The 55,785-nt window shown below is 61.9% G+C and carries 52 protein-coding genes and 1 pseudogene (1 of these 53 only partly in view); 14 read left to right on the forward strand and 39 right to left on the reverse strand.

What is annotated here, in order from left to right:
- Positions 1-157: 157 nt before the first annotated feature.
- The 5 genes from N5D53_RS04760 to N5D53_RS04780 all read right to left on the reverse strand — a co-directional run bounded on the left by N5D53_RS04760 (position 158) and on the right by N5D53_RS04780 (position 7,379).
- Positions 158-1,183 (reverse strand): putative 2-aminoethylphosphonate ABC transporter substrate-binding protein, encoded by a 1,026-nt coding sequence (locus tag N5D53_RS04760; protein ID WP_014592747.1) that lies wholly within the window; start codon positions 1,181-1,183, stop codon positions 158-160.
- 18 nt (positions 1,184-1,201) lie between these two features.
- Positions 1,202-2,926, reverse strand: a complete 1,725-nt coding sequence (locus tag N5D53_RS04765; RefSeq protein ID WP_129932865.1) for a putative 2-aminoethylphosphonate ABC transporter permease subunit — start codon at positions 2,924-2,926, stop codon at positions 1,202-1,204.
- A gap of 1 nt (position 2,927) precedes the next feature.
- Positions 2,928-3,986 carry a putative 2-aminoethylphosphonate ABC transporter ATP-binding protein gene (locus N5D53_RS04770; protein WP_104962744.1) on the reverse strand — a complete coding sequence of 353 codons (1,059 nt, stop codon included), beginning with the start codon at positions 3,984-3,986 and terminating at the stop codon, positions 2,928-2,930.
- A 255-nt stretch (positions 3,987-4,241) separates the two neighbouring features.
- The gene (locus tag N5D53_RS04775; protein ID WP_010955674.1) at positions 4,242-5,111 is read right to left on the reverse strand and encodes a LysR family transcriptional regulator; all 870 of its coding nucleotides are present in this window, start codon (positions 5,109-5,111) and stop codon (positions 4,242-4,244) included.
- A gap of 9 nt (positions 5,112-5,120) precedes the next feature.
- Positions 5,121-7,379, reverse strand: a complete 2,259-nt coding sequence (locus tag N5D53_RS04780; RefSeq protein WP_104962745.1) for a heavy metal translocating P-type ATPase — start codon at positions 7,377-7,379, stop codon at positions 5,121-5,123.
- Positions 7,380-7,462: 83 nt separating this feature from the next.
- Here N5D53_RS04780 and cadR point away from each other — a divergent pair, with 83 nt between their 5' ends.
- A complete protein-coding gene (gene cadR, locus N5D53_RS04785; protein ID WP_019439122.1) occupies positions 7,463-7,906 on the forward strand; it encodes a cadmium resistance transcriptional regulator CadR in 444 nt (147 codons plus the stop codon).
- 118 nt (positions 7,907-8,024) lie between these two features.
- Here the strand turns inward: cadR and N5D53_RS04790 are convergent, their stop codons facing one another.
- Genes N5D53_RS04790 through N5D53_RS04800 form a run of 3 tightly spaced genes read right to left on the reverse strand, consistent with a single transcriptional unit; the run spans position 8,025 to position 10,653 of the window.
- Positions 8,025-8,996 carry a thymidylate synthase gene (locus tag N5D53_RS04790; RefSeq protein ID WP_010955677.1) on the reverse strand — a complete coding sequence of 324 codons (972 nt, stop codon included), beginning with the start codon at positions 8,994-8,996 and terminating at the stop codon, positions 8,025-8,027.
- 51 nt (positions 8,997-9,047) lie between these two features.
- Positions 9,048-9,854, reverse strand: coding sequence for a prolipoprotein diacylglyceryl transferase (lgt, locus tag N5D53_RS04795; RefSeq protein WP_010955678.1), 807 nt, complete (start codon positions 9,852-9,854; stop codon positions 9,048-9,050).
- Between the two features lie 16 nt (positions 9,855-9,870).
- Positions 9,871-10,653, reverse strand: a complete 783-nt coding sequence (locus tag N5D53_RS04800) for a sulfite exporter TauE/SafE family protein (RefSeq protein ID WP_064613749.1) — start codon at positions 10,651-10,653, stop codon at positions 9,871-9,873.
- A gap of 130 nt (positions 10,654-10,783) precedes the next feature.
- Between N5D53_RS04800 and N5D53_RS04805 the strand changes: the two genes are divergently transcribed.
- Complete coding sequence (locus N5D53_RS04805) at positions 10,784-11,530, forward strand: NRDE family protein (protein WP_060489062.1); 747 nt, start codon at positions 10,784-10,786, stop codon at positions 11,528-11,530.
- 281 nt (positions 11,531-11,811) lie between these two features.
- Here N5D53_RS04805 and ptsP read toward each other — a convergent pair whose 3' ends face one another.
- Positions 11,812-14,091, reverse strand: coding sequence for a phosphoenolpyruvate--protein phosphotransferase (ptsP, locus tag N5D53_RS04810; protein ID WP_003249020.1), 2,280 nt, complete (start codon positions 14,089-14,091; stop codon positions 11,812-11,814).
- Positions 14,092-14,113: 22 nt separating this feature from the next.
- Positions 14,114-14,593, reverse strand: coding sequence for an RNA pyrophosphohydrolase (locus tag N5D53_RS04815; protein WP_003249017.1), 480 nt, complete (start codon positions 14,591-14,593; stop codon positions 14,114-14,116).
- A gap of 141 nt (positions 14,594-14,734) precedes the next feature.
- Here N5D53_RS04815 and N5D53_RS04820 point away from each other — a divergent pair, with 141 nt between their 5' ends.
- The gene (locus tag N5D53_RS04820) at positions 14,735-15,391 is read left to right on the forward strand and encodes an HAD family hydrolase (RefSeq protein ID WP_010955680.1); all 657 of its coding nucleotides are present in this window, start codon (positions 14,735-14,737) and stop codon (positions 15,389-15,391) included.
- Positions 15,392-15,520: 129 nt separating this feature from the next.
- Here the strand turns inward: N5D53_RS04820 and N5D53_RS04825 are convergent, their stop codons facing one another.
- The gene (locus tag N5D53_RS04825) at positions 15,521-15,946 is read right to left on the reverse strand and encodes a DUF2269 domain-containing protein (RefSeq protein WP_012054018.1); all 426 of its coding nucleotides are present in this window, start codon (positions 15,944-15,946) and stop codon (positions 15,521-15,523) included.
- Between the two features lie 147 nt (positions 15,947-16,093).
- Positions 16,094-17,608 carry a threonine ammonia-lyase, biosynthetic gene (gene ilvA / locus N5D53_RS04830; protein WP_003249006.1) on the reverse strand — a complete coding sequence of 505 codons (1,515 nt, stop codon included), beginning with the start codon at positions 17,606-17,608 and terminating at the stop codon, positions 16,094-16,096.
- A gap of 133 nt (positions 17,609-17,741) precedes the next feature.
- Between ilvA and rpiA the strand changes: the two genes are divergently transcribed.
- Positions 17,742-18,416 (forward strand): ribose-5-phosphate isomerase RpiA, encoded by a 675-nt coding sequence (gene rpiA, locus N5D53_RS04835; protein ID WP_003249004.1) that lies wholly within the window; start codon positions 17,742-17,744, stop codon positions 18,414-18,416.
- Between the two features lie 104 nt (positions 18,417-18,520).
- Here the strand turns inward: rpiA and N5D53_RS04840 are convergent, their stop codons facing one another.
- From N5D53_RS04840 to N5D53_RS04855, 4 genes are all read right to left on the reverse strand, one after another.
- A complete protein-coding gene (locus tag N5D53_RS04840) occupies positions 18,521-19,423 on the reverse strand; it encodes an SdiA-regulated domain-containing protein (protein WP_104886931.1) in 903 nt (300 codons plus the stop codon).
- Positions 19,424-19,513: 90 nt separating this feature from the next.
- Positions 19,514-20,434, reverse strand: coding sequence for an SdiA-regulated domain-containing protein (locus N5D53_RS04845; RefSeq protein ID WP_104962746.1), 921 nt, complete (start codon positions 20,432-20,434; stop codon positions 19,514-19,516).
- 161 nt (positions 20,435-20,595) lie between these two features.
- On the reverse strand, positions 20,596-21,261 hold the full coding sequence (locus N5D53_RS04850; RefSeq protein ID WP_104962747.1) for a fumarylacetoacetate hydrolase family protein: 666 nt from the start codon (positions 21,259-21,261) through the stop codon (positions 20,596-20,598).
- Positions 21,262-21,287: 26 nt separating this feature from the next.
- Complete coding sequence (locus tag N5D53_RS04855; RefSeq protein WP_020189952.1) at positions 21,288-22,685, reverse strand: FAD-binding oxidoreductase; 1,398 nt, start codon at positions 22,683-22,685, stop codon at positions 21,288-21,290.
- Between the two features lie 171 nt (positions 22,686-22,856).
- Here N5D53_RS04855 and serA point away from each other — a divergent pair, with 171 nt between their 5' ends.
- On the forward strand, positions 22,857-24,086 hold the full coding sequence (gene serA / locus N5D53_RS04860; protein ID WP_020189953.1) for a phosphoglycerate dehydrogenase: 1,230 nt from the start codon (positions 22,857-22,859) through the stop codon (positions 24,084-24,086).
- A 47-nt stretch (positions 24,087-24,133) separates the two neighbouring features.
- Here serA and N5D53_RS04865 read toward each other — a convergent pair whose 3' ends face one another.
- The gene (locus N5D53_RS04865; RefSeq protein WP_010955687.1) at positions 24,134-24,610 is read right to left on the reverse strand and encodes a DUF4399 domain-containing protein; all 477 of its coding nucleotides are present in this window, start codon (positions 24,608-24,610) and stop codon (positions 24,134-24,136) included.
- Positions 24,611-24,832: 222 nt separating this feature from the next.
- On the opposite strand from N5D53_RS04865, the gene N5D53_RS04870 reads away from it, so the two are divergent.
- The gene (locus N5D53_RS04870; RefSeq protein WP_104886929.1) at positions 24,833-25,321 is read left to right on the forward strand and encodes a transporter substrate-binding domain-containing protein; all 489 of its coding nucleotides are present in this window, start codon (positions 24,833-24,835) and stop codon (positions 25,319-25,321) included.
- 272 nt (positions 25,322-25,593) lie between these two features.
- On the opposite strand, the gene N5D53_RS04875 is transcribed toward N5D53_RS04870, so the two are convergent.
- Positions 25,594-26,097 carry a DUF523 domain-containing protein gene (locus tag N5D53_RS04875; protein ID WP_190869849.1) on the reverse strand — a complete coding sequence of 168 codons (504 nt, stop codon included), beginning with the start codon at positions 26,095-26,097 and terminating at the stop codon, positions 25,594-25,596.
- A complete protein-coding gene (locus N5D53_RS04880; RefSeq protein WP_049588366.1) occupies positions 26,084-26,716 on the reverse strand; it encodes a 2OG-Fe(II) oxygenase in 633 nt (210 codons plus the stop codon). The genes N5D53_RS04875 and N5D53_RS04880 overlap by 14 nt, the downstream gene beginning before the upstream one ends.
- A gap of 113 nt (positions 26,717-26,829) precedes the next feature.
- On the opposite strand from N5D53_RS04880, the gene N5D53_RS04885 reads away from it, so the two are divergent.
- On the forward strand, positions 26,830-27,582 hold the full coding sequence (locus N5D53_RS04885) for a DUF2059 domain-containing protein (RefSeq protein ID WP_010955691.1): 753 nt from the start codon (positions 26,830-26,832) through the stop codon (positions 27,580-27,582).
- On the opposite strand, the gene N5D53_RS04890 is transcribed toward N5D53_RS04885, so the two are convergent.
- The gene (locus tag N5D53_RS04890; protein WP_129932855.1) at positions 27,583-28,509 is read right to left on the reverse strand and encodes an alpha/beta hydrolase; all 927 of its coding nucleotides are present in this window, start codon (positions 28,507-28,509) and stop codon (positions 27,583-27,585) included.
- A 204-nt stretch (positions 28,510-28,713) separates the two neighbouring features.
- Between N5D53_RS04890 and N5D53_RS04895 the strand changes: the two genes are divergently transcribed.
- The 4 genes from N5D53_RS04895 to N5D53_RS04910 all read left to right on the forward strand — a co-directional run bounded on the left by N5D53_RS04895 (position 28,714) and on the right by N5D53_RS04910 (position 31,839).
- Positions 28,714-29,277, forward strand: coding sequence for a DUF6436 domain-containing protein (locus tag N5D53_RS04895; RefSeq protein ID WP_274142548.1), 564 nt, complete (start codon positions 28,714-28,716; stop codon positions 29,275-29,277).
- An 85-nt stretch (positions 29,278-29,362) separates the two neighbouring features.
- Positions 29,363-30,409 (forward strand): hypothetical protein, encoded by a 1,047-nt coding sequence (locus tag N5D53_RS04900; RefSeq protein WP_274142546.1) that lies wholly within the window; start codon positions 29,363-29,365, stop codon positions 30,407-30,409.
- A gap of 90 nt (positions 30,410-30,499) precedes the next feature.
- Positions 30,500-31,567, forward strand: coding sequence for an S-type pyocin domain-containing protein (locus tag N5D53_RS04905; RefSeq protein ID WP_274142544.1), 1,068 nt, complete (start codon positions 30,500-30,502; stop codon positions 31,565-31,567).
- The gene (locus N5D53_RS04910; RefSeq protein WP_014592770.1) at positions 31,564-31,839 is read left to right on the forward strand and encodes a bacteriocin immunity protein; all 276 of its coding nucleotides are present in this window, start codon (positions 31,564-31,566) and stop codon (positions 31,837-31,839) included. The genes N5D53_RS04905 and N5D53_RS04910 overlap by 4 nt, the downstream gene beginning before the upstream one ends.
- A gap of 38 nt (positions 31,840-31,877) precedes the next feature.
- Here N5D53_RS04910 and N5D53_RS04915 read toward each other — a convergent pair whose 3' ends face one another.
- Complete coding sequence (locus N5D53_RS04915; protein ID WP_104962753.1) at positions 31,878-32,429, reverse strand: sugar O-acetyltransferase; 552 nt, start codon at positions 32,427-32,429, stop codon at positions 31,878-31,880.
- 86 nt (positions 32,430-32,515) lie between these two features.
- Here N5D53_RS04915 and N5D53_RS04920 point away from each other — a divergent pair, with 86 nt between their 5' ends.
- Positions 32,516-34,882: a penicillin acylase family protein gene (locus N5D53_RS04920; protein WP_279840152.1), complete on the forward strand. Its 2,367-nt coding sequence runs from the start codon at positions 32,516-32,518 to the stop codon at positions 34,880-34,882.
- A 120-nt stretch (positions 34,883-35,002) separates the two neighbouring features.
- Here N5D53_RS04920 and N5D53_RS04925 read toward each other — a convergent pair whose 3' ends face one another.
- The 11 genes from N5D53_RS04925 to N5D53_RS04975 form a co-directional block, all read right to left on the reverse strand.
- Positions 35,003-35,788, reverse strand: coding sequence for a MetQ/NlpA family ABC transporter substrate-binding protein (locus N5D53_RS04925; protein ID WP_010955695.1), 786 nt, complete (start codon positions 35,786-35,788; stop codon positions 35,003-35,005).
- 175 nt (positions 35,789-35,963) lie between these two features.
- The gene (locus N5D53_RS04930; RefSeq protein WP_190869845.1) at positions 35,964-36,794 is read right to left on the reverse strand and encodes a sigma 54-interacting transcriptional regulator; all 831 of its coding nucleotides are present in this window, start codon (positions 36,792-36,794) and stop codon (positions 35,964-35,966) included.
- Between the two features lie 64 nt (positions 36,795-36,858).
- Positions 36,859-37,440 carry an alpha/beta hydrolase gene (locus N5D53_RS04935; protein WP_010955697.1) on the reverse strand — a complete coding sequence of 194 codons (582 nt, stop codon included), beginning with the start codon at positions 37,438-37,440 and terminating at the stop codon, positions 36,859-36,861.
- 210 nt (positions 37,441-37,650) lie between these two features.
- Positions 37,651-38,640, reverse strand: a complete 990-nt coding sequence (locus tag N5D53_RS04940) for a sulfate ABC transporter ATP-binding protein (protein ID WP_003248965.1) — start codon at positions 38,638-38,640, stop codon at positions 37,651-37,653.
- A gap of 3 nt (positions 38,641-38,643) precedes the next feature.
- Positions 38,644-39,516 carry a sulfate ABC transporter permease subunit CysW gene (cysW, locus tag N5D53_RS04945; protein WP_010955698.1) on the reverse strand — a complete coding sequence of 291 codons (873 nt, stop codon included), beginning with the start codon at positions 39,514-39,516 and terminating at the stop codon, positions 38,644-38,646.
- Positions 39,517-39,527: 11 nt separating this feature from the next.
- The gene (cysT, locus tag N5D53_RS04950) at positions 39,528-40,346 is read right to left on the reverse strand and encodes a sulfate ABC transporter permease subunit CysT (protein WP_003248961.1); all 819 of its coding nucleotides are present in this window, start codon (positions 40,344-40,346) and stop codon (positions 39,528-39,530) included.
- A gap of 183 nt (positions 40,347-40,529) precedes the next feature.
- Positions 40,530-41,537, reverse strand: coding sequence for a sulfate ABC transporter substrate-binding protein (locus N5D53_RS04955; protein WP_003248959.1), 1,008 nt, complete (start codon positions 41,535-41,537; stop codon positions 40,530-40,532).
- A 51-nt stretch (positions 41,538-41,588) separates the two neighbouring features.
- Positions 41,589-41,771: a sulfur starvation response protein OscA gene (oscA, locus tag N5D53_RS04960; protein ID WP_003248957.1), complete on the reverse strand. Its 183-nt coding sequence runs from the start codon at positions 41,769-41,771 to the stop codon at positions 41,589-41,591.
- A gap of 233 nt (positions 41,772-42,004) precedes the next feature.
- On the reverse strand, positions 42,005-45,058 hold the full coding sequence (locus tag N5D53_RS04965) for an efflux RND transporter permease subunit (RefSeq protein WP_104962759.1): 3,054 nt from the start codon (positions 45,056-45,058) through the stop codon (positions 42,005-42,007).
- Complete coding sequence (locus N5D53_RS04970; RefSeq protein ID WP_020192410.1) at positions 45,055-46,122, reverse strand: efflux RND transporter periplasmic adaptor subunit; 1,068 nt, start codon at positions 46,120-46,122, stop codon at positions 45,055-45,057. The genes N5D53_RS04965 and N5D53_RS04970 overlap by 4 nt, the downstream gene beginning before the upstream one ends.
- A complete protein-coding gene (locus N5D53_RS04975; RefSeq protein ID WP_104962760.1) occupies positions 46,119-47,207 on the reverse strand; it encodes an efflux RND transporter periplasmic adaptor subunit in 1,089 nt (362 codons plus the stop codon). The genes N5D53_RS04970 and N5D53_RS04975 overlap by 4 nt, the downstream gene beginning before the upstream one ends.
- A 315-nt stretch (positions 47,208-47,522) precedes the next feature.
- Between N5D53_RS04975 and N5D53_RS04980 the strand changes: the two genes are divergently transcribed.
- The gene (locus tag N5D53_RS04980) at positions 47,523-47,978 is read left to right on the forward strand and encodes a transposase (RefSeq protein WP_064491253.1); all 456 of its coding nucleotides are present in this window, start codon (positions 47,523-47,525) and stop codon (positions 47,976-47,978) included.
- Between the two features lie 450 nt (positions 47,979-48,428).
- Here N5D53_RS04980 and N5D53_RS04985 read toward each other — a convergent pair whose 3' ends face one another.
- Positions 48,429-49,322, reverse strand: a complete 894-nt coding sequence (locus N5D53_RS04985; RefSeq protein ID WP_267811202.1) for an ABC transporter permease subunit — start codon at positions 49,320-49,322, stop codon at positions 48,429-48,431.
- Positions 49,319-49,441 (reverse strand): annotated as a pseudogene (locus N5D53_RS04990) (putrescine ABC transporter permease PotH); the annotation flags it as partial. The pseudogene N5D53_RS04990 and the gene N5D53_RS04985, both read right to left, overlap by 4 nt.
- A gap of 232 nt (positions 49,442-49,673) precedes the next feature.
- Between N5D53_RS04990 and N5D53_RS04995 the strand changes: the two are divergent.
- Complete coding sequence (locus N5D53_RS04995) at positions 49,674-50,576, forward strand: RHS repeat-associated core domain-containing protein (RefSeq protein WP_104962761.1); 903 nt, start codon at positions 49,674-49,676, stop codon at positions 50,574-50,576.
- Positions 50,577-50,684: 108 nt separating this feature from the next.
- Here the strand turns inward: N5D53_RS04995 and N5D53_RS05000 are convergent, their stop codons facing one another.
- From N5D53_RS05000 to N5D53_RS05020, 5 genes are all read right to left on the reverse strand, one after another.
- The gene (locus N5D53_RS05000; protein ID WP_104962762.1) at positions 50,685-51,578 is read right to left on the reverse strand and encodes an ABC transporter permease subunit; all 894 of its coding nucleotides are present in this window, start codon (positions 51,576-51,578) and stop codon (positions 50,685-50,687) included.
- A complete protein-coding gene (locus tag N5D53_RS05005) occupies positions 51,575-52,495 on the reverse strand; it encodes an ABC transporter permease subunit (RefSeq protein WP_003253736.1) in 921 nt (306 codons plus the stop codon). The genes N5D53_RS05000 and N5D53_RS05005 overlap by 4 nt, the downstream gene beginning before the upstream one ends.
- Positions 52,492-53,634, reverse strand: a complete 1,143-nt coding sequence (gene potA, locus N5D53_RS05010; protein ID WP_104962763.1) for a polyamine ABC transporter ATP-binding protein — start codon at positions 53,632-53,634, stop codon at positions 52,492-52,494. The genes N5D53_RS05005 and potA overlap by 4 nt, the downstream gene beginning before the upstream one ends.
- Before the next feature lie 72 nt (positions 53,635-53,706).
- Positions 53,707-54,801: a polyamine ABC transporter substrate-binding protein gene (locus N5D53_RS05015; protein ID WP_104962764.1), complete on the reverse strand. Its 1,095-nt coding sequence runs from the start codon at positions 54,799-54,801 to the stop codon at positions 53,707-53,709.
- A 156-nt stretch (positions 54,802-54,957) separates the two neighbouring features.
- A protein-coding gene (locus N5D53_RS05020) for a polyamine ABC transporter substrate-binding protein (RefSeq protein WP_104962765.1) crosses the window boundary here: on the reverse strand, positions 54,958-55,785 show its 3' portion. Its footprint extends 270 nt past the window's final position; 828 of the gene's 1,098 nt are visible here — the last part of the coding sequence; the start codon falls outside the window, past its right edge; its stop codon occupies positions 54,958-54,960.

Consider the following 55,785-nt stretch of genomic DNA (forward strand, 5'->3'; position numbering starts at 1 on the left):
GCCTGTGTCCAACCTCCAATGCGTGTCCACCATCGGAGCGGGTTTACCCGCGAATACGGTAGCGGCAGCAACAGTGAACGGCGGGTGGAAATTGGCCAGCAGGGCCGGCCCTTTCACGGTTTACCCGCGAAGAGGCCGGCCCTGCAATAGTGAAGCGTTACTGCTGGGCCACCTTCTCCGACTTGCCGTCATAGCGCTTGCGCCATTCGGCCAGAATCTGGTCGCGGTTCTTCGAGGCCCAGGCAAAGTCGTTCTTGATCAACCGCTGCTCATAATCCGCCGGTAGCTCGGTCTGCGGCTTGGCGATGCCCGGCGCGGCCAGTACGGCGAAGTTTTCCTTGTACAGTTCCATGGCCGCCGGGCTGGCGGAGAAATCGGCCAGGCGCTTGGCTGCATCCGCCTTGGGCGAGCCTTTGATCACTGCGGTTGCCTCGATCTCCCAGCCCAAACCCTCCTTTGGCAGCACGATGTCCAACGGCGCGCCTTGGCGCTTGAGCTGAACGGCCGGGTATTCGAACGAAATACCGATCGGGAACTCGCCCGCCGCCGCCAGCTTGCACGGTTTGGAGCCGGAATGAACGTACTGGCCGATGTTCTGGTGCAGCGCATCCATGTAGGCCCAGCCCTGCGGCTCGCCAAAGGTCTGCAACCAGGCACTGACATCCAGGAAGCCGGTGCCGGACGAGGCCGGGTTGGGCATGACGATCTTGCCTTTGTACTCAGGCTTGGTCAGGTCCTGCCAGCTCACCGGTTTGCTCAGGCCCTGTTTCTCGGCCTCGATGGTGTTGAAGCAAATGGTGGCGGCCCACACGTCCATGCCGACCCAGGCTGGCGGGTTGGCGGCGTCGCGATAATTGCCGGAGATCTTGCCCAGGTCCTTTGGCGCATAGGCTTCGAGCATGCCGTTCTGGTCGAGGATGGCCAGGCTCGATGCCGCCAGCCCCCACACAGCGTCAGCTTGCGGGCGCTCTTTCTCCGCCAGCAGCTTGGCGGTGATGATACCGGTGGAATCACGCACCCACTTGATCTCGATATCCGGGTTGGCTTTCTCAAAGGCCTGCTTGTAGGTTTTTAGCTGCTCGGCTTCCAGGGCGGTGTAGACCGTCAGTTGGGTATCGGCGGCCGAAGCCTGCAGGCTGAACACGGCGGAAACGGCAACGGCAAGTGCAAGGTGCTTGTGCATGGGTAGGTTCCTTACAGGTCAGACGGTCGCGGCGCGTTGGCGCCAGGCTTGGGAGCGGCGCAGCAGGCCGCGCGAGGCTGCAGCCAGCAACAGTGAAGCGCCGGCACTGGTCAGCAGGATCAAGGTGGACATGGCGGCGGCACCGCCAACGTTGCCGGCGTCGTCCATGTTCAGCACGGCAACGGCAGCCAGGATGGTGTCGGGGCTGTACAGAAAGATCGCTGCCGACACGGTGGTCATCGCCGATACGAACAGGTAGCGGATGATGTCCAGCAGCGCCGGCAGGCAAATCGGCACGGTCACGCGCAGGAAGTGCTTGTACAACGGCGCTTTCAGCGACAGCGCGGCGGCCTCGAACTCGCCGTCGAGTTGGCGCAGGGCGGTGGTCGCGGTCATCTGCGCGGTGGTCAGGTAATGGGCAATGGTGCACACCACCAGCAACCCCATGCCGCCGTACAGCACATGCAGCGGGTTGCCGTTCAGGTTGAAGAAGAATACGTAGCCCAGGCCCAGTACCAGGCCCGGCACGGCCATGGGGATGAAGCTGAGCAGGCGCAGCGCATGGTTGAGCAGGCGTTGGCCCTGGGTCTTCTCCATCAGGTAGGCACCAGTGAAGATCACGATGCTGCCGATCAGCGCGGTGCCAATGGCCATGGTCACGCTATTGCGGTAGGCCAGCCAGCCGCCACCGGCAGTGTCTTCGAACATGTAGTGGCGCAACGACAACGACAGGTTGTAGGGCCAGAAAGTGACCAGCGAGGAGTACACCGCCATACCGATCACCACCAGCAACGCCGCGCACACCAGCAGCACAATGGTCAGGAAGCAGGCATCGCGGCCGCGTGATGGCTTGGGTTCGAACACCTGGGCACGGCCACCCATGGCCTCGCCCTGGCGTCTACGCAGCCAGGCGTCGACGGTAAAGCTCAACAGGGCCGGCAACAGCAGCACCATGCCGATCAGCGCGCCACGGCCGAACTGTTGCTGGCCCACCACCGCCTTGTAGGCTTCCAGCGCCAGCACCTGATAGTCGCCCCCCACCACGACCGGTACACCGAAGTCTGTGATAGTCAGCGTGAATACCAGGCAAAACGCCGCGAATACCGCCTGGCGCGAGGCCGGCCAGGTGATGCTGGTGAACGCACGCCACGAGCCTGCCCCCATGCTGGAGGCCGCATCGAACAGGCGAGCATCGGCCAGTGACAGTGCCGACAGCAGAATCATCAGCGCATGCGGGAAGGTATAGATGGCCTCGCCCAGCACGATGCCCCAGAAGCCGTAGATATTGTCGCTGAGCAACCCACGCAGCAGGCCCTGGTTGCCAAACAGGTAGACGAGGGCGATGGCCGGCAGCATCGACGGTGCCAGCAATGGCAGCAGCGAAATCCCCCGCCACAGGCCCTTGGCCGGAATCAACGTGCGTTGCAGGGCAAAGGCGAACAAATAGGCCAGCGGTACCACAATGGCCGCGACAGTGAAGGCCACCGACAGGCTGTTGCCAAGCAACCAATGGAAGCTGGCGCTGGTGAACAGTTCACGGGCCGCCAGCAAACCACCGCCCTGGCCCGCTTCACCGCTGAAACCACGCCAGAAGATCGCCAGCAACGGCATCAGCACGGCCAGCACCAACAGAATCAGCAGCAGGCTCTTGCCGCCGACGACGAACAACCGGTCACCCAGGGCGATGCCAGCACGCGGCGCGGCTTTGGCCTGGCTCAACGGCAGGGACATTGGCGCGGCCATCTCAGGCAAACACCTGCAGGCTCTGCGGCGGCAACGCCACCCAGATGTCCTGCGAGCCCAGGCGCGGCATGGCCTCAGGGGCCAGTTCGGCCAGCAGGGCATGGCCTGGCAGGGCCTTGAGTTCAAAACTCATGCGGCAGCGGTTACCGAGGAAGGTGATTTCGCGGACCATGGCCGGGAACAGGTTTTCTTCGTGCACCACCGGGTTGACCGTGATCGCTTCCGGGCGGCAGAACAGCCGGCCACTGCTGGCCTGGGCTGAACCCGGCGCCAGGCGCATGTTCATGTCGCCGACCAGGGCATGGCTGTCGCTGCTGCGCTGGAACGGCAGCCAGTTGCCCTGGCCGACGAACTCGGCCACGAACGGCGTGGCCGGGTGGTCATAGATTTCCTGCGGGGTGGCGTACTGCTCGACCTGGCCGTTGTTCATCACCGCGATGCGGTCGGCCATCAACATGGCCTCGTCCTGGTTGTGGGTAACCATCAACGTGGTGATGCCCAGTTGGCGCTGCAGCTGACGCAATTCGGTGCACAAGTGCTCGCGCACCCGGGCGTCCAGCGCCGACATCGGCTCATCGAGCAGCAGCAGCGATGGCGACGGTGCCAGCGCGCGGGCCAGGGCCACACGTTGCTGCTGGCCACCGGAGAGCTGGCCTGGGTACTTCTTCTCGCTGCCAGACAGGCCTACCAGTTCGAGCATTTCGGCCACCCGCTGACGGGCCTGCTCGCGACCACTGCCCGTCAGGCCATAGGCGATATTGGCTTCGACGGTAAGGTTGGGAAACAGCGCGTAGGACTGGAACAGGATGCCGTAGTCCCGCGCCTGGGGGGACAGATCGGAGATATCACGTTCGCCGATGTACAGCGTACCGCGATCCTGGCGCTCCAGGCCGGCAATGCAACGCAGCAACGTGGTCTTGCCACAGCCGGATGGGCCGAGCAGGCACACCAGTTCGCCCGCGGCGATGTCCAGCGAGACATCGTTGAGCGCCGTAAAGGCACCGAAGCGCTTGTGGATGTTGCACACTTTTATCTGTGCGCCGGGGGTGGTGTGGTTCATGGCATGGCCTCATCGAAGAGATGGGGCCATGCTAGGTAGGCTGTGCGAAGGTTCTGTGGCTTTAAGGCAAAAGCCGGTGATAGTGGTATAGGTAGATTTAGTAGTGGCCTGTACCGGCCTCTTCGCGGGTAAACCCGCTCCTACAACGGAATGCGTGTTCGCGGAAAATGCAGGCATGCGCGATCGCAGAAATGCAGGCATGCGTGTTCGCAGAAATGCAGGAGCGGGTTTACCCGCGAACAAGCCAACACGAATCTAGAACTGCGAACCGGCCACTTCCTGCGCCACCCCCAGGAATGCCGCCGGCAACCGGGCCTGGCGCCGTTCCTTCAGGCAATACAGGTACTCATGCATCACCGGCGCATTTTCCAGCGCCAGCACCCGGAGTTCGGGATTGTGCGGCACCTCATGGCGGGCAATCACGCTGATGCCGATATTGCGCAGCACCGCTTCGCGGATCGACTCGCGGCTGCCGATTTCCATCATGGCGCTGGCCTTGACCCCGGCCTCCTGCATCATCTGCTCGGTCAGCTTGCGTGTGGTCGAGCCCTTCTCGCGCATCAGCAGGCAATGCCCCGACACCACCTCGATCGACACCGTCTGGCGATGGGCCAGCGGATGGTTGCGATGCACCGCCACCACCAAAGGGTCAGTGCCCAGTATCCGCCGCACCAACCGTGCGTCCTCCACCCATTGCGACGACGCGGCAATGTCCACCCGGTAATCCTCGAGCATTTCCAGCACCTGCTGCGAGTTGCCGATCTCCACCGCCACTTCAACCTGCGGCAGGCGTTCGCGATAGATCTTGACCAGGTCGAGAATGTAGTAAGGCGCAGTGGCAGCAATGCGCAGGCTGCCCTGGGCCTGGCCACTGTTGCGCAGCTCGAACTCGATGTCGGCTTCCTGCTGCAGCAGCGCCTTGACCATCGGCAGCAGGCGTAAGCCCTCCTCGCTCAACACCAGGCGCCGCCCGCCGCGGTAGAACAGCTCCACGGCGTACTGGCCTTCCAGGCTGCGGATCTGCGTGGTCACCGTGGGCTGGCTGAGGCCAAGCTTCTTCGCCGCCTGGGTGATGCTGCCCAGACGGGCCACCATGTAGAAGGCCTTCAGCTCGGAACTCAGCATGTACGTCCTCTATTTGCGCAAAAGGCGCAAGCCGTTGAACACCACCAGCAAGCTCACGCCCATATCAGCGAACACCGCCATCCACATTGTGGCCATGCCGGCGAAGGTGATCGCCAGAAATATCGCCTTGATGCCCAACGCCAGGACGATGTTCTGCATGAGAATCGCCGCACTTTGGCGCGACAGCCTGACGAAGGCCGGGATTTTGCGCAAGTCATCGTCCATCAGCGCCACATCGGCCGTCTCGATGGCGGTGTCGGTGCCGGCAGCAGCCATGGCAAAACCGATTTCGGCGCGGGCCAGCGCTGGGGCGTCGTTGATGCCGTCACCGACCATGCCCACCCGATGGCCTTGGGCGTACAACGCCTCAATGGTTCTCAGCTTGTCGGCCGGCAACAGGTTGCCCTCGGCGCGGTCGATCCCCACCACGGCGGCAATGGCCTGCGCAGTATGCGGATTGTCACCGGTCAGCATGACAGTCTTGATACCCAGCTGATGCAATTCAGCGATCGCCTGACGGCTGCTGTCCTTGACCGTGTCGGCCACGGCGAAAAGTGCCAGTGGCCCGGAGCGGTCAAGCAGCAGGACCACGGTCTTGCCCTGGCGCTCCAGCGCATCCAGTTGGGCCTCCAGCGCTGGCGAACACAGCCCCAGCTCCTCGACCAGGCGGTGGTTGCCCAAGTGGTAGACCTCACCGGCAATGACACCACGCACGCCACGCCCGGCCAGGGCGGCGAAGTCACTGACCTCGCTCAAGGCCAGGCCTTGCTGCTTGCCGAACTCGGCGATGGCGCGGGACACCGGGTGGTCCGAACGCTCGCCCAGGCTGGCCGCCAAGGCTTGCGCACGGTCTTCGAACAGCGGCGCCAGCACCTTGGCGTCGGTCTGCACCGGCTTGCCATGGGTGATGGTGCCGGTCTTGTCCAGGGCCAGAAAATCCAGGTGGCGGCCACCCTCCAGGTACACGCCACCCTTGATCAGGATGCCTTTGCGCGCAGCGGCGGCCAGGCCACTGACGATGGTCACCGGAGTCGAGATCACCAGCGCGCAGGGGCAGGCCACCACCAGCAGCACCAAGGCGCGGTATACCCAGTCGAACCAGGCGCCAGCCAGGAACAGCGGTGGTATCAGCGCCACGGCCAGGGCAATGGCGAACACCACCGGGGTGTAGATGCGCGAGAAACGGTCGACGAAGCGCTGGGTGGGCGCCCGCGCGCCCTGCGCTTCCTCCACCGCCTTGATGATCCGCGCCAGTGTCGACTGCCCGGCAGCGGCGGTGACGCGAAATTCCAGCGCCCCCGCCTGGTTGATGGTGCCAGCAAATAGCTTGTCGCCCACACCCTTCTCTATAGGCAGGCTTTCGCCGGTAATCGGCGCCTGATCGACACTGGATTGCCCACTGGTCACTTCACCGTCCAGGCCGATGCGCTCACCCGGGCGCACCCGCACCAGTGCGCCGATGTCTACCTCACGCACTTCCAGCTCGCGCCACTGGCCATCGGCCTGCTGCACCGTAGCCATGTCCGGGGTCAGTTGCATCAAGCCGCCGATGGCATTGCGCGCACGGTCCAGCGAGCGCGCTTCGATCAGTTCGGCAACGGTGAACAGCACCATCACCATAGCCGCTTCCGGCCACTGGCCGATCAATACGGCCCCCGTCACGGCGATACTCATCAGCGCATTGATGTTGAGGTTCCGGTTTTTCAGGGCAATCCAGCCCTTCTTGTAGGTACCCAGGCCGCAACCGAGAATCGCTGCCAGTGCCAGGCCCGCCACCATCCATTCCGGGGCGAGTGCAGCAAAGTGCACGATTTCGGCGGCGATTGCGGCAACGCCCGACAATGCCAGTGGCCACCAGCGGGCCTTGGCCGGTTGTGGCACGCTGACGCTGCCGTCGTCCTGGGCGGCAATCGGCTCGGCCTTCATGCCCAGGCTGTCGATCGCCCGCTCGATGTTGGCGGTGCCGTCCAGGGTGTGACGCACGCCAAGCACGCGGTTGATCAGGTTGAACTCCAGCTGTTCGATACCGGCCAGCTTGCTCAGTTTGTCCTGAATCAGGGTCTGTTCGGTGGGACAGTCCATGGCCTCGATGCGGAAAAGGCTGAGTTGTGCCTGGGCACTGGCCGTTTCGCTCAGTTGCACCAGCGGCGGCGCGGCTTTGGCGCCGCAGCAGCTGTGGCCGTGGGCAGCATGGCCATGGTCGTCATTACCATGAGCGTGATCGTGATCGTGCGGATGCTTGTGTTCGTGGCTGACAGGCTGGTTCATGGGGTCATCCTTAAATTGAGCCTGTTGCCAAGTGAACACCCTGTAGCCACTATAGGGTCAAGCCACTTGCTGGAGATTTCGCGATGAAGATCGGAGAACTGGCCAAAGCCACCGACTGCGCGGTGGAAACCATCCGCTACTACGAGCGTGAAAACCTGCTGCCGGAGCCGGCGCGCAGCGAGGGCAACTACCGGTTGTACACCCAGGCCCATGTGGAGCGGCTGACCTTCATCCGCAACTGTCGCACGCTGGACATGACCCTGGACGAAATTCGCAGCCTGCTACGCCTGCGCGACAGCCCCGCCGACGCGTGCGGCAGCGTCAATGCGCTGATCGACGAGCATATCGAGCATGTTCAGGCGCGGATCGATGGCCTGGTGGCATTGCAGGAGCAGCTGGTGGAGCTGCGGCGGCGCTGCAACGCGCAGGGGAGTGAATGCGCGATCTTGCAGCAACTGGAGACGAACGGGGCGGTATCGGTGCCGGATACCGAGCATTCGCATGTGGGGCGGAGTCATGGGCATTAAGCCAGAAGCTTCGCGGGTGAACCCGCTCCTACATGGACCGCGCAGGACTTAGGCCTGTGCAGTACCCCGTAGGAGCGGGTTCACCCGCGAAGAGGCCAGTTCGAACAATGAAGATCTATCAGACCGCCATCGGCGCTGTCATCGGCGCATGGTGCTCATAGCCTTCCAGCCAGAAATCACTCGGCTCAATCTTCTCCAGCCACTCCGGCTCATACTTGCCAGTTTCGGCAAATGCCGGAACACGGTCGCTGATCACCAGCTTCGGCGCTTCCAACGGCTCGCGCTTGAGCTGCTCGTTGAGCATGTCCAGGTGGTTTTCATACACATGGGCATCGCCGATGAAGTAGGTGAACCAGCGCGGTGTATAGCCGGTCAGGCGGCCGAACAGCGACAGCAACGCCGCGCCTTCGGTGAGGTTGAACGGCGTGCCCAGCCCCAGGTCGTTGGAGCGGATGTATAGGGTCAGGGAAATTTCCCTGGTCTCGACATTCGGGTGGAACTGGTACAGCAAGTGACACGGTGGCAGTGCCATTTCGTCCAGTTGCGCGCAGTTCCAGCCGTGGAACAGGATGCGGCGGCTACCCGGGTCGTTGGCGATGGTGTCCAGGCACTGGCGCACCTGGTCGATCGCCTTGTACAGGATGACGAACGCGACGCCGTCCTCTTCGTCCTGGGCAATGCGGCGGAAACCGGCTTGCTCGGCCATTTCGATGGCCGCCGGGTTGCTCAGCGGGATGCGCTTGTAGCCCGGCCACTGGCGCCATTGCACGCCATAGATCTCGCCCAGGTCATCATGGCCCTGACGGAACGGGTTGGCCAGCCACTGGGCGTTTTCGTTGGCGTTCTGGTCCCAGACCTTGCAGCCAAGCTCACGGAACTCACCGGCGTTCTTCACGCCACGCAGGAAACCGACCATTTCACCGATCGCCGACTTGAACGCCAGCTTGCGCGTGGTAATGGCCGGAAAGCCCTTCTGCAGGTCGAAACGCAGCATCGCGCCCGGCAGGCTGATGGTGCGGATGCCGGTGCGGTTTCCCTGCAACGTGCCGTTATCAATGACGTCGCGGACCAGGTCCAGATACTGTTTCATGGCTTACCTGTAGCAAAAACGGCAGGGGGATGGCCCCTGCCGTGGGATTAATCAGGCGGGTTTCGCCGTAGGCTTGCGATTATAAGCCCACCAGATCAAGACGAGGCCACCGACTATCATCGGAATGCACAGCAACTGGCCTTGAGTGAGCCAGCCGAACGCGATGTAACCGAGTTGTGCATCCGGCACCCGGACAAACTCCACGGCGAAGCGGAAGATGCCATAGCACAACGAGAACATTCCCGACACCGCCATGGTCGGCCGTGGCTTGCGCGAGAACAGCCACAGGATGACGAACAGTGCCACGCCCTCAAGGGCGAACTGGTAGAGCTGTGACGGGTGGCGCGGCAACTGGGCCGGGTCGCTGAACGGCGGGAAGATCATCGCCCATGGGACGTCGGTGGGTTTGCCCCACAGCTCGGCGTTGATGAAGTTGCCGATACGCCCGGCACCCAGGCCAATCGGTACCAGCGGGGCGACGAAGTCCATCAGCTCGAAGAACGACTTGTTGTTGCGCTTGCCGAACCACAAGGCCGCCAGCATCACGCCGATGAAGCCACCGTGGAACGACATACCGCCTTTCCATACCTCGAAGATCAGCGTCGGGTTGGCCAGGTAGGCGTGCAGATCGTAGAACAGCACATAGCCCAGGCGCCCGCCGACAATCACCCCCATCGACAGCCAGAACACCAGGTCGGACAGCTTCTCGCGGTTCCAGGTGGGGTCGAAGCGGTTCAGCCGGCGTGAGGCCAGCAGCCAGGCACCGCCGATGCCGATCAGGTACATCAGGCCGTACCAATGGATTTTCAGCGGCCCGATGGCCAGGGCCACGGGGTCTATCTGCGGGTAAGGCAGCATGGAACTTCCTCTCGATTCAAATCAAAAAGCTGAGGCCGACACAGAACAGCAGGGCTGCGAACAGGCGTTTCAACAAACGGGGCGACAGCTTGTGCGCCAGGCGCGCGCCGAAGCGGGCGAAGAACATGCTGGTCACGGCAATGCCGACCAGCGCCGGCAGGTACACGTAACCCAGGCTGTGGGGCGGCAGGTGCTCCTCGTGCCAACCCAGCAGCATGAAGCTCAGGGCACTGGCCACAGCAATCGGCAGGCCACAGGCCGATGACGTGGCCACTGCCTGCTGCATGGGCAGGCTACGCCAGGTGAGGAACGGCACCGTCAGCGAACCACCGCCAATGCCGAAAATGGCCGAGGCCCAGCCAATCACGCCACCTGCACCGATCAGCCCAGGTTTACCGGGGACGCCACGGCTGGCCTTGGGTTTGAGGTCAAGGGCCATCTGCGCGGCGATGACCAGGGCGAACACACCGATGATCTTTTGCAGCAGTGGGCCCTGGATCAGCGAAGCGGTCTTGGCACCGACACCGGCCCCCAGGAGGATGCCGAAGGTCATCCAGACGAAGATCGGCCATTGCACCGCGCGCTTGCGGTGGTGCTCCCGCACGGCGTTGATCGAGGTGAAGACGATGGTGGCCAGTGACGTGCCGACGGCCAGGTGGGTCAGCACCGAAGCGTCGAAACCCTGCAGGGTAAAGCTGAACACCAGCACCGGCACGATGATGATGCCGCCGCCCACGCCGAACAGCCCGGCCAGCACACCGGCACAGGCGCCCAACAACAGATAGAGCACGAATTCCATTCGGCGTCCCCTAGAAATCAATCCGGCATGGTAACGGAAGCCGGGCTCGGGGCTCTAGTGAACTCTGTGTCAGGATGGATCCGCATCGTTGCTGTGGGTACAGTGATCAAAAAACACAGAGGCCCAACCTATGTGCCTGATCGTATTTGCCTGGCGGCCGGGGCACGCCCTGCCGCTGATCGTGGCGGCCAACCGCGACGAATTCTATGCCCGCCCCACTCAGCCCCTGGCGGCCTGGGAGGATGCACCTGGGGTGCATGCCGGGCGCGACCTGGAGGCAGGCGGTACCTGGCTGGGCGTAGGCCCACAGGGGCGCTTTGCCGCGCTGACCAACATCCGCGACCCGGGCCAGGCGCAGGGGCCCCGCTCGCGGGGTGAGCTGGTGGCGGCGTTTCTGCAGGGCGAGCTAGGGGTTGAGGCTTACCTGGACCAGGTGGCCAGCCGTAGCGGGCAGTACTCGGGGTTCAACCTGCTGGTGGGTGATGGGCAGCGACTGGGCTATCTGCATGCCCGTGAGGCCACGCCGCGCCTGTTGAAGGCTGGGGTTTACGGGCTTTCGAACGCCGGGCTGGATACACCGTGGCCGAAGCTGGTGAAGGCACGTGACGGGCTGGAAAACCTGCTGGACACGCCGGAGCCGCACAGGCTGCTGGCTTTACTCGCGGATAACGAGCCCGCGGCTGATGGAGACCTACCCGAGACAGGCGTGGGGTTAGCGACCGAGAAGTTGCTGTCGAGCGTCTTCATCGCCAGCCAGAATTACGGGACCCGGGCGAGTACAGTGCTGATTGTGGATGATCAGGGGCAAAGGCGGCTGGTTGAGCGCAGTTTCGGGCCTTTTGGCGGGCATTTGGGGGAAATTGAGTTGTTGGTCTGAATATTTGATGTTGTCTGTTCGGGCCTCTTCGCGGGTAAACCCGCTCCTACCACGTACACACATCTGAGGTTGGACACAGGCCGTTGTAGGAGCGGGTTCACCCGCGAAGAGGCCGGACCTGCTGGCCAATCTCCACCACCCGTTCACCGTTGCCGCCGCCATCGTATTCGCGGGTAAACCCGCTCCTACAATAATCGGGTAACACACATCGGGGGTTTAGGCGCAGGTCGGTTGTAGGAGCGGGTTCACCCGCGAAGAGGCCGGCACAGGCAGCATCACCCTCACAGGGTTTTATTAGCCCCAGGCCCAATCATCCGCGCCAACCCAAGGTTCTTCAGGGCCAGTTGCAGCGAGCTGTGGATAACCTGCGGGTTGTCATGGCTCAAGGCCTCGGCCAGCAGTTCCTTGGCCTTGCCCATATTGATCTGGCGCAGCATCCACTTCACCTTCGGCAGGTTGGTGGCGTTCATCGACAGGCTGTCGAAGCCCATGGCCATCAACAGGACCGCCGCCGCCGGGTCACCGGCCATCTCGCCGCAGATGCTCACCGGCTTGCCTTCGCCATGGGCGTCGCGCACCACCGTGTTCAGCGCCTGCAGTACCGCCGGGTGCAGGTAATCGTACAGGTCGGCGACCCGCGGGTTGTTGCGGTCCACCGCCAACAGGTACTGGGTCAGGTCGTTGGAGCCTACCGACAGGAAGTCCACCTGCCGCGCCAGCTCCTTGGTCTGGTACACCGCCGCCGGAATTTCCACCATCACACCCACGGGCGGCATCGGTACATCGGTACCTTCGTCACGCACTTCACCCCAGGCACGGTGGATCAGGTGCAGCGCCTCTTCCAGCTCGTGAATGCCGGAAATCATCGGCAGCAGGATGCGCAGGTTGTTCAGGCCCTCGCTGGCCTTGAGCATGGCGCGAGTCTGTACCAGGAAGATTTCCGGGTGGTCGAGGGTGACGCGAATGCCGCGCCAGCCGAGGAACGGGTTTTCTTCCTTGATGGGGAAGTACGACAGTGCCTTGTCGCCACCGATGTCGAGGGTACGCATGGTCACCGGCAGCGGGTGGAAGGCCGCCAGTTGCTCACGGTAGATGGCCAGCTGCTCTTTCTCACTGGGGAAGCGCTGGTTGATCATGAACGGCACTTCGGTGCGGTACAGGCCTACCCCTTCGGCACCGCGCTGCTGGGCACGGGCCACGTCAGCGAGCAGGCCGGTGTTGACCCACAGGGGCATGCGATGGCCGTCGGGGGTGACGCACGGAAGTTCGCGCAGTGCATCCAGCCCTTGGGCCAGCTGGCGTTCCTCCTCGACCACTTCGCTGTACTGCTTGCGCAGCACTTCACTGGGGTTGGTGAACACCTCGCCCTTGTAGCCGTCGACGATCAGTTCAATACCGTCGACCTTGGAGTATGGCAGGTCGACCAGGCCCATCACCGTGGGGATGCCCATGGCCCGCGCGAGGATGGCGACGTGGGAGTTGCCCGAGCCGAGTACCGAGACCAGGCCGACCAGCTTGCCTTCCGGCACTTCACCGAGCATGGCCGGTGTCAGTTCCTCACTGACCAGGATGGTGTTGTCGGCATACACCAGCGACTGCGAGCGCGCTTCCTGCAGGTATGCCAAAAGGCGGCGCCCCAGGTCCTTGACGTCGGAGGCACGCTCACGCAGGTAGTCGTCGTCCATCAGCTCGAAGCGGTTGACGTGCTCACCAACCACCTGGCGCAGGGCGCCCTGGGCCCATTGGCCGGTCTTGATAACCTCGGTCACCTCACCGCCCAGGGCTGCGTCTTCAAGCATCATCAGATAGACATCGAACAGCGCACGCTCTTCCGGGCGCAGCTGGGTGGCCAGTTTGGCCGAAAGCTTGCGCATGTCGTCGCGCACACCTTCCAGGGCGTTCTGGAACAGCTTGAGTTCGGCGTCGATGTCATCGACGGTCTTGTCCGGGACCACTTCCAGGTCGGCCGGCGGCAACATCACCACCGCACGCCCCACCGCGGCACCAGGCGAACCCGGCACACCCACGAAGCGCGCTTCCTGAATACCTTTGCCCTGACGGCCCAGGCCACGGATCGAACCGGTAGCCTCGGCGTGGGCGATAACCCCGGCAAGCTGGGCGCTCATGGTGACCAGGAAGGCTTCCTCGCCCTCGTCGAACTGACGGCGCTCCTTTTGCTGGATGACCAGTACCCCGACCACACGGCGGTGGTGAATGATCGGCGCACCCAGGAAGGAGGCGAATTTCTCTTCGCCGGTTTCGGCAAAGTAGCGGTAACGCGGGTGGTCGGCGGCGTTTTCCAGGTTCAGCGGCTCTTCCCGGGTACCGACCAGGCCAACCAGGCCTTCGTTGGGGGCCATGCTGACCTTGCCGATGGAGCGCTTGTTCAGGCCTTCGGTCGCCATCAGCACGAAGCGGTTGGTTTCCGGGTCGAGCAGGTAGACCGAGCAGACCTGGCTGCCCATGGCTTCCTTGACGCGCAAGACAATGATCCCCAACGCCGACTTGAGATCTTTGGCGGAGTTTACTTCCTGGACGATCTTGCGCAGCGTATTGAGCATGGCTCGGGGTCGAACTCCGTCGTCAGTCGCGCGTCAACAGACGCGGTGCTAGCTCTTTCAGGGCGCGCCGGTACACCTCGCGCTTGAATGTCACAACCTGGCCCAGCGGATACCAATAGCTCACCCAGCGCCAGCCGTCGAATTCCGGCTTGCCGGTCAGGTCCATCCGCACCCGTTGTTCGTTGCTCACCAGGCGCAGCAGGAACCACTTCTGCTTCTGGCCGATGCACAGCGGCTGGCTGTGGGTACGTACCAATCGCTGGGGTAAACGATAACGCAACCAGCCACGGGTGCAGGCAAGAATTTCTACATCGTCGCGTTCAAGGCCAACTTCTTCGTTCAGCTCGCGGTACAGGGCGTCTTCCGGCGTCTCGTCAGGGTTGATACCACCCTGGGGGAATTGCCAGGCATCCTGGTTGATCCGTCGAGCCCATAGCACCTGCCCGGCATCATTCGTGAGAATGATCCCGACATTGGGGCGAAAACCATCCGGGTCGATCACGGCAGCAACCTCGCAAACGCATGTCAACGCATTGTTCCACAAAGCTTGCGAGCGCAGCAACGCGCCCGCCAAGCTTATGTGCAGCTGCGTGAAAACTCCGTATTCTGCGGGCCTACCCTGTGGCTGATGCGAGTGACCGCGATGCGCCTGGCTTTATTCGACCTGGACAATACCCTCCTCGGTGGCGACAGCGACCATGCCTGGGGTGACTATCTTTGCGAGCGCGGCATTCTCGACCCGGTCGCCTACAAGCAACGCAACGACAGCTTCTACCAGGATTACCTCAATGGCACCCTGGACCTGCAGGCCTACCTGGCCTTTTCCATGGAGATCCTGGCGGCAACACCCATGGCCCGGCTCGACGAGTGGCACCGCGACTTCATGCGCGACTGCATCGAGCCCATCGTCCTGCCCAAGGCCCTGGCCTTGCTGCAGCAGCACCGCGAGGCGGGCGACCAGCTGGTGATCATCACCGCTACCAACCGCTTCGTCACCGCACCGATCGCCCGGCGCCTGGGGGTGCGGGTGTTGCTGGCAACCGAATGCGAGGTGCGCGACGGCCGCTATACCGGGCGTAGTACCGATATACCGTGTTTCCGTGAAGGCAAAGTGACGCGGCTGGAGCGCTGGATGCTGGAGAACGGCTTTGATCTTGAGGACAGCTACTTCTATAGCGACTCGATGAATGACCTGCCGTTGTTGCAGCGGGTGACGCATGCAGTAGCAGTGGACCCGGCCCCGGACCTGCGGGCCGAGGCGGATAAGCGTGGGTGGCCGGTGATCTCGCTACGGGATTGAGGTTTCGCGTGCCGGCCTTTTCGCGGGCACGCCCGCTCCCACAGGAATCACCACAGGCCTTGAGGGCTGCGCTGTACCTGTAGGAGCGGGTTCACCCGCGAAGAGGCCGGCACAAACAGCACAAGGCTGTCAGACCGGCTTGGCCCCCATCAGCCCGGCAATGGACAGGAAGCAAACCCCACTGAACACCGCCAGCGCCAAGGTAAACCGCAACCCCACTACCTCGGCCTTGCGCAGCCGGTTCAGCCGCACCAGTAGCCACCACACGGCAAACGCACCAAAGGTATAGATGACACTGGATGCCAACACCCAAGTCTGCCCCAGTGGCCAGCCCACCAGATGTACCAGCCACCAGCCGGTGAACGGCATGCTCACCAGGCACAGCCCCATCACCAGCCAGACAAACACCAACGGCCGGCGCAGCAGCTTGGCGTAGGCTTCGGCATCGCCCTGACGGCGGGCGCGCCAGGTCCAGATCGCCAGGCCCAGGGCGCCCAGAAGCAGCAGCGCGGTGGCGATGATGTGCAGGGTCTTGAGCGTGGTCAGGTGTTCCATGTCTCGGTCGTCCTTAAACTGGCATTTTGCGGTAGCTTCTTCGCGGGCTTACCCGCTCCTGCCAAGGTATCTCAGGCCTTTAGGCCTGCGCAGTACCTGTGGGAGCGGGCAAGCCCGCGAAAGGGCCATCAGCCCTAGCTTAGCCGCTCAGCCCAGGAACAGTTTGTAGGCCGGGTTTTCGGTCTCGTCCCAGTACGGGTAACCGATCTTGGCCAGCGCTGCCGGCACCAGGTGACGTTCGTCCTCCGGCACCTGCAGCCCCGCCACCACGCGCCCGTCAGCCGCGCCATGGTTGCGGTAGTGGAACATCGAGATGTTCCAGCGCCCGCCCAGCTTGTTGAGGAAGTTGAACAGCGCCCCCGGCCGCTCGGGGAATTCGAAGCGCAGCACCATTTCGTCGCTGGCACCGGCCGAGTGGCCGCCGACCATATGACGAATATGCAGCTTGGCCAGTTCGTTGTCGGTCAGATCGGTAACCGGGAAGCCCTGCTCGGTCAGTTGCTGCACCAGCGCCGCGCGCGGGTCGTTTTCCGGGTGGGTCTGCACCCCAACGAAGATATGCGCTTCGTCAGAGGTGTGCTTGCGGTAGTTGAACTCGGTGATCTGACGCTTGCCGATAGCCTCGCAGAAGGCCTTGAAGCTACCCGGGCGCTCAGGGATGGTCACGGCGATGATCGCCTCGCGCTTTTCACCCAGCTCGGCACGTTCGGCCACATGGCGCAGGCGATCGAAATTGACGTTGGCACCGGAGTCGATGGCCACCAAGGTCTGGCCGCTGACGCCGTATAGCTCGACGTACTTCTTGATGCCCGCCACACCTAGCGCGCCAGCAGGCTCGGTGATCGAGCGGGTATCGTCGTAGATATCCTTGATTGCTGCACAGATTTCATCGGTACTGACAGTGACGACTTCGTCCACATGGTGGCGGCAGATATCGAACGTGTGCTGGCCAATCTGCGCCACCGCCACGCCATCGGCGAACAGCCCGACCTGCGGCAGCACCACGCGCTCACCGGCAGCCATGGCCGCCTGCAGGCAATTGGAATCGTCCGGCTCGACACCGATTACCTTGATTTCCGGACGCAGGTACTTCACGTAGGCAGCAATGCCAGCGATCAGGCCGCCACCGCCCACCGGCACGAAGATCGCATCCAGCTGGCCAGGGTGTTGGCGCAGGATTTCCATGGCGACGGTGCCCTGCCCGGCGATGGTGTGCGGATCGTCGTAAGGGTGAACGTAGACGAAGCCCTTTTCATCGACCAGTTTCAGCGAGTAGGCCAGCGCTTCAGGGAACGAATCGCCATGCAGCACCACCTTGCCACCGCGCGAGCGCACGCCTTCGACCTTGATCTCCGGAGTAGTCTTGGGCATCACGATGGTGGCCTTGATGCCCATTTCGCGCGCGGCCAGGGCCAGGCCTTGGGCGTGGTTGCCGGCCGAGGCGGTGACCACGCCACGGGCCAGTTCTTCCGGGCTCAGCTGGGCCAGTTTGTTATAGGCGCCGCGGATCTTGAACGAGAATACTGGCTGCAGGTCTTCGCGCTTGAGCAGAATCTGGTTGCCCAGACGCTTGCTCAGCTGCCCGGCGCTCTGCAACGGGGTTTCGACGGCAACGTCATAGACGCGCGAGGTGAGGATCTTCTTGACGTACTGTTCGAGCATCGGGAAAGCATCACTGGGCCGCGGGACGAGGGCTGGGAGTCTACCCCAGCGCTACGTCGGGCGACCACAGCAAAGCCGTGCGAGCCGTTATACTAGGCAACTTTGAAACCGCCCTGCCCCTTCCGGAGCCCGCATGACCCAGGACCAACTCAAACAGGCCGTCGCCCAGGCCGCTGTCGACTTCATTCTGCCCAAGCTGGATGAAAAGAGCGTCGTAGGCGTCGGTACCGGTTCGACCGCCAACTTCTTCATCGATGCCCTGGCTCAGCACAAGACCGCGTTCGACGGCGCAGTCGCCAGCTCCGAAGCCACTGCCCAGCGCCTGAAGGGCCATGGCATCCCGGTCTACGAACTGAACAGCGTCAGCGAGCTTGAGTTTTACGTGGACGGTGCTGACGAGAGCGACGCACACCTGCACCTGATCAAGGGCGGCGGCGCAGCCCTGACCCGCGAAAAGATCGTCGCGGCCGTGGCCAAGACCTTCATCTGCATCGCCGACGGCAGCAAGCTGGTGCCAGTACTGGGGGCCTTCCCGCTGCCGGTCGAAGTGATCCCCATGGCCCGCAGTCACGTGGCGCGTCAGCTGGTGAAGCTGGGTGGCGACCCGGTGTACCGTGAAGGCGTGGTCACCGACAACGGCAACGTGATCCTGGATGTGTACAACCTGCAGATCACCAACCCGGTGGAGCTGGAAGCGCAGATCAACGCCATCGTCGGCGTGGTGACCAACGGCCTGTTCGCGGCGCGGCCGGCGGATCTGCTGCTGCTGGGTACCGCTGAAGGCGTGAAGAGCCTGAAGGCCGAGTAAAACCCTTCGCGGGTAAACCCGCTCCTACAAGGTACCCCACAGGCCTGGAACCGTGGCGATCCCTGTAGGAGCGGGTTTACCCACGAATAGGCCCTGACAGGCGATCAGTCAGCCGGCTGCTTGAACACATAGAACAGGTTCGGCTCACTGACCAGGTAAATGGTCCCCGCTTCATCCATCGCAATCCCCTCCGCCTGCGGCACCGTCGCCTGCAACCCCTGGAAGCCCTTGCGCAACGACAAGGTACTCAGCGGCTGGCCCTGTACATCCAGCTCCAGCACCAACCGAGACTCGTCCGACAACGCCAGCAAATGCCCGCTGCGTTCATCGAACTGCAAGCTCGACAAGTCCCGCACAAACAACCGTGAATCGCGCTTGCGGTCCTGCACCACATGCACGGCGTAGGGCTTTTCCGGATTGTCATGAGGGAAGCCATGCACCTCATAGATCAGCATCGGGTCACGCTCCTTCGCCACGAACAGGCGCTTGCCCGCCGAATCGTACGCCAGGCCCTCGAAGCCTTTGTTGCCATTGAGGCCAATACCCAACGTCAGCTGTTCGGCATCACCGGCATCGAGAAACATCGTGTCGTCTTCCAGACGTACGCGAATCAGCCGTTGCTGACGCTCGTCGGTGATCACATAGCTGTTTGGCCCAACGTACTCCACAGCCTCCGGGTCGCCGAAGCCAGTCAGCGGCACACGGCGCAGGATACGGCCATCCAGCGACAGCTCGATCAGCTCCGAACGGGCGTTGGTGACCGTGAAGAGGGTTTTGCGGTCGGGGTCGTAGGTCAGCGCTGAAATGTCATCATCCAGCCCTTCGATCGGTTGCGCCTCCAGCACCACCCGGTAGCGATCCAGGCCAATGCTGCGCTCCACAGGCTGCCACCAGGTCTTGAGATTGAACCAGCCACGCTCGAACAGGCGAAACTCCTGCCCGGCCCAGCCAAGCAGCAACAGACCAAGGGCAGCCAGAACAAGGAACAGGCGAACAAAACGACGCATAGGGACAGACTCGACACAAGGATGGCGAATCTAATCATGAATGGCTGAAGCAAAGCTTAATGCAAGCGTCAGGCAAATCTGATGATGTTGTCAGTTTTTTTGGAATCGATAGAAAAGCGCCGGCTCGCTGACCATGTACAAGGTGCCCTTGTCGTCCATGGCCACCCCTTCAGCCCGCGGAATGGTGCCTTCAAGCCCGTTGAAGCCGCCCAGCAGCGTCATGAAGCTGACTTGCTGGCCCTGCTCGTCCAGCTCCAGCAGCATGTTGGAGTCGGCCGATAGCACCAGCAAGTGGCCAGTACGCGGGTCGACACCCAGCGCAGACAGGTTGCGCAAGTCGAGTTCATCGCTAGGCAACGGCTGCTTCTCACCCTTGAGCGGGCTGCGGCCATCGGTGTTCCAGGTATACAGCTTGGGCGGGCGCTCCTCGCCAATGATCAGGCGCTGGCGCAGCGGGTCCCAGGCGATGGCCTCGAAGCCCTTGTTGCTCTTGATCGAAGGGCCCAGGTCGTGGCTCGGGAAGTCATCGTGATTCAGTGCAGTGGTCTGCGCGTCCACCTTGACCACGGTCAGGTCATGCAGGCGCTCGTCGGTGATGGCCAGGTTGCCGTCTTCCAGCACCGCGACGCCTTCGGGGTTGTTCCAGCCGTTGAGCGGGATCTTGCGCAGTACATCGCCCTCCAGGCTCAGCTCGACCAGGAACGGGTTCTTGCCCATGACCGCGAACAGCGTGCGGGTCTGCGGGTTGAAGGCCACATCCGAGGCTTCATCATCGTCCATGCCCGGCAGCGGCTTGGCGTCGATGTCCACCTGGTAATCCGGCAGCCATACGCTTTCGCTGCGCTCGGCGGTGCTTTCGAAGCTTTCTTTTACCCACAGTGCACCGCGGTCATCCCAGTGCATGGCCACGGCCACGCCATAGCCGATCACCGCCGCCACGGCCAGGCCGAAGGGCCAGCGCAGGTAGAAGCGACGCTTGGGAGTTGCCGGGGCGCTGGAGGAGGATGGCATGCGGTGATCCTGGGAAAATGGGCGTAGGTGCGCGCATTATCCGGATTGGGTGTGAAAAATCGGTAAACAGGGCCGGCCTCTTCGCGGGCCTGCCCGCTCCCAAGGCGCTGCAATCCCTGTAGGAGCGGGTTTACCCGCGAAGAAGGCGACGCGGTTTCGAGTTAAAGCACCCGGCTTTCGAAGCGGCTCACACCCGGCAGCTCCAGCACCAGCTCGTCACCGACATTGAACGGCCCGACGCCGGCCGGGGTACCGGTGAGGATCACATCCCCCGCTTGTAGCGAGAAATGTGCTGCCATGTACTGAATCATCGGCACGATCGGGTTCAGCATCATCGCGCTGTTACCATCCTGGCGTACTTCGCCGTTCACGGTCAGGCGCACCGGGATGTCTGTCACGTCCTCGAAGCTGGCGGCCGAGACGAACGGTGGCAGCACGCAAGCGCCGTCAAAGCACTTGGCCAGCTCCCAAGGCAGGCCCTTTTCCTTCAGTTTGGCCTGCACTTCGCGCAGGGTCAGGTCCAGCGCCGGTGCGTAACCGGAAATGGCGTCCAGCACCTCTTCCTCGCTCGGGTGGGTCGACAGCGGCTTGCCCAGCAGCACGGCGATTTCAACCTCATAGTGCACCGACCCACGCTCGGCCGGGATCTTGAAGCCACCTTCGGCCGGCACCACGCAGCTGCCTGGCTTGATGAACAGCAGCGGCTCGGTGGGGATCGGGTTGTCCAGTTCCTTGGCATGCTCGGCATAGTTACGGCCGATGCACACCACCTTGCCCAGGGGGAAGTGAATGCGCGTGCCGTCTACGTACTGGTGCTGGTAACTCATGGCCGACTCCTTCTGGATACTGCTTTTTATTCAGGTGCGAAGATCTTACCCGGATTCATGATGCCGTTAGGGTCGAACACGGCCTTTATTGCCTTCATGCAGGCGATTTCTTCAGGGGAGCGGCTGTAGCCCAGGTAGTCACGCTTGGTCATGCCCACGCCATGCTCGGCAGAAATCGACCCGTTGTAACGCTCGACGATCTCGAACACCCACTTGTTGACCTTGGCACACGAAGCGAAGAAGTCGTCCTTGCTCATATGCTCAGGCTTGAGGATGTTCAGGTGCAGGTTGCCGTCACCAATATGGCCGTACCACACCACTTCATAGTCCGGATAATGTTCAGAGACGATGGCGTCGATATCGCGCAGGAACGCAGGCACTTTCGAGACGGTGACGGAAATGTCGTTCTTGTACGGTGTCCAGTGCGAAATGGTTTCCGACAGGTACTCGCGCAGCTTCCACAGGTTTTTCAGCTGGGTTTCGCTCTGGCTCATCACCCCATCCAGCACCCAACCCTGCTCGACGCAATGCTCGAAGGTAGCCAATGCTTCGTTGGCCACGTCTTCAGTGCTGGCCTCGAACTCAAGCAGCGCATAGAACGGGCAATCCGTCGCGAAGGGCGCAGGCACATCGCCGCGGGCGAGGATCTTGGCCAGCCCCTTGTCGGAGAAGAACTCGAAAGCGGTCAGGTCCAGCTTGCCCTGGAAGGCGTGCAGCACCGGCATGATCGAGTCGAAGTCCGGTGTGCCCAGCACCATGGCGGTGAGGTTGCGCGGTGCGCGGTCCAGGCGCATGGTGGCCTCGACCACGAAGCCCAGCGTACCCTCGGCACCAATGAACAGCTGGCGCAGGTCGTAGCCGGTGGCGTTCTTGATCAGGTCTTTGTTCAGCTCCAGCAACTCGCCCTTGCCGGTGACCACTTTCAGCCCGGCCACCCAGTTGCGGGTCATACCGTAACGAATCACCTTGATCCCGCCGGCATTGGTGCCGATATTGCCGCCAATCTGGCTGGAACCGCTGGAAGCGAAGTCCACCGGGTAATAAAGGCCTTGCTCTTCGGCGTAGGTTTGCAGCTGGCGGGTGACGACCCCTGGCTGGCAAACCACAGTACGGTCGAAAGCATTGAAGCCAAGGATCTGGTTCATGTAGTCGAAGGCGACGACAACCTCGCCATTGGCCGCCACGGCGCCGGCAGAAAGCCCGGTGCGCCCGCCAGAGGGCACCAGCGCCACCTTGTGCGCATTGGCCCAGTGCACAATGGCTTGCACCTGTTCTATCGTTTTGGGAAAGACGATGGCGCTGGGCGCAGGCGGGTAATGCTTGGTCCAGTCCTTGCCATACGCTTCGAGGGAAACCGGGTCAGTCAGGACCTTGCCAGGGTCGACAAGGGTCATCAGTTCTTCAATAACAGCGGGATGGGTCATCGCTGGAACTCTCGACTTATTCATGGTCACCCTGAGCACTCTTCACCTGTCGGGATAAGCTCAGATTGTGTCGCGTATGCTAGCATAGCCCTCCCGCTGTTCATGCTAAGGCTGCCCTCGCGCCTGGCATCACCCCTCGCCAATTTATCTCCGGGATACAGGTTTACGCAGATGAGCAAGACTTCTCTCGACAAGAGCAAGATCCGGTTCCTTCTTCTTGAAGGTGTGCACCAGAACGCGGTCGATACCCTCAAGGCCGCCGGCTACACCAACATCGAATACCTCACTGGTTCGTTGCCGGAAGCCGAGCTGAAGGAAAAGATCGCCGATGCCCACTTCATCGGCATCCGTTCGCGTACCCAGCTCACCGAAGAGATCTTCGACTGCGCCAAGAAACTGGTCGCAGTTGGCTGCTTCTGCATCGGTACCAACCAGGTTGACCTGGAAGCTGCCCGTGAGCGCGGTATCGCCGTGTTCAACGCGCCATACTCCAACACCCGCTCGGTCGCCGAGCTGGTACTGGCCGAAGCCATCCTGCTGCTGCGCGGCATCCCAGAGAAGAACGCCTCCTGCCACCGTGGCGGCTGGATCAAGAGCGCGGCCAACTCGTTCGAAATCCGCGGCAAGAAACTGGGCATCGTCGGCTACGGCTCGATTGGTACCCAGCTTTCGGTACTGGCTGAGAACATGGGCATGCAGGTGTACTTCTTCGACCCGCTGACCAAGCTGCCACTGGGCAACGCCGTGCAGGTCACCAGCCTGAACGAGCTGCTGAGCCTGGCCGACATCGTCTCGCTGCACGTGCCTGAGCTGCCATCCACCCAGTGGATGATCGGCGAGAAGGAAATCCGCTCGATGAAGAAGGGCGCGATCCTGATCAACGCCGCCCGTGGCACTGTGGTCGAGCTGGACCACCTGGCCGCTGCCATCAAGGACAAGCACCTGATCGGCGCCGCCATCGACGTGTTCCCGGTCGAGCCACGCTCCAACGACGAAGAGTTCGAGAGCCCGCTGCGCGGCCTCGACAACGTGATTCTGACCCCGCACATCGGTGGTTCCACCGCCGAAGCCCAGGCCAACATCGGCCTGGAAGTGGCCGAGAAACTGGTCAAGTACAGCGACAACGGTACTTCGGTGTCCTCGGTCAACTTCCCGGAAGTGGCCCTGCCAGCGCACCCAGGCAAACACCGTCTGCTGCACATTCACGAAAACATCCCGGGCGTGCTCAGCGAGATCAACAAGGTCTTCGCCGAGAACGGTATCAACATCTCCGGTCAGTTCCTGCAGACCAACGAGAAAGTCGGTTACGTGGTAATCGATGTTGACGCCGAGTACTCGGACCTGGCGCAGGAAAAACTGCAACAGGTCAAAGGCACCATCCGTTCGCGCGTCCTGTTCTAAGGTCGCTGGCGGTATGAAAAAGGGAGGCCCTGGTGGCCTCCCTTTTTTTATTTCACTTCAACCGTGATCTTCTTCGACTCGACGCTAGGCTTGAACGGCACATGATACTGGTCACCCAGAATCAGTTGCAGGGTGTGCTTGCCCGGGGTCAGGGTAATGCTGGTTTCGGTCTGTGCCTTGCCGAAGTGCAGCACTTGCGGCCCCTTCGGCAGTGCGACGCCGGCCTCTGGCATCAGGCTGGTCGGCAGCGGCATGTCAGCCACCGGCTCTTTGTCGACATCCACCAGCAGATGGTGGTGCCCGGTGTGCGGGGTTTGGTCACCCGCAGGTTTGAGGCCCATACCCTCGATACCGAACTTGACGGTGAAGGTCTTGTCGACCGTGGCACCATCGGCGGGGGAAACGATGAAGACCTTCGCCTCCTTGGGCGGCTCCTGGCTCTTCAGGGCGTCTGCGGCACTGGCGAACACCGACGCTCCCATCAGCAGACCGGCAACGGCAGCACGCGAAAATAGGCTGTTCATTCACTTCTCCTGTGGTTCACTTATTGACCGCAGCTGTCATCCAAAAGCGGCGGTAGTTCACCTTAGTTGAAATAACCGCCAAGGTGTTCACATTGCCTGACAGAAATATTTCCGTCAGGGTTAAACAATGCCGAGGCTTGAAGGTCATAGGCTGCGCTCGATCACGGCGAGGAAGAAAGCCGTGGCGATCGATTTCAAACTGCTAAAAGAAAAGGGGCATACATGCGTTCGACCATAGGGGTACTGCTGGCAGTACTGATCAGTCCATTGGCTCAGGCGGAGCTGATCGACGAAATCGCCGACCGGGGCGAACTGCGCATTGCCGTACAGGCCGAGAACTCGCCATACGCCTTCAAGCAAGACGACCACCTGACAGGTTTCGACATCGAATTTGGCCAGGCCCTGGCCAAGGAACTGGATTTGCGCGCCGAGTTCGTCGAAGCCCCGGCTACCGAAGTGCTGGCGGGTGTCGAGAGTGGCAAGTACGACATCACATTCACCCCGTCGAGTGAATCGCTCACAGGCGACGGCCCGCTCGATGTAAGCCTGCCGATTGGCGAGAAGAAGCTGGTGATCCCGTTCCAGAAGGACAACCCGGCTTTTGAAAGTGCTGTAAACAATGCGTTGCAGCGTTTGAAAGACAGTGGCCGGACTGCCGAACTTGAGCAGAAGTGGTTCAAGGGTGTGCAGGAGACTGCAGGCGGGCAGTGAGGTCTTGTTTGCAACCTATGCCGGCCTCTTCGCGGGTAAACCCGCTCCTACGGCGGCCTGGGTCCGACCCTCGACGTGTGTCCACCACCAATGTGTGTAGGAGCGCGGGTTTACCCGCGAATACGGTAGCGGCGGCAACGGTGAACGGCGGGTGAAAATTGGCCAGCAGGCCTGGCCCTTTCGCGGGTAAACCCGCTCCTACACGGCGGCCTGGGTCCAACCCTCGATGTGTGTCCATCAGCGGGTTCACCCGCGAAAGGGCCGGCACAGGTTCAAACAGATATATCAGCCAAAGCCCGCTGCGCCTGGTCCAGTTCCAGCTCGCTGAACACCTGCACTCCCGCCCGCCGCAGCAGCGCCGTGGTTACCCCTTCCCCCGCCACTTTCACACCACTGAAGGTGCCATCATAGGTCAACCGGTTGCCACACGAAGGGCTGCCAGACTTCAGCACCGCTACACGAATGCCATGCTGCCGCACCAGTTCCAGCGCCAACTGCGCTCCGGCCAGAAACGCGGCACTGACATCTTCACCCGTCACTGTCAGCACCTGTGTGTCACCCTCGAGCACTGCGCTGCCCTGCCCTCCCGGGATCTCCGCTGGCGGCCGCGGTGTCGGCAAGCCGCCTGCTACCTCGGGGCACAACGGCACCACGCGCCCTTCGGCCTGCCACTGCTGCAACAAATCGGGATGGCCGCTGGCCCGGCCGTCATAGCGAACTGGCTGCCCCAACAGGCAGGCGCTCACCAGCACCTTGGGCCTATCAGAACGGGTCATTGCCACGCCGCCTGAACCAGCCGGTCAATGACAGCCGCTCACGCCCGGCCGGCAGTACTTCGTGAGGCACTTCGCCCGACAGGAACACCACCAGGCAACCGGCCACTGGCTCGACATCGTGCTCGACACCGTCGGCCAGGAACATGCGCAACTGGCCACCGTCATGCGGTTGCCAGCCTTCATTGAGGTAAAGCACCGCCGAGACCATGCGCCGGTCATCGTCGCGAAAACGATCCAGGTGCCGGCGATAGAATGCCCCCGGTGGATACAGGGCAAAGTGGCATTCGAAGTCTTCCAGGCCCAGGAAAAGGCCTTGGTTGATTGCCAGGCGCAGCTGATCCATGGCCGCCAGGTACTGGTCGCAGGCCTCGGCCTGCCCCGGGTCGATCCACTGGATCTGGTCACCGCGAATGGTTTCGCGCACCTCCTGGGTAGCTCCCCGCCCAACCCCTGCGGGGTTGAGTTCGCCTTCGGCATCACGGCGCCGGCACTCGGCTGCAAGTGCGCGCACCAGGTCGGCAGGCAGAAAGTGCGCCTGCTGGGACCAGCCATGGGTGGCCAGATCGTCTACGACGGCCGCAAGCATCGGGTGTTCAGGGGATATGTGCATGGCGCGCATCATATCCATTCGCCCTGTCGCCGCACAGCGCCACTTGGCCGAGAAACACGCGGATATCTCGACAAACCGGCGCCGGGCCAAGGACAATAGCCACCTGCCGACAGGAGTCCTGAATGCGCCGTCTGTTTTCCCTGATTCTGCTGATGATCTGCACCATGCCTGTCTGGGCAGACAACCTGGATCAACTGTACAAGGCTGCCGGCTGGCCCGACCAGCGCGCCCACTTCAACGATGCCCTGACCGCTGCCCAGGAGCGCTACCGCAACAGTTTGCCACCCGCCGTGTACCAGGCGCTGGTCAACAACAGCAACCAGCGCTTCCAGGCGCAGGCGGTGGACCGTCGCGCCCAGGCAAAGCTGCGCGCCACACTGGCCGACCCGGCACCAGCCTTGGCCTTCTTCCAGTCGCCGCTGGGGCGCAAAGTGGTGGCGGCCGAGCTCAAGGCCACCCGCAAGGACGAACTGGCCAAGAACGCCAAAGGCCTGCCCAAGATCCAGGCCAGCGACGATCGTCTGCTGATCATCGGCCACCTGGCCCAAGCCCTGCCTGCGCGGGAAGCCGGCGCCGAAGTCAGCCTTGCCATCGCCGGTGTAGCCGCCGACAGCCTCAGCTCGATGATCCCCGGCCTGTTCGGCGGCGGCCAGGCCCAGAGCCTGCTGGATGGCCAGCGCCAGCGGTTGATGGGGCAGATTGGCGAAGACCTGAACAACACCCTGCTGTACGTCTACCGCGACCTGTCCGATGCCGAGCTGGAAGCGTTCGCCACCTTTGCCGAGTCGCCCGAGGGCAAGGCTTACTACCAGGCGGCCCTGGCCGCTGTACGTGCCGGCCTGGCGGTTGGCCAGAGCACCAACGACCTGAAGTGATCAGCCCAGGCGCTGGTCGATGAAGTCGAAGTAGCGCTGGCGGATTCCCGGCAACTCGTTGGCCAGGTGGTGACGGGCCTCGGGCAGCATCAGGATCTGTGGCTCGGCAAACTTGGCCTTGAGCACTTCGAGGTTGTGGGGCCAGTCCACCGTGCCATCCGCCTCCCCCTGCACGATCAATGGCCGACGCGCACTGCGGGGCGCGGCCTCGATGCGTTTGACCCAGGCGATCAGTGCGCCCACCCAGGCCGTTGGCAGGCGACGCGGTTGCAGCGGGTCGGCCTCCAGGAACGGCAGGAAGGCCGGGTCGTTGGTGTTCTCGCTGAAGCGCCGTTCGATGCCATTGACGAAGTGGCGCAGCACGCAATAACTGAACTTCGACCAGCGCCAGGAACATGGCCGCACCAACGGGGCCAGCAGGATGACCTGGCCATCGACGGGGCTGCGTGCGCCCTGGTGCAGCAGATGGTCCACGGCAATCGCTCCCCCCGTGCTCTGCCCACAAAGGTGCCACGGGTGCGGCAGTTGCAGCGTGTGCGCCTGTTCGAACAAGGCCTCCAGCACCTGCTGGTACACCGCAAAGTCATTGATGCTGGCCCGCTCGCCGCTGGACAGGCCGTGGCCGGGCAGGTCGCAACTGATCACCGCAAAACCTTGCTTGAGTGCCCACGCAATCACATGCCGGTAGAGGCCCATGTGGTCGTAATAGCCGTGCAGCAGGAACAACGTCGCGCTTGGCTGCTCGGGTAGCCAGGCCTGCCCGACCAGATCGAACCCCGCCGCCTGGAAGCCGCCCAGCCAGCTGTGTGCCGGCAGGTCCAGGCCATAGAAGCGCTGGTAGTCCTGCGCTTGTGCCGACAGTGGCTGGCGAGTGGTGAACGGCGCCAGGCTGGTGCGCAGGCGGTCGGGGTGAAAGGCAGGGGGCATCGGGTACATCTACATTGATGCAAGTATTGATCTGGAATCTTCAGCTCTGGCCGGCGCCATGGCAAGCTTGCTCACCTCGAACAACCAGCATCGAACTAATTGTGGGAGCGGCCCTTTCGCGACGCAAGGCCGCTCCCACAGGGATCGCGCCAGCTTTTAGAAATTGAGCAAGACAGTTGCTACCACAAGGGCCACCGACTCTTCATGAATAGCCGAATCATCAAACCGCTGTGCACGGTCATCGCCTTGTTGGTCGGCGCCGTAATCCTCTGGCAGGCCTATAGCGCCTTTCAGGCCCGCTACCTGCGCCCGTTCGACGACCAGGCCACGCTGTTCGACGGCAGCCAGTTACAGCTACCTGCCGAGTTGGCCGGTGCTGGCCCGATCCGCGTGGTGCATTTCTGGGACCCGGCCTGCCCATGCAACGTCGGCAACCAACAGCACCTGGGCGACCTTATCAGCCAGTTCGCTGGCCACGACGTTACCTTCCATGTGCTGCAAAAACCCGGCAGCCACGGCCAGCTGCCGGCCAATATCGGCAGCTTGCAACCCATCACCCACCTGCCCGGCAGCGAGCACCTGCCTGCCTCTCCGGCCGTGGCCATCTGGGACCGGCAAGGCAACCTAGCCTACTTCGGCCCCTACAGCGAAGGTGCGGTGTGCAACGCCAGCAACAGTTTCGTGGAGCCCATCATCAAGGCCTTGCTTGAAGGCCGGCCGGTGCAGGCAACCAATACCTTGGCAATAGGGTGCTACTGCCCTTGGTAGATAGTGGGTACCCCATAGATATCTACAGCTTCGACCCATGGGAGGATTTTTACCGTAGCGACATACAGATCAATGGAGAAACTGTATGTCACCACAAGGCTTCACCGAGCTGCCCGATAGCCATGTCCACGGCACGCGCCCGATCTTCGTCCCTGGCGTTTTCTGGGGCCACAACCGCATACCTTATCAGCTGGTATCCAGCTTCCGTCCAGGCAGCCTCGTCATCGATCTGATTCCACAGATCGAAAACGACAAGCAGCAGGTCAAGCAAGCCCATGAGCAGCGCCAGGCCGCACTTGACCAGGATCTCGACCAGGCCATTCTCGCTCAAGCCGGCTCACTGGCCGGCCTGAGCGAGGTCCAGGCAATCGAGCGAAGAATCGCGGCGATCAGCCAGCTTCAGACGCAGCTTGGGCAACGCCTGGAAGCTGCCCGCCAACAAGCCAACAGCTTCTATGGCAAAGCCCCGGAGCATCGCTCCTTTCAGGAGTTCCTGGCTGTCACCCGCGCCCCCAACGGGCCAGCAGATCCACGCACCGCGTGGCTCGCATCCTACCGGGCCGCGTTCGAGGCCAAGTTGCTAGAGCAGCAAAGCAGCGAGTTGATACAGCGCCAGCATCGACTTCGAAGTGCGTTGTCCGCAGCCAGACTCAAAGAAGGTAACAACCGGAAGATCGATCAAACGCTCTATCAGACCGAGCAAGCACTGGTCCGCATCCTTGCTGCCAGCCATGAGTTCCAAATAGCGCGCAGTGCACTGCAGGACTTGCTCACTGCCTTCACCCGCCACCTGCATGAGGACATTGCCGAGGAAGCGGCACTGGAGCACAGCCGCGAACTGGTACAGGAAACCTCCGGCCTGCTCAGGGCGCGAGCGCGGCTGGTGCAGGCCTACTCTACCTGGGGCAGGCTTCATAGCCTGTTAGAGGTCGAAGCTCACCGCATCGATTTCGCCCTGCGAGTCATAGCAGTTGGCACCTCTGCAGATCGACGGCCAGAGTTGCTCGCCCTGCAAGCTCAAGTGCAAGCTCAAGCGGCCGAGCATGCAAGTACGTCATCTACCGATGCAACGACTGTGAGGCAGCTGCGAGACCAGGCGGACATCGCCCTGCAAGCGGCTTTCGACGAGTAGGCAGTACTCGCGGCGCTCTCGGGACACACACCCAGCAATACCCCGATTACCTTCAACGCCTGGACTGCAAGCACTCGCCACCCGGTGATATTGAGTTCCTCGCGCGGTGGCACGGCCGAATTTGAACTGATCTGGGAGAGCCTCGCCGAGTCAATTGGCAAGACTGCACAACGCCTGCTGACGGGCGCTGCACTGACGGCCATTCGGTATGCGTCACTGATGCTCTACGCCACGCGCCTGGGCGATGGCGAGCGCATGGGCGTCACCGTCCCGCTGGCCATGATGACGCCCGGTGCGGACCTGACCCTGGAGGCAAACCGCAAGGTCGGCCAGAACCTAGAGCTGCCGCTGCGGATGAACGCCATCCCGCAAGGCAACCAGACCGAGCTGTACCTGGCAGCCACTGATGGCAGCGGCGTGCTGCGTGACGTACGTGTGCGCCAGGCTCAGTGGGATGCCACTCACGGCGCCTATCGCTTTACCGCTGAAGGCCCGGGTGGTGCCACGCTGCTTTGGCACCCCGCAACACCGCCCTCGACCTTGGGCCAGTACGACGACGAGAGGGGCACCTACATCCCGGGCGCGACCATTGTCGAGGACCTGCAGACGCACCTGCCGGGCAACATCATCGTTCCTCCGGAACCGGATATCCGCACATTCCCCGGGTTGCCCGACCTGCACATTGATGACTACGTCATCGTCTTCCCTGCGGACTCGGGACTGGCGCCGATCTATGTGATGTTGCGCAACCCGCGCAATTTGCCGGGGGTGGCCAGTGGAAACGGTCAACTCACACAGGACAAATTCCTGGAGGATGCATTCTCACAGCATGGGGCGGCGCCTATTCCTTCGCGCATTGCGCAGAGACTCACAGGACGGCGATTTACCAGCTTTGATAAGCTTCGGGAGGCATTGTGGATTGAAGTAGCCGCAGACCCGGAGCTTAGGCAGTACTTCACATTAAGTAACCGGCTCAGAATGGCCGAAGGTATCGCGCCCCGTGTTCCCGCCCAAGAGCGCGTGGGAAAACGAGCGACATTCGAGCTGCACCATGTCGAAGAGATAGCCAAAGGCGGCGCTGTCTATGACTTGGACAATATTGTTGTAATGACACCCCGCCGACATATCGACCACCACAACAAGAGGGGAAGCGAATGATCAGCAAGAATCATATCGAAGACTTCACAGAGAGCGAGTTTCTGGCCTTTGTAGGCGAATTTTTTGAAAATCGCTCAGGCTTGAAGGGGGCAGCCCTTGGACAACATTTGGACGACTTGGCACTCAAATTTGAAGAAATCATCGAGAATCCCCTAGGATCTGATCTCATTTATTATCCAGGTGATGATGCCGATGACTCCCCCCAAGGCGTCGTCAACCGCGTAAAAGCCTGGCGCGCCGCCAACGGCAAACCCGGCTTCAAACCCGCCTGACCTAAGCCCTGCGGCCAACACCGCAGGGCCTCTAGATTTCACCCACGCACCCGCGCCGGGTTGCCCACCACCGTTACTCCGGCCGGCACGTCGCGAGTGACCACACTCCCAGCACCCACCACGGCATTATCGCCAATGCTCACCCCCGGCAGGATGATCGCCGCACCGCCAATCCACACGTTGTCGCCGATGGTCACCGGCCGCCCGCTCTCCAGCCCGCTGCGCCGCACTTCAGGATCGAGCGGATGGTCGGCGGTATAGATCTGCACGTTGGGACCGATCTGGCAGTCGTCGCCGATACGCACCGGCACCACGTCGAGGATCACGCAGTTGAAGTTCATGAAAGTATTACGGCCAACGCTGATGTTGTAGCCGTAGTCGCAATAGAACGGCGGGCGAATCACCGCGCCTTCGCCAACCTGGCCAAAGTGCTCCACAAGCAGCCCGTGGCGTGCGTCGTTGAGCAGTTCGACACTGTTGTTGTAGCGATGCATCCAGTGCTTGTTGGCGATCTGCTCGGCCTGCAGTTCAGGGCAGCCAGCGTGGTAGAGCTGGCCGGTGAGCATTTTGTGTTTTTCGCTGAGGGACATGGAAACTCCTTCCTGGGGCTATGCTCTGTTCGCGAATCCGCCGATGATCGGACCACATTTTTCGTTTGAATGCACAAGGAGTCTGAATGAAGCGCAGCCTGACCCTGCTGGCGGTGGTAGTCACCGTGGCCGCTGGCGCCGCCGGGTACTGGTACGTGCAGGGCAAGCTGCCGCAGCGCGAGGGCGAGGTCGCCATTACCGGCCTGCAAGCGCCGGTCAGCGTGCGCTACGACGCCCGCGGCGTGCCACACCTGCAGGCACAGAGCGAGCCGGACCTTTACCGCGCACTGGGCTACGTGCATGCCCAGGACCGATTGTTCCAGATGGAGATCATGCGCCGCCTGGCCCGTGGCGAGCTGGCCGAAGTGCTCGGCGACAAGCTGCTGCCCACCGACACCCTGTTCCGTAGCCTGCGCATACGCGAGCAGGCCGCGCTGATGGCCAAGCGGCAGGATCCGCAGGCGCCGGCATGGCAGGCCCTGCAAGCCTACCTCGACGGGGTCAACAGTTGGCAGGCCAGCCACCCCAAGCCCACGGAATTCGACCTGCTCGGCATCACCCCGCGCCCGTTCACCGCCGAGGACACGCTGAGCATCGCCGGCTACCTGGCCTACAGTTTTGCCGCCGCGTTCCGCACCGAGCCTGCTCTGACCTACATCCGCGACCAGTTGGGGCCTGACTACCTGAAAATATTCGACCTTGGCTGGCAACCCGAGGGCGCACTGGGCACGCCACTGGCCGCTGCCGACTGGCAAAGCCTGGAAACACTTGCGCGCTTAAGCGATGAGGCGCTGGGCGATGCCGGCATCCCGCAGTTCGAAGGCAGCAACGCCTGGGCGGTCGCGGGTAGCCGCACCCGCAGTGGCAAGCCGTTGCTGGCTGGCGACCCGCACATCAGCTTTGCCGTACCTGCGGTGTGGTACGAGGCCGAGCTGTCAGCGCCCGGCTTCAACCTCTACGGCTATTTTCAGGCACTCAACCCATTCGCTCTGCTCGGCCACAACCGTGACTTCGGCTGGAGCCTGACCATGTTCCAGAACGATGACGTCGACCTGATCGCAGAAAAGACCAACCCTGCCAACGCTGACCAGGTCATGGTCGATGGCCAGTGGCGCACACTGGAAAAGACCGAGCAGCAGATTGCAATCAAAGGCGAGCAACCGGTCACCATCAACCTGCGCCGCTCACCCCACGGGCCAATCGTCAACGAAGTCCTCGGCGCCACGGCAGGGGCCACGCCGATTGCCATGTGGTGGGCGTTCCTCGAAACCGAGAACCCGATCCTCGAAGGCTTCTACCAGCTCAATCGCGCCGACACCCTGGGCAAGATGCGCGAAGCGGCTGCCAAGGTGCAGGCGCCGGGGCTGAACTTCGTCTGGGCCAATGCCCGTGGCGATATCGGCTGGTGGGCGGCGGCGAAACTGCCGATTCGCCCGGACGGTGTGAACCCGGCGTTCATCCTCGACGGCGCCAGCAGCCAGGCCGAAAAACCCGGCTTTTACCCCTTCAGCGTCAACCCGCAACAGGAGAATCCGGCCAGCGGTTATATCGTCTCGGCCAACTACCAGCCACCCGCCGTGGTGCCGATACCCGGCTACTACAACCTCGCCGACCGCGGCCGCCAGCTCGATCGCCAGCTGGCCAACCCGGAGGTGAAATGGGACATGCAGAACAGCCAGGCGCTGCAACTCGATACGGCCAGCGATTACGGCCCGCGCACCTTGGCACCGCTGCTAGCGACGTTGCGTCAGATCGCCCAGGGTGACGAGGAAGAGGAACTGGTCGAGCAGCTGGCTGCCTGGCGCGGCGACTATCCACTGGACTCAACCAGCGCCACGCTGTTCAACCAGTTCCTCTACGAGCTGGCCTATGCCGCGTTGCATGACGAATTGGGCGACACCTGGTTCCCGGTGCTGATCAGCACCCGTGCCATCGATGCCGCGCTGCCACGCCTGGCCGCCGATGCCGAGTCGCCCTGGTGGAACACCCGCGGCGCCAACCAGCGCACTGACCGCAGCTCGATCGTGCGCGAAGCCTGGCAGAAGAGCCTTGGCCACTTGCGCGACACCCTCGGCAAGGACCCAGCCAGCTGGCAATGGGGCAAGGCCCATACCCTGACCCACAACCATCCGCTTGGGGTGAAAAAGCCGCTGAACCTGCTGTTCAACGTTGGGCCTTTCGCCGCACCTGGTACCCATGAAGTGCCGAACAACCTCTCGGCGAAGATCAGCTCTGCGCCATGGCCGGTGACCTATGGGCCGTCGACGCGGCGGCTGATCGACTTTGCCGATGCCGGGCAGGCGCTGACCATCAACCCGGTCGGGCAGAGTGGCGTGCCGTTCGACCGGCATTACGCGGACCAGGCCGAGGGGTATGTGCAGGGGCAGTATCAGCGGGCGCAGATGGGGGTGATTCCGGCGCAAAGTACCTTACGGCTGGTACCCCCGAATTAAGAGGCTGCTTTGCAGCCGCTTCGCAGCAAAAGGGCTTCTAAGGTGCTGTGCGGGCAGGGCTGAAGAAAAACGCCGACACAAGGTGTCGGCGTTGGCACATATCAGGCGTTGCTAGCGAAATCAGAACGCCGGCAGTACGGCACCTTGGTACTTCTTGGCAATGAATGCCTTGACTTCAGGGCTGGTCAGGGCCTTGGCCAGTTTCTGGATGGCCTCACTGTCCTTGTTGTCCGGACGGGCGACCAGGAAGTTCACGTAAGGCGAGTCGGCACCTTCGATCACCAGTGCATCTTTAGCCGGGTTCAGGCCAGCTTCCAGAGCGTAGTTGGTGTTGATCATGTCCAGGTCGACCTGGTCCAGCACACGGGGCAGCATGGCAGACTCAAGCTCGCGGAACTTCAGCTTCTTCGGGTTCTCGGCGATATCCTTGGGGGTGGCAAGGGCATTCTTCGGGTCTTTCAGGGTAATCAGGCCGGCCTTCTGCAGCAGCAGCAGCGCACGGCCGCTGTTGCTGCCCTCGTTAGGGATGGCAACGGTTGCGCCTTCTTTCAGCTCGCTCAGGGCCTTGACCTTCTTCGAGTAGCCACCGAAGGGCTCTACGTGTACACCCACCACGGTTTCCAGATGGGTGCCCTTGCCTTCGTTGAAGTTCTGCAGGTACGGCAGGGTCTGGAAGTAGTTGGCGTCCAGACGCTTCTGGTCCACCTGCACGTTCGGCTGCACGTAATCGGTGAAGACCTTGATCTGAAGGTCCACGCCTTCTTTTGCCAGGGTCGGCTTGATCAATTCGAGGATTTCGGCGTGCGGTACCGGGGTAGCGGCAACCACCAGTTTCTCGGCAGCAGCGGCCAGGCCGGAGAACGACAGGGCAGCAGCCAGGGCAGTGGTCAGCAGGGTCTTCTTCATGGTGGTCCTTGTTCTGAATCTGGGCCATCGACGATGGCGAATCGGGTGCCCAACCGGTTCACCAGTGGGCATGAGGCGGACGATACCCAAATTTTTTATTCCGCAACAATATCTTTTACTTAGCTGCTTATTCCAAAAACAGAATGGCATCAGCCTCTTTACCGAGGAGCGATATCTAACGCGCGGGGTCAGGCAGGTCGAGGTCTTCGGGCAGGATCTCTTCGCCGTCATTGACTAGCAAGGCAAAATGGATGACGTTCTCCAGTTCGCGGGTATTGCCCGGCCAGAAATGCGCCTCCAGCACCCGCTGCGCCGCCTCGCTCACCAAGGGCACAGGCCGCTGCAGGCGCACGCTGTAGATACCCGCGAAGTACTCGGCCAGCGGCAGGATATCGCCCGGCCGCTCGCGCAGCGGCGGCAGTTCCAGTGCGCCCTCGCGCAAATACTGGTACAGGCGCTCGTTGAAGCGCCCTGCACGCACCACACGGGCCAGGTCGATGCTGGTAGCGGCTACCAGACGCACATCCACCGGCTGTGGCTGCTGCGCGCCCACCCGAGTGACCTCGCGGTTTTCCAGGGCCGCCAGCAGCTTGCCCTGGATGGCCAACGGCAAGTCGGCAATCTCGTCCAGGTACAAGGTGCCGCCGCTGGCCGAACCGAACCAGCCGGCGCGGCTGCTGGCCGTACCGCCATGGCTGCCGGCGCTATAGCCAAACAGCTCGGCATCGGCGTAGGTGGGGCTGATGGCCGCGCAGTTGACGGACACGAACAACCCTCCACGGTCGCTGGTACGGTGGATCTGCCGGGCCAGCAGCTCCTTGCCGGTGCCGGTTTCGCCACGGATCAGCACCGGCAAAGGTTGTGGCGCCAGGCGCTCAAGGTCCTCGCGCAGCTGCTGCGAGCGCGGGTCGATGAACACCAGCGCCTTGGCACGAATGCTCAGCGGGCTCTTGTCCAGCTCAGGGAAGGTCAACAGCGGCTGGCCGAACGGGTTTTGAAACGTCATGACGAACTCCCGCCCCAGGCCCGTAATGGCCAGGCGTCAGGCAAAGGGTGAACAGTAAGGCCGATCAGGCGCGGCGCAGTGCGCGCTGCTCGATCCGGCTCTGCAAGCGATACAGGTAGGCGAAGCCTTGTTCCCAGCGCTCATGACCGGACTTGACGTTGATGTGCCCGGCATTGCTCAGCAAACCCGCTTCGGCGCCCCATGCCTGGGCCAGGTACAGCGCCCGTGGCACGTTCACGGCTGGGTCGTTGTCCGAGCTGACAACCTGGCTAGGGAATGGCAGCACCTCGGTAGGGATCGGCGCAAAGTTGCGCAGCACGGGTGCGCACGTGGGCCGTTCGACATCTGCCGGCGCCACCAGCAGTGCACCACGCACCTGCCGCAGCAAGGCCGGGCTGGCCTGCGCTGCCCAATGGGCGACAGTGATGCAACCAAGGCTGTGGGCAATCAGGATCACCGGCGAGCGCTCGGCGGCAATCGCCTGCTCCAGCGCGTGCACCCAGTCCTGCCGCTGCGGGGTGAGCCAGTCTTGCTGTTCAACCCGTGCACTGTTGGGCAGGGTGCGCTGCCAGTGACTCTGCCAATGGTTGTCTGGCGATCCTTGCCAACCCGGCACAATCAGGTAGCGAATCGACTCATTGCGCATGGGGACGCCTCCAGTAAGTTTGCGTGCTTGGAGACAAGTATAGGGAGGGCGAAATATTCGTAAAGGAATAAGAAGATATTTATTAATACCCATATTGCATAACAAGCAGGCTACAGCCACTCGCTTGAGAAAGGCTGTAAAGCTGCCCTGTCACGCGTTCAGGCAAGAAAAACCCGGGACCATGCCCGGGCTCTCTTTGCCTTGTGCGACTTAGATATCCGCCACCTTCTGCCACACCTTCGGCCGGAAGAACAACGTCTCTCCCCGCGCCAACCCGGTCAGGCTGTCATGGTCTTTCACCACTTCGGCCTCGATCAGCTCACTCTGACCTTCCACCTTCAAGGTCACCCGCGTGGTTGCGCCCAACGGCCGAATGTCGCGCACCTCGGCCGCATGGTGCCCTTCGGTCTCGTGCCGCGACAGCGACACCTCGTGCGGGCGAAACAGCACGTGATGCCCTTCGCTCAAGGCCAGGCGGTTGGAGTCACCGAGGAAGTGGTAGACGAAATCGTTGGCCGGCTGATCGTACACCTCACCTGGCGAGCCGATCTGCTCGATCACGCCTTTGTTCATCACCACGATGCGGTCGGCTACTTCCATGGCTTCTTCCTGGTCGTGGGTAACGAACACCGACGTCAGGTTGATATCCTCGTGCAGCCGCGCCAGCCAGCGACGCAGCTCCTTGCGCACCTTGGCATCCAGCGCACCGAATGGCTCGTCCAGCAGCAGCACCTTCGGCTCCACCGCCAGGGCACGGGCCAGGGCGATACGCTGACGCTGGCCACCGGAAAGCTGCTCGGGGTAGCGGTCGGACAGCCAGTCCAGTTGCACCATGTTCAGCAGCTCATGCACCTTCTCGGCAATCTTGCTCTCGCTCGGACGCTCGCCCTTGGGCTTCATGCGCAGGCCGAAGGCAACGTTGTCGAACACGCTCATGTGGCGGAACAGCGCGTAGTGCTGGAACACGAACCCGACGTTACGGTCACGCACATCGTGGCCGGAAACGTCCTCGCCATGGAACACAATGTTGCCCTGGTCCGGGGTTTCCAGGCCGGCAATGATGCGCAGCAGGGTGGTCTTGCCACAGCCGGACGGGCCGAGCAAAGCCACCAGCTCGCCGCTGTTGATGTCCAGGTTGATAGCGTTCAGGGCCTGGAAGCTGTTGAAGCGCTTGCTGACGTTACGAACTTCGATCGACATGAATCATTCCTCCGCGGCGCTGTGACGCAGGCGGTTAATACGGTTCTCGCTCCACTGCTTGAGCAGCAGGATGAAGAGCGCCAGGATCAGCAACAGGCTGGCCACGCTGAAGGCCGCGACGTGGTTGTACTCGTTGTAGAGGATCTCCACATGCAGCGGCAAGGTGTTGGTCACGCCACGGATGTGGCCCGACACCACCGACACCGCGCCAAACTCGCCCATGGCCCGCGCGGTACACAGCACCACGCCGTAAATCAGGCCCCATTTGATGTTCGGCAGGGTCACGTGCCAGAACATCTGCCAGCCGTTGGCACCGAGCAGCCGTGCAGCCTCCTCCTCTTGCGTGCCTTGCTCCTGCATCAGCGGGATCAGCTCACGGGCCACGAACGGCACGGTAACGAAAATGGTCGCCAGGACAATGCCCGGCAGGGCGAACACGATCTGGATATCGTGGTCCTGCAGCCACGGCCCGAGCAGGCCTTGCGCGCCGAACATCAGCACGTAGACCAGGCCGGCGATCACGGGCGACACCGAGAACGGCAGGTCGATCAGGGTGACCAGGATACTCTTGCCACGGAAGGTGTACTTGCTCACGCACCAGGCAGCGCTTACGCCAAATACCAGGTTCAGCGGCACCGAGATAACCACGGCGAGCAGGGTCAGCTTCAGCGCCGACAACGCATCGGGTTCGAATATCGCCTCGAAGAAGGTGCCAAAACCGTTCTTCAGCGCCTGCGATACCACGATCACCAGCGGCAACAGCAGGAACAGGGCGAACACCAGCCAGCCAAGGCCGATCAGGATACGCCGTGACGTGGCGCTGCCACGGCGGGCGGCGTTGGCTGCGGCACTTGCACTCAGGGATGAACTGGACATGCCGGCCTCCTTCAAGGGGTTTCGATGCGACGCTGCAGCAGGTTGATCAGCAGCAGCAGGATGAAGGAAACCACCAGCATCAACACGCCGATGGCGGTCGCGCCGGTGTAGTCGTACTGGTCGAGCTTGACCATGATCAGCAGCGGCAGGATCTCGGTCTTCATCGGCATGTTGCCGGCAATGAAGATCACCGAACCATACTCACCCACGCCACGGGCGAAGGCCAGGGCAAAGCCGGTGAGCCATGCCGGCAACAGGGCCGGCGCCAGGATGTGGCGGAACACCTGCAGTGGCTTGGCCCCCAGGCAGGCCGCGGCCTCTTCCACTTCACGCGGGATGTCGGCCAGCACCGGCTGCACCGTGCGCACCACGAACGGCAAGGTCACGAAGGTCAGTGCCAGGGTGATGCCCAGCGGGGTGTAGGCGATCTTGAAGCCCAGGTCGGTGGCGAACTGGCCGACCCAGCCCTGCGGCGCGTACAGGGCAGTCAGGGCGATACCGGCAACCGCGGTGGGCAAGGCGAACGGCAGGTCGATCATCGCATCGATGATCTTGCGCCCGGGGAAGGTGTAACGCACCAGCACCCAGGCCAGCAGGGTACCGATCACACCGTTGATGATGGCGGCGAACAGGGCGGTGCCGAAGCTCAGCTTGAGCGCAGCGATCACCCGCGGCGCACTGATGATGGTCCAGAACTGCTCGAAGGTCAGCTGCGAGGCATGGATGAACATGGCCGCCAGCGGTATCAGCACGATCAGGCTGAGGTACACCAAGGTGTAGCCCAGCGTCAGCCCGAAGCCGGGTATGACGGGGGAGATACGACGCGACATAAATATCCCTGGTTGAACGCACTCAGCCCGGAAACACTCCCGGGCCGGTGCAAGCTTTTGAATCCTGGGGCTGCTTGGCAGCCCATTCGCGACACAAGGCCGCTCCACAGGAGATCATGATTCCTTGTGGAAGCGACCTTGTGCCGCGAATGGGCCGCACGCGGCCCCGCTTTCCTTTGGCGCTTACTGTGCCTGATAGATCTGGTCGAACACACCGCCATCATTGAAGAATTTCGGTTGTGCAGTCTTCCACCCACCGAAGTCCTTGTCGATGGTCACCAGGTCCAGTTTCGGGAACTGCTTGCCGAACTCCGCAGCGACTTTCTCGTCACGCGGGCGGTAGAAGTTCTCGGCGGCAATCTTCTGCCCGGCCGGGCTGTACAGGTGCTTGAGGTATTCGGTGGCAATCTCGGTATTGCCCTTCTTCTCGGCGTTCTTGTCGACCACGGCCACTGGCGGCTCGGCCAGGATCGACAGCGACGGCACGACGATGTCGAACTTGTCGGCACCCCCGTCTTCCTTCAGGGCCAGGAAGGCCTCGTTTTCCCAGGCCAGCAACACGTCGCCCTGGCCATTGTTGACGAAGGTGATGGTCGAACCACGGGCGCCGGTATCCAACACCGGTACATGCTTGAACAGCTCCTGCACATAGGCCTTGGCCTTCTCTTCGCTACCGCCGGCCTTCAGGCCGTACGCCCACGCTGCGAGGAAGTTCCAGCGCGCACCGCCGGAGGTTTTCGGGTTCGGGGTGATGACCGACACGTCCTTCTTGATCAGGTCGCCCCAGTCCTTGATGCCTTTCGGGTTGCCCTTGCGCACCAGGAACACGATGGTCGAGGTGTACGGAGTGCTGGCGTCAGGCAGGCGGGTCTGCCAGTTCTCGGGCAGGGTCTTGCCAAGTTTGGCCACTTCGTCGATGTCACCGGCCAGGGCCAGGGTCACCACGTCGGCGCGCAGGCCGTCGATCACCGCACGGGCCTGCTTGCCCGACCCCCCATGGGATTGCTGGATTTTCACCTTGTCACCCGGGTGGGCCTGTTGCCAGTGTTTGATGAACTCGGCGTTGTACTGCTGGTACAGCTCACGGGTCGGGTCGTAGGACACGTTGAGCAGTTCGTAGTCCTTGGCGATGGCGGAACCGGCAAAAACAGCACTGGCCAGAGCGGCGAGCGCATAACGGCGGATGGACATGGTGAAGCTCCCGATTGGCATTTTTTCTAGTTTTGGATGTTGTGGCGCTGATCAGCCGGGCTTGTTGCCGGGCTGTTGCAGGCGGAACTTCTCCTTGCGCTCGATCTGTACGACCTGAGCGTTGTGCACGGTGATCTCCACCGCACCGAAACGCAGGTCGCGCAGGGCGCTCTGGATTTCACGCAAGATGGTGGCTTCGTCCTGACCGTCGATGCTACGCAGAGATGCACTCATGCTCGTTCTCCTTGGAGTGAGGGCGCCGGGCAGAGGTTTGAAGGGGGGGTGCGCCTGGCTTGAGGGCAATAGTAGTGAGGCGGAGTTATTCTTAAAAATACTGTTTAAGAATTTTTATATAACCTTTTAAAAGCACACGCCCCTTGTAGGAGCGGGTTTCCCCGCGAATACGGTGGTCGATGCACCATCGCATTCGCGGGTAAACCCGCTCCTACAGGGGGCCATAGGGGCCTTCAGGAGTGTTTCTGCGGCTCGCGAATCTTGTACCAGGCCACATACAGCGCCGGCAGGAACAGCAGCGTCAGCAAGGTCGCCACGATGATCCCGCCAATCATTGCGTAGGCCATGGGGCCCCAGAACACCTCGCGTGCAATCGGGATCATGCCCAGGCTCGCCGCCGCCGCGGTCAGCAGGATCGGCCGGCGCCGGTGGTTGGTGGCCTCCACCACCGCATCCCACGGCGACAAGCCCTGGGCTTCGAACTCGTCTATCTGGGTCACCAGAATCACCGAGTTACGAATGATGATACCCGCCAGCGCGAGGATGCCGAGGATCGCCACGAACCCCATCGGCGTACCCGTAGGCACCAGCGCCAGCACCACGCCGATCAGCCCCAACGGCGCCACGCTGACCACCAGAAACAGCTTCTGCACGCTGTGCAGCTGGATCATCAGGAAGGTCGCCATCAGGAACAGCATCAACGGGATAACCTTGCGGATCGGCCCTTGCGCCTTGGCACTCTCCTCCACCGTACCGCCGGTAGCCACTTCGAAGCCTACCGGCAACTTGCTGGCGAATTCGTCGATCTTCGGCTTCAGCTGGGCCACCAGGTCAGTGGGCTGGATCTCGCCATTGACCGAGGCCTTGATGGTGATGGTCGGCTTGCGGTCGCGGCGCCACACCAGCGGCTGTTCCAGTTCGTAGCGCACGGTGGCGAACGACAGCAGCGGGATTGACGTGCCGTTAGGGGTAAGAATTTGCAGGTTCTGCAGGGTATCAGGCGAGCCACGCTCGCTGTCTTCGGCGCGGGCGACCACATCGACCAGGTAGATATTGTCGTTGACCTGGGTGATCTGCACGCCACTTACGATGCTGTTCATCACATTGGCAACATCTTCGGACGACAGCCCCAGCTGGCGTGCCTTGTCCTGGGCAATTTCCACGCGCAGCACCTTACCCGGCTCGTTCCAGTCGTAGATCATCTCGCCGATGTGCTCGTTCTGGTCGAGCAAGGTGGCCAGCTCGATGGCGTGTTTGCGCACCTGGTCGATGTCGGCACCGCTGACCCGGTACTGAATCGGCCGGCCCACCGGCGGGCCCATCTCCAGCGATTGCACGTTGGTGCCGACGCCGACGAACTCTTCGTGCAGGATCTTCTGCAGGCGGTCCATCATGGCCTCACGCTCTTCAAAGCCCTTGCTGACAATCACCAGCTGCGCGTAGTAAGGGTTCTGCAACTGCTGATCGAGAGGCAGGTAGAAGCGGATCGCGCCCTGGCCGATGTAGGTACTCCAGTGCACCAGGTCCGGGTCGTCCTTGATCCGCGCCTCGAAACGGTCGACCACCTTGCGCGTCTCCTCGATCGAAGCGTTCTGCGGCAGGTTGAGGTCGACGAGAATTTCCGGGCGGTCCGAGGACGGGAAGAACTGGTTCTGCACAAAACGCATGCAGAAGATCGCCAGGGCGAACAGCACCACGGTGCCGATGATGGTCAACCAGCGGTTGCGCATGCACCACAGCAACCCACCTTCAAATGCCCGCCCGACCCGACCAGGCTCAGCCTCGTGAGCCTTGAGCTTGTCGCCTTTGAGAATATGCACGCCAAGCACCGGCGCGAAGAATACAGCCACCACCCACGACACGATCAGGGCCACGGCAATCACCGCGAACAGGGTGAAGGTGTATTCACCCGCAGAGCTGGCGTTGAGGCCGATAGGCACGAACCCGGCCACGGTCACCAAGGTGCCGGTAAGCATGGGGAAGGCTGTGGAGGTGTAGGCGAACGTCGCCGCCTGCTCCTTGCTTTCCCCCATTTCCAGCCGCGTGACCATCACCTCCACGGTAATCATCGCATCGTCCACCAGCAGGCCTAGTGCAATGATCAGCGCACCCAGCGAAATCCGCTGCATGGTGATGCCGCTGTACTCCATGAACACGAACACCATGGCCAGCACCAGAGGGATCGAGCAGGCCACCACCAGCCCGGCGCGCACGCCAAGACTGACAAAGCTCACGGCCAGCACGATCACCACCGCCTCGAACAGCGCGCTGGTGAAACCGCCGACCGCCTGCTTGACCACCACGGCCTGGTCAGAAACGGTGTGTACACCGACACCCACCGGCAGGTCCTGGACCACCTGGTCCATGCGCTTTTTCAACGCCGCACCGAACACCTGGATGTTGCCGCCGGCCTTCATGCCGATGGCGAGGCCAATGGCTGTCTGGCCGTTGTAACGGAACATTGGCGAAGGCGGGTCGACGTAGCCGCGCTCGATGTCGGCGATATCAGCCAGGCGGAAGAAGCGGTCGTTGATCCTCAAGTTGACGGTTTGCAGGTCTTTTTCCGAGGCAAACTGCCCGGACGTACGCACCGAGATACGCTCCGGGCCGGCCTCGATCATGCCGGCCGGCGTTACCGCGTTCTGCGCTTGAAGTGCCTGCATCACCTGGCGCTGGTCAATGCCCAGGGCTGCCAGCTTGCGGGTGGAGAAGTTCAGGTACAGCACTTCGTCCTGGGTGCCGACCAGCTCGATCTTGCCGATGTTGGGTACATCGCGGACCTCGGCCCGTGCCTGTTCCACGTAGTCCCGCAGTTGGCGCAGGGTCAGGCCGTCAGCGGTGAAGGCATAGATCGAGCCGAATACATCACCGAATTCGTCGTTGAAGCCCGGCCCCTGGATACCGGCGGGAAATTCGCCACGAATATCCTGGATTTTCTTGCGCACCTGGTACCAGATATCCGGAATGTCCTTGGCCTTGGTGGTATCGCGAAGGTACACGTAGACCGTGGATTCGCCGGGGCGGGTGTAGCTTTTGGTGTAGTCGAGCGAGTCGAGTTCTTCGAGCTTCTTCTCGATGCGGTCGGTAACCTGGTACAGGGTTTCGTCCTGGGTCGCACCGGGCCACCGGGTCTGGATGACCATGGTCTTGATGGTGAACGACGGGTCTTCCTCGCGGCCCAGGTTGAAGTAGGAAAAAATCCCCATCAACAGGCTAACGAACATCAGGTACCAGACGAACGATTGATGCTTGAGTGCCCAGTCGGACAGGTTGAAGCTTCCTTTCATTGCGCATCCTCGTCGAAGGTGACCTTCTGGCCAGGCTTGAGGCTGTTGACGCCGGCGGTGACCACACGCTCACCGGGCTGCACACCGGCGCTCAGCACGATGCTGTCAGCGGTGCGGTCGATCAGCGCCACGTCACGGGTGGCCACGGTCTTGTTCTGCGTATCGATCACCCACACCTGGGTCTTGCCATCGCGCTCGAGCAAGGCACTCAAGGGCAGTTCGCTGCGCGGGGACACTTCCGAGCTAAGGGTCACACTGATGGCGGTGCCGAGGTGAAAGGCCGCCGGTGTGCTGGCCAGGGTCAGGCGAGCGCGGCGGGTACGGGTGGTGGCATCGGCCTGGGGCTCCAGTTCACGCAGGCTGGCCGTGGTGTTGATGGTCGGGTCCAGTTGCGAGGCAACGGTGAAGGTCAGGCCTTTGCTCAACTGCTCGGCCAGGCCGATCGGCAGGTCGATTACCGCCTCCTTCACGTCCGGCCGGGCCAGGGTCACCACGGCTTGCCCGGCGGTAACGGTTTGCCCGGCTTCGGCCTGCCACGCGGTAATCACGGCAGCGTGGTCTGCACGCAGGGTGCTGTAGTCGAGCTGGTCACGGGCCTGGCTGACGGCGGAGCGCGCCTGCTCCAACGCCGCACTGGTGGTTTTCAGGTTGGTCTGGGCGATATCCAGCTGTGCCTGGGCGCCTACCCCACGGTCATACAACTGCTGCTGGCGACGGGCATCGGCCTGGGCGTTGATCCACTGTGCCTGCACCTTGGCCAGATCGCCTTCGGCGGCGCGCAACTGGTTCTGCTGGTCGGTCGGGTCCAAGGTGGCCAAGGTGTCGCCCGGCTTCACCTGGGCGCCCACGTCCAGCCACCGCCGGGCAATGCGCCCGGAAACCCGGAAGCCCAAGGTGCTTTCGAAGCGCGCCTGGATACTGCCGGCGAAGCGGCCCAGCTGCGACTGCACCTGAGGTTCGACCTTGACCGACAGCACGGGCCGGATCGCCTCGGGTGCCTCTTCTTCGCTACTGCAACCGACCAGCAGCACAGCAGCCGAGAGCATCAGCAACAGACGCTTCATAGCTCACCCCCTGGGCCCTTGGCATCGACCTTCTGTACCTGCATGCCGGGGTGCAGCAACTGGCCGCCGTTGACCACTACGGTCTCGCCGCCTTTCAGGCCGCTGGCGACCACGATCTTGCCGGTGAGGTAACGGCGGATTTCGACCTTGCGCAGTTCCACCTTGTCGCCCTCGCCCACCACCCACACGGCAGGCTCATGCAAGGCCTTGGTCAGTGCCGACCATGGCAGCTCGATGCTGGGCCGGCCCTGGGCGTTGGTGGTGGCAGTAACCGGTGCCCCCAATTGCATCCCGGGCGGCACGTCCTTGAGCCCCACCTTGACCTGCACGGTGCCGCTTTGCGCCGACACGGTGGGGGTTATTTCGCGCACGAAGCCACGGGCCTGGACCTTGGGATCGTCCAGCAGGCTCACGACTACCCCGGCATCGCTGGGCGGCGCCACCAGCAGCGACTCGTAGACGTTGAACACCGCATCGCGGTCGCCATCAACGGCCAGGCTGAAGATCGGCATGGTCGCCTGCACCACCTGGCCAACCTCGGCCTGACGCTCGGTGATCACCCCGGCGGCCTCGGAGACCAGTGCGGTGTAGCTGAGTTGCTCGTTGGCATTGGCCAGTTGCGCCTGGGCGGCCTTGAGTGCGCTCTGATTGCTGCGCAGCGCGGCCTCGGCAGCATCGTACTCGCTCTGGCTGGTGTAGCCCTTGGGCAGCAGTTTTTGCTGGCGCACGAAGGCCGCACTGGTCTGGGTGACCCGCGCCTGCGCGGCGAATACCTCGGCCTTGGCCGAGTCGACATTGTTCTGCAGGTCTTTCGGGTCAAGCCGGGCGAGCACCTGGTTGGCCTTGACGTGATCGCCCACGTCGACGCTACGCGAAATGATCTTGCCGCCGACGCGGAATGACAAATCGGTCTGCACCCGCGCCTGCACGTCGCCGGTCAAAGTGACCCTGGCAGCGAAATCGGTGGGTTGTACCTGCTGCACACCCACCCGAGGCAGTGTCTCGGGGACCTCTTCCTTGCTACAGCCGGTGAGCATGTACAACAGCCCCAGGCAGACGACCGACAGCGGACGCATCAACGCCATGCTGGCTCCTTGCTTGTGCACAAATGATTTGTGGGATGCGACTGTGAGCGTAGTTCAGGGTTCGATAAACATCACTGGCGGGGGCCATGCTGGCATTTTTGGTGCCTGCGGGGGCCTCTTCGCGGGCACGCCCGCTCTCACAGAGAGAGCGCACTATCTGAGACTTGCGCGGTACCTGTGGGAGCGGGCGTGCCCGCGAAGAGGCCTCCACAGCCATGTATCAGTATCTGCCATATCCAGAAACCATCAGGCATCGGCCATCCCCGCTCCAACCGCTACCTTTCACGGGGAGGCTCACATTCAAGGAAGATCAAAATGCCGTTAGCCGAATCCCACCGATTGCGCCGTGGGCGCTTCTCCGAGCCCGGCCGGCTCTACATGCTGACCACCATCACGCATCAACGCAAACCACTGTTCCGCGACTTCCACCATGCCCGTTTGGTGGTCAAACACCTTCGGGTCTCAGATGACATTCAGGACTGCCGATCGTTGGCCTGGGTAGTGATGCCGGACCATCTGCATTGGCTGATTGAGCTGAAAGAAGTGACATTGGGAACGTTGATGCGCAAGTTCAAATCACGCACAGCGATTGCCTTGCGCAAGGCCGGTGTCGGGCACAAGCCGATATGGCAACCGGGTTACCAGGACCATGCGCTGCGGCGGGAAGAGTGTGTGGTTCATGTAGCCCGGTACATTGTTGCCAATCCCTTGAGGGCTGGATTGGTCAGAAGTATCAGGGACTATCCACATTGGGATGCGGTATGGCTTTGAATCGGTGCTGGAGCCTTCGCGGGCATGCCCGCTCCCACAGGGCTCCCCACAACCCTGAAGGCTGTGATACCCCTGCCCCACAGGGCTCAGCACAACCCTGAAGGCTGTGACACCCCTGCCCCACAGGGCTCAGCACAACCCTGAAGGCTGTGATACCCCTGCCCCACAGGGCTCAGCACAACCCTGAAGGCTGTGATACCCCTACCCCACAGGGCTCAGCACAACCCTGAAGGCTGTGATACCCCTGCCCCACAGGGCTCACCACAATCCTGAAAGCTATGACACCCCTACCCCACACGGCTCACCACAATCCTGAAAGCTATGACACCCCTACCCCACAGGGCTCACCACAACCCTGAAGATCGTGATGCCCCTGCCCCACAGGGCTCAGCACAACCCTGAAGGCTGTGAGGTCCCTGTGGGAGCGGGCGTGCCCGCGAAAGGGCCCGGTCAGGCCGACGCAGCCACCTGCGACGGGCGCTTGACCTGCGGCTGCGAAGCGTTGGCTGCAGCACCCTCTTCGATCGCCTGCTGAATCGCCTTGCGACGACGCTCTTCGGCCTGGCGGCTGAAGTACCAGACGAAGAAGGTCACCAGCGATACCGACAGCAAGATCAGGCTGGCCACGGCGTTGATCTCAGGCTTCACGCCCAGACGAACCGCCGAGAACACTTCCATCGGCAAGGTGGTCGAGCCAGGCCCGGAGACGAAGCTGGCCAATACCAGGTCGTCCAGCGACAGGGCGAACGACATCATGCCGCCCGCCGCCAGCGATGGCGCGATCATCGGGATGGTGATCAGGAAGAACACCTTCCACGGCTTGGCACCCAGGTCCATCGCCGCTTCCTCGATCGACAGGTCCAGCTCACGCAGGCGAGCCGACACCACCACCGCCACATACGCCGCACAGAACGTTGTATGGGCGATCCAGATGGTGACGACACCACGCTCCTGCGGCCAGCCGATCATCTGCGCCATGGCCACGAACAGCAGCAACAGCGACAGACCGGTGATCACTTCGGGCATTACCAGCGGCGCAGTGACCAGGCCACCGAACAGCGTGCGGCCCTTGAAGCGGGTGACGCGGGTCAGCACGAAGGCCGCCAGGGTACCCAGCGCCACCGCTGCCACCGCCGTGTAGCAAGCGATTTCCAGCGAGCGCATCACCGAACCCATCAGCTGGGAGTTGTCGAGCAGGCCGACGTACCATTTGATCGACCAGCCGCCCCACACCGTCACCAGCTTGGAGGCGTTGAACGAGTAGATCACCAGGATCAGCATCGGCAAGTAGATGAACAGCAAGCCGAGCACCAGCATCAGCTTGGAGAAACTGAAGCGTTTCATGCGCGGCCCTCCATCTCTTTGGCCTGGCTACGGTTGAACAGCAGGATCGGCACGATCAGGATCGCCAGCATCACCACCGCCAGGGCGGATGCCTCCGGCCAAGTTGAATAATCAAAGAATCCACTGAGGGTACCCGCGAAAGCGGGTGGCGCAGGTCGAAGCAGCCGCCTGGCAGATAAAACAATGCCAAGGCATGCGATACGCGGCAGGCTCAGCTCGCTTGATGACCTGACATTTCTACCAGTAGCCGGGCACTCCCCGCCACAGCACACTGTGTTCAAGCTGATGTTTTCACCTGTGCGAGCAATAACCAGACAGCTCTCTGCGCAATGTCGAATCCCAGGAGGTCCCGTGGCCGCTGCAAAAAAAACACTGCGCTTTTATCAGAACAGCCGTATTGCTACCGAAGTCAAAGACGCTCTGACACATTCGGTCTTCCGGCATGCGGGTGGTCTTTTAGCGCAACGCGCCTCAGTTGCTGACGAAGGTCACTTACTCATGGGCGTTAGCAATACTGACACCGTCATGACCGAGTTAGGGCATGCCGCGCTGAAGGCGTATCCCTACAGCCCTTATGGCCACTGCCCCGCCCGTAGCGAATCGAATACCCTCTTGGCATTCAACGGCGAGCCGCTGGACTCAGCAACAGGCTGCTATGCGCTCGGGAATGGGTATCGTATGTATAATCCCACCCTCGAGAGGTTCTGCAGCCCAGATAATCTTAGCCCATTCGGGAAAGGTGGGTTGAACGCTTATATGTATTGTGCGGGTGACCCGGTAAATCGCGTTGATCCCACAGGGCACTTAAGTTTCGGCATCATTGGGGTGGGGCTTCGATATACTGCATTCGCCACCGGGCTTGTGGGAACCGGGCTGGCGATCGCTGGAATGATTAAAAATTCCAAAAAACTAGAACTGGCTGGAGGATTACTTTCCTTAGTAACCGTACTGGTTATAGGTGCTGGGCAACTTGCTATGCTAAGAATGCGCACCATTAACGCTGCTCGGTCGGCGCCTCTCCCTGGCGATTTACCACCTTCTTATGAGCGAGCGCTAGATTTCTCAAGGCCTAGTGTCTCTACAGAGACCCCACCACCAACTTACAGTAAAGCCACAGGAAACTCAGCAGCTAATCACGCAGCAGCCGCTCAAGCCCTTAACTCTAATGCAGGTACGTCCAGCGTGCCTGTTAACAATAACGGCAGGACAAGCGCATTTGCCACCCAGATCAGCATGGGCAATGTACGCCAATAATTATGATATGCCGACTGAGCTAAGAATTTCTGGTGAGTACCAGCCAGGCAATTTCGGAGCCTGTACGAGCCTGTTCGCGGCACTGGCTCGCCGCGAACAGGCTCTATATCAGGCTGAAGCCGTGAGCTGGCTCGGGCGCTTGACCTGCGGCTGCGAAGCGTTGGCTGCAGCACCCTCTTCGATCGCCTGCTGAATCGCCTTGCGACGACGCTCTTCGGCCTGGCGGCTGAAGTACCAGACGAAAAAGGTCACCAGCGATACCGACAGCAAGATCAGGCTGGCCACGGCGTTGATCTCAGGCTTCACGCCCAGACGAACCGCCGAGAACACTTCCATCGGCAAGGTGGTCGAGCCAGGCCCGGAGACGAAGCTTGCCAAGACCAGGTCGTCCAGCGACAAGGCAAACGACATCATGCCGCCCGCCGCCAGCGATGGCGCGATCATCGGGATGGTGATCAGGAAGAACACCTTCCACGGCTTGGCACCCAGGTCCATCGCCGCTTCCTCGATCGACAGGTCCAGCTCACGCAGGCGAGCCGACACCACCACCGCCACATACGCCGCACAGAACGTTGTATGGGCGATCCAGATGGTGACGACACCACGCTCCTGCGGCCAGCCGATCATCTGCGCCATGGCCACGAACAGCAGCAACAGCGACAGACCGGTGATCACTTCGGGCATTACCAGCGGCGCAGTGACCAGGCCACCGAACAGCGTGCGGCCCTTGAAGCGGGTGACGCGGGTCAGCACGAAGGCCGCCAGGGTACCCAGCGCCACCGCTGCCACCGCCGTGTAGCAAGCGATTTCCAGCGAGCGCATCACCGAACCCATCAGCTGGGAGTTGTCGAGCAGGCCGACGTACCATTTGATCGACCAGCCGCCCCACACCGTCACCAGCTTGGAGGCGTTGAACGAGTAGATCACAAGGATCAGCATCGGCAAGTAGATGAACAGCAAGCCGAGCACCAGCATCAGCTTGGAGAAACTGAAGCGTTTCATGCGCGGCCCTCCATCTCTTTGGCCTGGCTACGGTTGAACAGCAGGATCGGCACGATCAGGATCGCCAGCATCACCACCGCCAGGGCGGATGCCACCGGCCAGTCACGGTTGTTGAAGAACTCCTGCCACAGCACTTTACCGATCATCAGGGTTTCCGGGCCGCCGAGCAGTTCCGGGATCACGAACTCGCCCACCACCGGGATGAACACCAGCATGCAGCCGGCGATGATGCCGTTTTTCGACAACGGTACCGTGATCTTCCAGAAGCTGTTGAAGGTGCTCGAACCCAGGTCGGAGGCAGCTTCGAGCAGGCTCGGATCATGCTTCACCAGGTTGGCGAACAGCGGCAGGATCATGAATGGCAGGTACGAATAGACAACGCCGATGTATACCGCCAGGTTGGTGTTGAGGATCTGCAACGGCTGGTCGATCAACCCGGTCCACAGGAGGAAACCGTTGAGCAGGCCGTTGTTGCTGAGAATACCCATCCAGGCATAGACGCGGATCAGGATCGCGGTCCAGGTTGGCATCATGATCAGCAACAGCAGGACCGTCTGGGTCTCCTTCTTGGCGTTGGCAATGGCGTAGGCCATCGGGAAGCCGATCAGCAGGCACAGCAGGGTGCTGAAGAACGCCATCTTCAACGAACCCAGATAGGCCGAGAGGTACAGCTCATCCTCGGTCAACAGCCCGTAGTTGGCCAGGTTGAGGACCAGCTGGATCTTGTCTTCGACGTAGGTGTAGATCTCGGTATACGGCGGAATTGCCACGTCAGCTTCGGCAAAACTGATCTTCAGGACGATGAAGAACGGCAGCATGAAGAACAGGAACAGCCAGATGAACGGCACGCCGATCACCAAGTGCCGCCCCTCCGGGACCAGACGCTGGAAGGCTCGCTTGAGCTTGCGCAGTTTCATGACCGCAGTACCACGCCGCTGTCGTCTTCCCACCATACGTACACTTCATCGCCCCAGGTAGGGCGGGTACCTTGGCGCTCGGCGTTGGCAACGAACGACTGGACGACCTTGCCGCTCGGCAGCTCCACATAGAACACCGAGTGGCCGCCCAGGTAGGCGATGTCGTGGATCTTGCCGCGCGACCAGTTGTGCTCGCAGGTTGGCTGCTGGGTGGTGACCAGCATCTTTTCCGGACGCAGGGCGTAGGTGATGTGCTTGTCTTCCACCGAGGTGGTGATGCCGTGGCCCACGTAGATCTTGCGCTCCAGCTCCGGGCTGGCAATGATCGCGTAGCCTTCGGCGTCGTCGACCACGTCACCTTCGAACAGGTTGACGTTACCGATGAACTCGCACACCAGGCGGCTGGTAGGTGTCTCGTAGATGTCCACTGGCGAACCGATCTGGGCGATCCAGCCCAGGTGCATGATGGCGATGCGCTGGGCCATGGTCATGGCCTCTTCCTGGTCGTGGGTCACCATCACGCAGGTTACCCCCACGCGCTCGATGATCTCGACCAGCTCCAGCTGCATCTGCGAACGCAGTTTCTTGTCCAGTGCCCCCATCGGCTCGTCGAGCAGCAGCAGTTTGGGCCGCTTGGCCAACGAGCGGGCCAACGCCACACGCTGACGCTGGCCGCCCGACAACTGGTGCGGCTTGCGCTTGGCGTACTGGGTCATGTGCACCAGCTTGAGCATCTCGGCCACGCGGGCATCGATCTCGGCCTTGGGCAGCTTGTCCTGCTGCAGGCCGAAGGCGATGTTCTGCGCCACGGTCATGTGCGGGAACAGCGCGTAGGACTGGAACATCATATTGATCGGCCGCTCGTAGGGCGGCATGTCGGTAATGTCGACGCCATCGAGGAAGATCCGACCTTCGGATGGGCGCTCGAAGCCGGCCAGCATGCGCAGCAAGGTAGACTTGCCGGAACCGGAGCCACCCAGCAAGGCGAATATCTCACCCTTGCGAATTTCCAGGGACACATCGTCCACGGCTACCGTTTCGTCGAACTTTTTCGTGACCCGGTCGATCTTGACCAGCACCTGCTTGGGTTGCTGGTCACCCTCGAGGGCTTTTTTATAGGCACCGGAGGCAACTGCCATGAGTGAAACTCCCAACAAGATTTTTGTGCCCGCGCGGCCAGACCTGCAGAGGCCGCCGCGGGTCTGGATTTTTTACTTGCCCGACTTGACCTTGGTCCAGCTACGGGTCATCAGCCGTTGCACCTTGGGTGGCAACTCTGAGTTCACGAACATCTTGTTCAGCACTTCCTGCGATGGGTAAACCGCAGCGTCAGTCCTCACGGCCTGGTCCATCAGGTCGCCAGCCTTGGGGTTCGGGTTGGCGTAACCGACGTAATCACTGACCTGGGCGATAACCTCAGGTTTCAGCAAATAGTTGATGAAGGCATGCGCCTCTTTGACGTTCTTGGCGTCCTTGGGGATCGCCAGCACGTCGAACCAGAGGTTGCCGCCTTCCTTGGGAATGGCGTAGGCCAGGTTCACGCCCTTCTTCGCTTCTTCTGCGCGGGCCTTGGCCTGGAACACATCACCCGAGAAACCTGCCGCGACGCAGATGTCGCCGTTGGCCAGGTCGGTGATGTACTTGGACGAGTGGAAGTAGGTCACGTACGGGCGCACGGCCAGCAGCTTCTGCTCGGCCTTGGCGTAATCCTTGGGGTCGGTGCTGTTCGGGTTGAGGCCCATGTAGTTGAGCACCGCTGGCAGCATTTCGTCCGCCGAGTCGAGGAAGGCCACACCGCACTTGGAGAGCTTCTTCATGTTTTCGGGTTCGAACAGCACGGCCCAGGAGTCGATGGTGTCCACGCCCAGCGCGGCCTTGACCTTGTCGACGTTGTAACCGATGCCGTTGGTACCCCACAGGTAAGGCACCGCGTACTGGTTGCCCGGGTCGTTCTTTTCCAGGCGCTTCATCAACGCCGGGTCGAGATTGGAATAGTTGGGCAGCAGGTTCTTGTCGAGCTTCTGAAAGGCGCCCGCCTTGATCTGCTTGCCGAGGAAATGGTTGGACGGCACCACCACGTCATAGCCGGTGTTACCGGCCAGCAGCTTGCCTTCCAGGGTTTCGTTGGAGTCGAACACATCTTGCACAGGCTTGATGCCCGTGGCTTTCTCGAAGTCCGCGAGTGTGGTGGGGCCGATGTAGTCGGACCAGTTATAGAAGTGCACCGTCGGCGCCGCTTGGACGCTGCATGCCAGCGTCAGGCCCGCGCCAGCCATCAAGGCCTTGCGGAATACAGAAATAGACAAGTGGGGGTCCTCACAATCAGTGCCTGGGTAGCGACAATGCTGCCGCACACGCAAAACCGGCGCGCAACTTAACTTCGCAGCTTCGATGCCGCAATCATCAATTACCTTTCAATGGCTCTGGGCCGAAAAACCCGGCCCAGAGCTGTCGCATCGGGCTTACTTGCCCGACTTGATCTTCGTCCAGCTGCGGGTGATCACTCGCTGCACAGAAGCGTCAGGCGCAGCGATCGCGTACAGCTGCTTCTTCACTTCGGCAGGCGGGTAGATGCTCGGGTCGCTGGTGATGTCTTTGTCCACGAACTGGGTAGCAGCAGCGTTACCGTTCGGGAAGCGCACGGCGTTGGTGATTTCAGCCATGATTTCCGGCTGCATCAGGAAGTTCATGAACTGATAGGCAGCGTCTTTATGTTCGGCATCTTTCGGGATGGCGACCATGTCGTAGAAAGTACCGGCACCTTCCTTCGGAATGACGTAGTCCACTTTGACCTTGTCGCCCGCTTCATGGGCACGGGCCTTGGACTGCTCCAGGTCACCCGAGTAACCGACGGCTACACAGATGTTGCCGTTGGCCATGTCGCCGATGTACTTGGACGAGTGGAAGTAGGTGATCGAAGGACGGATCTTGAGGAACAGGTCCTCGGCGGCCTTCAGGTCTTCTTTCTTGGTGCTGTCGGTCGGCTTGCCGAGGTAGTGCAGCGCAGCCGGGAGCATTTCGGTCGGGGCGTCGAGGAAGCTCACGCCGCAGCTCTTGAGCTTGGCGATGTTCTCAGGCTTGAACACCACGTCCCACGAATCGATCTTGTCCACGCCCAGCGCAGCCTTGACCTTCTCCGGGTTGTAGCCAATGCCGATCGAGCCCCACATATAAGGGAAGGCATGCTTGTTGTCCTTGTCGCTGGCATCGCCAACGGCCTTGAGCAGGTCAGGATCGAGGTTCTTCCAGTTCGGCAGCTTGGAACGGTCCAGCTCCTCGTACACGCCCGC

Source organism: Pseudomonas sp. GD03862 (genome assembly GCF_029840855.1).
Classification (GTDB): Bacteria; Pseudomonadota; Gammaproteobacteria; order Pseudomonadales; family Pseudomonadaceae; genus Aquipseudomonas; species Aquipseudomonas alloputida.

What these genes read in the sequence shown, in the direction of transcription:
- N5D53_RS04875 (WP_190869849.1), bottom strand. Translation starts at nt 26,097, where the DNA reads ATGACCCGTTCTGATAGGCCCAAGGTGCTGGTGAGCGCCTGCCTGTTG.
- N5D53_RS04850 (WP_104962747.1), bottom strand. Translation starts at nt 21,261, where the DNA reads ATGAGTTACCAGCACCAGTACGTAGACGGCACGCGCATTCACTTCCCC.
- N5D53_RS04805 (WP_060489062.1), top strand. Translation starts at nt 10,784, where the DNA reads ATGTGCCTGATCGTATTTGCCTGGCGGCCGGGGCACGCCCTGCCGCTG.
- serA (WP_020189953.1), top strand. Translation starts at nt 22,857, where the DNA reads ATGAGCAAGACTTCTCTCGACAAGAGCAAGATCCGGTTCCTTCTTCTT.
- N5D53_RS04760 (WP_014592747.1), bottom strand. Translation starts at nt 1,183, where the DNA reads ATGCACAAGCACCTTGCACTTGCCGTTGCCGTTTCCGCCGTGTTCAGC.
- N5D53_RS04800 (WP_064613749.1), bottom strand. Translation starts at nt 10,653, where the DNA reads ATGGAATTCGTGCTCTATCTGTTGTTGGGCGCCTGTGCCGGTGTGCTG.
- N5D53_RS04985 (WP_267811202.1), bottom strand. Translation starts at nt 49,322, where the DNA reads ATGAAACGCTTCAGTTTCTCCAAGCTGATGCTGGTGCTCGGCTTGCTG.
- oscA (WP_003248957.1), bottom strand. Translation starts at nt 41,771, where the DNA reads ATGAGTGCATCTCTGCGTAGCATCGACGGTCAGGACGAAGCCACCATC.
- N5D53_RS04885 (WP_010955691.1), top strand. Translation starts at nt 26,830, where the DNA reads ATGCGCCGTCTGTTTTCCCTGATTCTGCTGATGATCTGCACCATGCCT.
- ptsP (WP_003249020.1), bottom strand. Translation starts at nt 14,091, where the DNA reads ATGCTCAATACGCTGCGCAAGATCGTCCAGGAAGTAAACTCCGCCAAA.
- N5D53_RS04870 (WP_104886929.1), top strand. Translation starts at nt 24,833, where the DNA reads ATGCGTTCGACCATAGGGGTACTGCTGGCAGTACTGATCAGTCCATTG.
- N5D53_RS05000 (WP_104962762.1), bottom strand. Translation starts at nt 51,578, where the DNA reads ATGAAACGCTTCAGTTTCTCCAAGCTGATGCTGGTGCTCGGCTTGCTG.
- potA (WP_104962763.1), bottom strand. Translation starts at nt 53,634, where the DNA reads ATGGCAGTTGCCTCCGGTGCCTATAAAAAAGCCCTCGAGGGTGACCAG.
- N5D53_RS04840 (WP_104886931.1), bottom strand. Translation starts at nt 19,423, where the DNA reads ATGCGTCGTTTTGTTCGCCTGTTCCTTGTTCTGGCTGCCCTTGGTCTG.
- N5D53_RS04890 (WP_129932855.1), bottom strand. Translation starts at nt 28,509, where the DNA reads ATGCCCCCTGCCTTTCACCCCGACCGCCTGCGCACCAGCCTGGCGCCG.
- N5D53_RS04780 (WP_104962745.1), bottom strand. Translation starts at nt 7,379, where the DNA reads ATGAACCAGCCTGTCAGCCACGAACACAAGCATCCGCACGATCACGAT.
- N5D53_RS04770 (WP_104962744.1), bottom strand. Translation starts at nt 3,986, where the DNA reads ATGAACCACACCACCCCCGGCGCACAGATAAAAGTGTGCAACATCCAC.
- cysW (WP_010955698.1), bottom strand. Translation starts at nt 39,516, where the DNA reads ATGTCCAGTTCATCCCTGAGTGCAAGTGCCGCAGCCAACGCCGCCCGC.
- N5D53_RS04825 (WP_012054018.1), bottom strand. Translation starts at nt 15,946, where the DNA reads ATGGAACACCTGACCACGCTCAAGACCCTGCACATCATCGCCACCGCG.
- rpiA (WP_003249004.1), top strand. Translation starts at nt 17,742, where the DNA reads ATGACCCAGGACCAACTCAAACAGGCCGTCGCCCAGGCCGCTGTCGAC.
- N5D53_RS04775 (WP_010955674.1), bottom strand. Translation starts at nt 5,111, where the DNA reads ATGCTGAGTTCCGAGCTGAAGGCCTTCTACATGGTGGCCCGTCTGGGC.
- N5D53_RS04820 (WP_010955680.1), top strand. Translation starts at nt 14,735, where the DNA reads ATGCGCCTGGCTTTATTCGACCTGGACAATACCCTCCTCGGTGGCGAC.
- N5D53_RS05005 (WP_003253736.1), bottom strand. Translation starts at nt 52,495, where the DNA reads ATGAAACTGCGCAAGCTCAAGCGAGCCTTCCAGCGTCTGGTCCCGGAG.
- cadR (WP_019439122.1), top strand. Translation starts at nt 7,463, where the DNA reads ATGAAGATCGGAGAACTGGCCAAAGCCACCGACTGCGCGGTGGAAACC.
- N5D53_RS04895 (WP_274142548.1), top strand. Translation starts at nt 28,714, where the DNA reads ATGAATAGCCGAATCATCAAACCGCTGTGCACGGTCATCGCCTTGTTG.
- N5D53_RS04970 (WP_020192410.1), bottom strand. Translation starts at nt 46,122, where the DNA reads ATGAAGCGTCTGTTGCTGATGCTCTCGGCTGCTGTGCTGCTGGTCGGT.
- N5D53_RS04980 (WP_064491253.1), top strand. Translation starts at nt 47,523, where the DNA reads ATGCCGTTAGCCGAATCCCACCGATTGCGCCGTGGGCGCTTCTCCGAG.
- N5D53_RS04920 (WP_279840152.1), top strand. Translation starts at nt 32,516, where the DNA reads ATGAAGCGCAGCCTGACCCTGCTGGCGGTGGTAGTCACCGTGGCCGCT.
- N5D53_RS04765 (WP_129932865.1), bottom strand. Translation starts at nt 2,926, where the DNA reads ATGGCCGCGCCAATGTCCCTGCCGTTGAGCCAGGCCAAAGCCGCGCCG.
- N5D53_RS04940 (WP_003248965.1), bottom strand. Translation starts at nt 38,640, where the DNA reads ATGTCGATCGAAGTTCGTAACGTCAGCAAGCGCTTCAACAGCTTCCAG.
- N5D53_RS04910 (WP_014592770.1), top strand. Translation starts at nt 31,564, where the DNA reads ATGATCAGCAAGAATCATATCGAAGACTTCACAGAGAGCGAGTTTCTG.
- N5D53_RS04935 (WP_010955697.1), bottom strand. Translation starts at nt 37,440, where the DNA reads ATGCGCAATGAGTCGATTCGCTACCTGATTGTGCCGGGTTGGCAAGGA.
- cysT (WP_003248961.1), bottom strand. Translation starts at nt 40,346, where the DNA reads ATGTCGCGTCGTATCTCCCCCGTCATACCCGGCTTCGGGCTGACGCTG.
- N5D53_RS04955 (WP_003248959.1), bottom strand. Translation starts at nt 41,537, where the DNA reads ATGTCCATCCGCCGTTATGCGCTCGCCGCTCTGGCCAGTGCTGTTTTT.
- N5D53_RS04855 (WP_020189952.1), bottom strand. Translation starts at nt 22,685, where the DNA reads ATGACCCATCCCGCTGTTATTGAAGAACTGATGACCCTTGTCGACCCT.
- N5D53_RS04925 (WP_010955695.1), bottom strand. Translation starts at nt 35,788, where the DNA reads ATGAAGAAGACCCTGCTGACCACTGCCCTGGCTGCTGCCCTGTCGTTC.
- N5D53_RS04845 (WP_104962746.1), bottom strand. Translation starts at nt 20,434, where the DNA reads ATGCCATCCTCCTCCAGCGCCCCGGCAACTCCCAAGCGTCGCTTCTAC.
- N5D53_RS04915 (WP_104962753.1), bottom strand. Translation starts at nt 32,429, where the DNA reads ATGTCCCTCAGCGAAAAACACAAAATGCTCACCGGCCAGCTCTACCAC.
- N5D53_RS04975 (WP_104962760.1), bottom strand. Translation starts at nt 47,207, where the DNA reads ATGGCGTTGATGCGTCCGCTGTCGGTCGTCTGCCTGGGGCTGTTGTAC.
- ilvA (WP_003249006.1), bottom strand. Translation starts at nt 17,608, where the DNA reads ATGCTCGAACAGTACGTCAAGAAGATCCTCACCTCGCGCGTCTATGAC.
- N5D53_RS04865 (WP_010955687.1), bottom strand. Translation starts at nt 24,610, where the DNA reads ATGAACAGCCTATTTTCGCGTGCTGCCGTTGCCGGTCTGCTGATGGGA.
- N5D53_RS04930 (WP_190869845.1), bottom strand. Translation starts at nt 36,794, where the DNA reads ATGACGTTTCAAAACCCGTTCGGCCAGCCGCTGTTGACCTTCCCTGAG.
- N5D53_RS04790 (WP_010955677.1), bottom strand. Translation starts at nt 8,996, where the DNA reads ATGAAACAGTATCTGGACCTGGTCCGCGACGTCATTGATAACGGCACG.
- N5D53_RS04880 (WP_049588366.1), bottom strand. Translation starts at nt 26,716, where the DNA reads ATGCGCGCCATGCACATATCCCCTGAACACCCGATGCTTGCGGCCGTC.
- N5D53_RS04965 (WP_104962759.1), bottom strand. Translation starts at nt 45,058, where the DNA reads ATGAAAGGAAGCTTCAACCTGTCCGACTGGGCACTCAAGCATCAATCG.
- N5D53_RS04900 (WP_274142546.1), top strand. Translation starts at nt 29,363, where the DNA reads ATGTCACCACAAGGCTTCACCGAGCTGCCCGATAGCCATGTCCACGGC.
- lgt (WP_010955678.1), bottom strand. Translation starts at nt 9,854, where the DNA reads ATGCTGCCTTACCCGCAGATAGACCCCGTGGCCCTGGCCATCGGGCCG.